Origin of the sequence: Brachybacterium sillae, assembly GCF_025028335.1 — a bacterium.
Taxonomy (GTDB): domain Bacteria; phylum Actinomycetota; class Actinomycetes; order Actinomycetales; family Dermabacteraceae; genus Brachybacterium; species Brachybacterium sillae.
This window is the reverse complement of sequence record NZ_JAFEUW010000001.1, coordinates 1-57,671: the sequence shown is the minus strand read 5'-3', so window position 1 is coordinate 57,671 and position 57,671 is coordinate 1. Positions and strand designations below refer to the sequence as shown.

51 protein-coding genes (1 of these 51 running past the window's edge) are annotated in these 57,671 nt (G+C 71.2%); 21 read left to right on the top strand and 30 right to left on the bottom strand.

From position 1 onward, the window contains the following. Positions 1-457, bottom strand: partial view of a 1-deoxy-D-xylulose-5-phosphate synthase gene (locus JSY14_RS00255; protein ID WP_259556735.1) — the 5' end (the start) only. It extends 1,403 nt beyond the left edge of the window; 457 of the gene's 1,860 nt are visible here — the first part of the coding sequence; the start codon lies at positions 455-457; its stop codon lies off the left edge, out of view. A gap of 585 nt (positions 458-1,042) precedes the next feature. Between JSY14_RS00255 and JSY14_RS00250 the strand changes: the two genes are divergently transcribed. Continuing rightward, positions 1,043-2,287: a LytS/YhcK type 5TM receptor domain-containing protein gene (locus tag JSY14_RS00250; RefSeq protein ID WP_259556734.1), complete on the top strand. Its 1,245-nt coding sequence runs from the start codon at positions 1,043-1,045 to the stop codon at positions 2,285-2,287. A gap of 162 nt (positions 2,288-2,449) precedes the next feature. Here JSY14_RS00250 and JSY14_RS00245 read toward each other — a convergent pair whose 3' ends face one another. The 3 genes from JSY14_RS00245 to JSY14_RS00235 all read right to left on the bottom strand — a co-directional run bounded on the left by JSY14_RS00245 (position 2,450) and on the right by JSY14_RS00235 (position 8,784). Next, positions 2,450-5,287, bottom strand: coding sequence for an aconitate hydratase (locus JSY14_RS00245; RefSeq protein WP_259556733.1), 2,838 nt, complete (start codon positions 5,285-5,287; stop codon positions 2,450-2,452). A 171-nt stretch (positions 5,288-5,458) separates the two neighbouring features. Further along, positions 5,459-6,775, bottom strand: a complete 1,317-nt coding sequence (locus JSY14_RS00240) for a class I SAM-dependent RNA methyltransferase (protein ID WP_259556732.1) — start codon at positions 6,773-6,775, stop codon at positions 5,459-5,461. Then, positions 6,772-8,784 carry an APC family permease gene (locus tag JSY14_RS00235; RefSeq protein ID WP_259556731.1) on the bottom strand — a complete coding sequence of 671 codons (2,013 nt, stop codon included), beginning with the start codon at positions 8,782-8,784 and terminating at the stop codon, positions 6,772-6,774. The genes JSY14_RS00240 and JSY14_RS00235 overlap by 4 nt, the downstream gene beginning before the upstream one ends. Positions 8,785-8,909: 125 nt before the next feature. Here JSY14_RS00235 and JSY14_RS00230 point away from each other — a divergent pair, with 125 nt between their 5' ends. Both JSY14_RS00230 and JSY14_RS00225 read left to right on the top strand, forming a co-directional pair. Further along, positions 8,910-9,587 (top strand): potassium channel family protein, encoded by a 678-nt coding sequence (locus JSY14_RS00230; RefSeq protein WP_259556730.1) that lies wholly within the window; start codon positions 8,910-8,912, stop codon positions 9,585-9,587. Next, entirely contained in the window at positions 9,584-10,318 is a 735-nt protein-coding gene (locus JSY14_RS00225; RefSeq protein WP_259556729.1) for a potassium channel family protein, read from the top strand. Before JSY14_RS00230 ends, JSY14_RS00225 begins: the two co-directional genes overlap by 4 nt. 18 nt (positions 10,319-10,336) lie before the next feature. Here JSY14_RS00225 and JSY14_RS00220 read toward each other — a convergent pair whose 3' ends face one another. From JSY14_RS00220 to dut, 4 genes are read right to left on the bottom strand one after another with little or no spacing between them, the layout of a single operon-like run. Then, positions 10,337-11,044 carry a DUF3159 domain-containing protein gene (locus JSY14_RS00220; protein ID WP_259556728.1) on the bottom strand — a complete coding sequence of 236 codons (708 nt, stop codon included), beginning with the start codon at positions 11,042-11,044 and terminating at the stop codon, positions 10,337-10,339. Next, entirely contained in the window at positions 11,041-11,442 is a 402-nt protein-coding gene (locus tag JSY14_RS00215; RefSeq protein ID WP_259556727.1) for a single stranded DNA-binding domain-containing protein, read from the bottom strand. The genes JSY14_RS00220 and JSY14_RS00215 overlap by 4 nt, the downstream gene beginning before the upstream one ends. Then, positions 11,439-12,233 carry a DUF3710 domain-containing protein gene (locus JSY14_RS00210; protein WP_259556726.1) on the bottom strand — a complete coding sequence of 265 codons (795 nt, stop codon included), beginning with the start codon at positions 12,231-12,233 and terminating at the stop codon, positions 11,439-11,441. The genes JSY14_RS00215 and JSY14_RS00210 overlap by 4 nt, the downstream gene beginning before the upstream one ends. Next, positions 12,233-12,742, bottom strand: a complete 510-nt coding sequence (dut, locus tag JSY14_RS00205; protein ID WP_259556725.1) for a dUTP diphosphatase — start codon at positions 12,740-12,742, stop codon at positions 12,233-12,235. The genes JSY14_RS00210 and dut overlap by 1 nt, the downstream gene beginning before the upstream one ends. 61 nt (positions 12,743-12,803) lie before the next feature. Here dut and JSY14_RS00200 point away from each other — a divergent pair, with 61 nt between their 5' ends. After that, the gene (locus tag JSY14_RS00200) at positions 12,804-13,286 is read left to right on the top strand and encodes a DUF3093 domain-containing protein (RefSeq protein WP_259556724.1); all 483 of its coding nucleotides are present in this window, start codon (positions 12,804-12,806) and stop codon (positions 13,284-13,286) included. Between the two features lie 74 nt (positions 13,287-13,360). On the opposite strand, the gene JSY14_RS00195 is transcribed toward JSY14_RS00200, so the two are convergent. Next, positions 13,361-13,660: a DUF4193 domain-containing protein gene (locus JSY14_RS00195; RefSeq protein WP_259556723.1), complete on the bottom strand. Its 300-nt coding sequence runs from the start codon at positions 13,658-13,660 to the stop codon at positions 13,361-13,363. Positions 13,661-13,869: 209 nt separating this feature from the next. Here JSY14_RS00195 and sepH point away from each other — a divergent pair, with 209 nt between their 5' ends. Continuing rightward, entirely contained in the window at positions 13,870-15,384 is a 1,515-nt protein-coding gene (sepH, locus tag JSY14_RS00190) for a septation protein SepH (protein WP_259556722.1), read from the top strand. Between the two features lie 85 nt (positions 15,385-15,469). Here the strand turns inward: sepH and JSY14_RS00185 are convergent, their stop codons facing one another. The 3 genes from JSY14_RS00185 to JSY14_RS00175 form a co-directional block, all read right to left on the bottom strand. Continuing rightward, positions 15,470-16,708: an alkaline phosphatase family protein gene (locus tag JSY14_RS00185; RefSeq protein WP_259556721.1), complete on the bottom strand. Its 1,239-nt coding sequence runs from the start codon at positions 16,706-16,708 to the stop codon at positions 15,470-15,472. 5 nt (positions 16,709-16,713) lie between these two features. Beyond that, complete coding sequence (locus tag JSY14_RS00180; protein WP_259556720.1) at positions 16,714-17,325, bottom strand: DUF5998 family protein; 612 nt, start codon at positions 17,323-17,325, stop codon at positions 16,714-16,716. A gap of 165 nt (positions 17,326-17,490) precedes the next feature. Continuing rightward, positions 17,491-20,160 (bottom strand): GNAT family N-acetyltransferase, encoded by a 2,670-nt coding sequence (locus JSY14_RS00175; protein ID WP_259556719.1) that lies wholly within the window; start codon positions 20,158-20,160, stop codon positions 17,491-17,493. A gap of 137 nt (positions 20,161-20,297) precedes the next feature. Here JSY14_RS00175 and JSY14_RS00170 point away from each other — a divergent pair, with 137 nt between their 5' ends. The 3 genes from JSY14_RS00170 to JSY14_RS00160 are packed head-to-tail and all read left to right on the top strand — an operon-like array spanning position 20,298 to position 24,825. Continuing rightward, positions 20,298-22,778 carry a DNA gyrase/topoisomerase IV subunit A gene (locus JSY14_RS00170; protein WP_259556718.1) on the top strand — a complete coding sequence of 827 codons (2,481 nt, stop codon included), beginning with the start codon at positions 20,298-20,300 and terminating at the stop codon, positions 22,776-22,778. Further along, on the top strand, positions 22,775-23,941 hold the full coding sequence (locus JSY14_RS00165) for a hypothetical protein (RefSeq protein ID WP_259556717.1): 1,167 nt from the start codon (positions 22,775-22,777) through the stop codon (positions 23,939-23,941). The genes JSY14_RS00170 and JSY14_RS00165 overlap by 4 nt, the downstream gene beginning before the upstream one ends. Further along, entirely contained in the window at positions 23,938-24,825 is an 888-nt protein-coding gene (locus JSY14_RS00160) for a D-hexose-6-phosphate mutarotase (RefSeq protein ID WP_259556716.1), read from the top strand. The genes JSY14_RS00165 and JSY14_RS00160 overlap by 4 nt, the downstream gene beginning before the upstream one ends. A gap of 13 nt (positions 24,826-24,838) precedes the next feature. On the opposite strand, the gene hisF is transcribed toward JSY14_RS00160, so the two are convergent. Together hisF and JSY14_RS00150 are read right to left on the bottom strand one after the other, a co-directional pair. After that, positions 24,839-25,624: an imidazole glycerol phosphate synthase subunit HisF gene (hisF, locus tag JSY14_RS00155; protein WP_259556715.1), complete on the bottom strand. Its 786-nt coding sequence runs from the start codon at positions 25,622-25,624 to the stop codon at positions 24,839-24,841. Then, positions 25,621-27,729, bottom strand: coding sequence for a DNA gyrase/topoisomerase IV subunit B (locus JSY14_RS00150; protein WP_259556714.1), 2,109 nt, complete (start codon positions 27,727-27,729; stop codon positions 25,621-25,623). The genes hisF and JSY14_RS00150 overlap by 4 nt, the downstream gene beginning before the upstream one ends. A 205-nt stretch (positions 27,730-27,934) precedes the next feature. Between JSY14_RS00150 and JSY14_RS00145 the strand changes: the two genes are divergently transcribed. Continuing rightward, positions 27,935-28,153 carry a DUF7455 domain-containing protein gene (locus JSY14_RS00145; RefSeq protein ID WP_259556713.1) on the top strand — a complete coding sequence of 73 codons (219 nt, stop codon included), beginning with the start codon at positions 27,935-27,937 and terminating at the stop codon, positions 28,151-28,153. A gap of 90 nt (positions 28,154-28,243) precedes the next feature. Here the strand turns inward: JSY14_RS00145 and JSY14_RS00140 are convergent, their stop codons facing one another. From JSY14_RS00140 to JSY14_RS00120, 5 genes are all read right to left on the bottom strand, one after another. Beyond that, positions 28,244-28,762, bottom strand: a complete 519-nt coding sequence (locus JSY14_RS00140; protein WP_259556712.1) for a GNAT family N-acetyltransferase — start codon at positions 28,760-28,762, stop codon at positions 28,244-28,246. Positions 28,763-28,806: 44 nt separating this feature from the next. After that, positions 28,807-30,525, bottom strand: coding sequence for an RNA polymerase sigma factor (locus tag JSY14_RS00135; protein ID WP_259556711.1), 1,719 nt, complete (start codon positions 30,523-30,525; stop codon positions 28,807-28,809). A 214-nt stretch (positions 30,526-30,739) separates the two neighbouring features. Then, positions 30,740-30,952 carry a universal stress protein gene (locus tag JSY14_RS00130; RefSeq protein WP_259556710.1) on the bottom strand — a complete coding sequence of 71 codons (213 nt, stop codon included), beginning with the start codon at positions 30,950-30,952 and terminating at the stop codon, positions 30,740-30,742. A gap of 328 nt (positions 30,953-31,280) precedes the next feature. After that, entirely contained in the window at positions 31,281-32,426 is a 1,146-nt protein-coding gene (gene metX, locus JSY14_RS00125) for a homoserine O-acetyltransferase MetX (protein WP_259556709.1), read from the bottom strand. Continuing rightward, positions 32,423-33,706, bottom strand: coding sequence for a hypothetical protein (locus tag JSY14_RS00120; protein ID WP_259556708.1), 1,284 nt, complete (start codon positions 33,704-33,706; stop codon positions 32,423-32,425). Before JSY14_RS00120 ends, metX begins: the two co-directional genes overlap by 4 nt. 133 nt (positions 33,707-33,839) lie before the next feature. On the opposite strand from JSY14_RS00120, the gene JSY14_RS00115 reads away from it, so the two are divergent. Further along, entirely contained in the window at positions 33,840-34,946 is a 1,107-nt protein-coding gene (locus tag JSY14_RS00115) for a polyprenyl synthetase family protein (protein WP_259556707.1), read from the top strand. Positions 34,947-35,024: 78 nt separating this feature from the next. On the opposite strand, the gene JSY14_RS00110 is transcribed toward JSY14_RS00115, so the two are convergent. After that, positions 35,025-35,378, bottom strand: coding sequence for an Rv2175c family DNA-binding protein (locus JSY14_RS00110; protein ID WP_259556706.1), 354 nt, complete (start codon positions 35,376-35,378; stop codon positions 35,025-35,027). A gap of 129 nt (positions 35,379-35,507) precedes the next feature. Here JSY14_RS00110 and pknB point away from each other — a divergent pair, with 129 nt between their 5' ends. Further along, the gene (pknB, locus tag JSY14_RS00105; protein ID WP_259556705.1) at positions 35,508-37,553 is read left to right on the top strand and encodes a Stk1 family PASTA domain-containing Ser/Thr kinase; all 2,046 of its coding nucleotides are present in this window, start codon (positions 35,508-35,510) and stop codon (positions 37,551-37,553) included. 40 nt (positions 37,554-37,593) lie between these two features. On the opposite strand, the gene JSY14_RS00100 is transcribed toward pknB, so the two are convergent. Both JSY14_RS00100 and JSY14_RS00095 read right to left on the bottom strand, forming a co-directional pair. Then, positions 37,594-38,988, bottom strand: a complete 1,395-nt coding sequence (locus JSY14_RS00100; RefSeq protein WP_259556704.1) for a class II 3-deoxy-7-phosphoheptulonate synthase — start codon at positions 38,986-38,988, stop codon at positions 37,594-37,596. 73 nt (positions 38,989-39,061) lie between these two features. Beyond that, positions 39,062-39,781, bottom strand: coding sequence for a lysophospholipid acyltransferase family protein (locus tag JSY14_RS00095; RefSeq protein ID WP_259556703.1), 720 nt, complete (start codon positions 39,779-39,781; stop codon positions 39,062-39,064). 58 nt (positions 39,782-39,839) lie between these two features. Here JSY14_RS00095 and JSY14_RS00090 point away from each other — a divergent pair, with 58 nt between their 5' ends. Both JSY14_RS00090 and JSY14_RS00085 read left to right on the top strand, forming a co-directional pair. After that, positions 39,840-40,637 (top strand): alpha/beta hydrolase, encoded by a 798-nt coding sequence (locus JSY14_RS00090; protein WP_259556702.1) that lies wholly within the window; start codon positions 39,840-39,842, stop codon positions 40,635-40,637. Between the two features lie 59 nt (positions 40,638-40,696). Then, positions 40,697-40,966 (top strand): hypothetical protein, encoded by a 270-nt coding sequence (locus tag JSY14_RS00085; RefSeq protein WP_259556701.1) that lies wholly within the window; start codon positions 40,697-40,699, stop codon positions 40,964-40,966. An 83-nt stretch (positions 40,967-41,049) separates the two neighbouring features. On the opposite strand, the gene JSY14_RS00080 is transcribed toward JSY14_RS00085, so the two are convergent. Continuing rightward, positions 41,050-41,994, bottom strand: coding sequence for an ROK family glucokinase (locus tag JSY14_RS00080; protein ID WP_259556700.1), 945 nt, complete (start codon positions 41,992-41,994; stop codon positions 41,050-41,052). Positions 41,995-42,152: 158 nt separating this feature from the next. Here JSY14_RS00080 and JSY14_RS00075 point away from each other — a divergent pair, with 158 nt between their 5' ends. The 3 genes from JSY14_RS00075 (at position 42,153) to JSY14_RS00065 (ending at position 45,999) form a co-directional block, all read left to right on the top strand. Then, a complete protein-coding gene (locus JSY14_RS00075; RefSeq protein WP_259556699.1) occupies positions 42,153-43,964 on the top strand; it encodes an AMP-dependent synthetase/ligase in 1,812 nt (603 codons plus the stop codon). Positions 43,965-44,043: 79 nt separating this feature from the next. Then, positions 44,044-45,681 carry a DEDD exonuclease domain-containing protein gene (locus tag JSY14_RS00070; RefSeq protein ID WP_259556698.1) on the top strand — a complete coding sequence of 546 codons (1,638 nt, stop codon included), beginning with the start codon at positions 44,044-44,046 and terminating at the stop codon, positions 45,679-45,681. A 36-nt stretch (positions 45,682-45,717) separates the two neighbouring features. Further along, on the top strand, positions 45,718-45,999 hold the full coding sequence (locus JSY14_RS00065; RefSeq protein WP_259556697.1) for an Lrp/AsnC family transcriptional regulator: 282 nt from the start codon (positions 45,718-45,720) through the stop codon (positions 45,997-45,999). Positions 46,000-46,020: 21 nt separating this feature from the next. Here the strand turns inward: JSY14_RS00065 and trpD are convergent, their stop codons facing one another. Beyond that, positions 46,021-47,109: an anthranilate phosphoribosyltransferase gene (gene trpD, locus JSY14_RS00060; RefSeq protein ID WP_259556696.1), complete on the bottom strand. Its 1,089-nt coding sequence runs from the start codon at positions 47,107-47,109 to the stop codon at positions 46,021-46,023. A 315-nt stretch (positions 47,110-47,424) separates the two neighbouring features. Between trpD and ctaE the strand changes: the two genes are divergently transcribed. The 5 genes from ctaE (at position 47,425) to JSY14_RS00035 (ending at position 52,638) form a co-directional block, all read left to right on the top strand. After that, positions 47,425-48,123 (top strand): aa3-type cytochrome oxidase subunit III, encoded by a 699-nt coding sequence (ctaE, locus tag JSY14_RS00055; RefSeq protein ID WP_259556695.1) that lies wholly within the window; start codon positions 47,425-47,427, stop codon positions 48,121-48,123. A gap of 64 nt (positions 48,124-48,187) precedes the next feature. Next, entirely contained in the window at positions 48,188-48,982 is a 795-nt protein-coding gene (gene qcrC, locus JSY14_RS00050) for a cytochrome bc1 complex diheme cytochrome c subunit (protein ID WP_259556694.1), read from the top strand. Further along, on the top strand, positions 48,979-50,058 hold the full coding sequence (gene qcrA / locus JSY14_RS00045) for a cytochrome bc1 complex Rieske iron-sulfur subunit (RefSeq protein ID WP_259556693.1): 1,080 nt from the start codon (positions 48,979-48,981) through the stop codon (positions 50,056-50,058). The genes qcrC and qcrA overlap by 4 nt, the downstream gene beginning before the upstream one ends. A 7-nt stretch (positions 50,059-50,065) precedes the next feature. Beyond that, positions 50,066-51,760, top strand: a complete 1,695-nt coding sequence (gene qcrB, locus JSY14_RS00040) for a cytochrome bc1 complex cytochrome b subunit (RefSeq protein ID WP_259556692.1) — start codon at positions 50,066-50,068, stop codon at positions 51,758-51,760. 119 nt (positions 51,761-51,879) lie between these two features. Further along, positions 51,880-52,638 carry a sulfite exporter TauE/SafE family protein gene (locus JSY14_RS00035; RefSeq protein WP_259556691.1) on the top strand — a complete coding sequence of 253 codons (759 nt, stop codon included), beginning with the start codon at positions 51,880-51,882 and terminating at the stop codon, positions 52,636-52,638. A gap of 40 nt (positions 52,639-52,678) precedes the next feature. Here JSY14_RS00035 and JSY14_RS00030 read toward each other — a convergent pair whose 3' ends face one another. The 6 genes from JSY14_RS00030 to JSY14_RS00005 form a co-directional block, all read right to left on the bottom strand. After that, a complete protein-coding gene (locus tag JSY14_RS00030; protein ID WP_259556690.1) occupies positions 52,679-53,062 on the bottom strand; it encodes a hypothetical protein in 384 nt (127 codons plus the stop codon). A gap of 478 nt (positions 53,063-53,540) precedes the next feature. Next, positions 53,541-53,957, bottom strand: a complete 417-nt coding sequence (locus JSY14_RS00025; protein WP_259556689.1) for a cytochrome c oxidase subunit 4 — start codon at positions 53,955-53,957, stop codon at positions 53,541-53,543. A 3-nt stretch (positions 53,958-53,960) separates the two neighbouring features. After that, entirely contained in the window at positions 53,961-55,667 is a 1,707-nt protein-coding gene (gene ctaD / locus JSY14_RS00020) for an aa3-type cytochrome oxidase subunit I (RefSeq protein WP_259556688.1), read from the bottom strand. Continuing rightward, positions 55,664-56,530, bottom strand: coding sequence for an aa3-type cytochrome oxidase subunit II (ctaC, locus tag JSY14_RS00015; protein ID WP_259559470.1), 867 nt, complete (start codon positions 56,528-56,530; stop codon positions 55,664-55,666). Before ctaC ends, ctaD begins: the two co-directional genes overlap by 4 nt. 397 nt (positions 56,531-56,927) lie before the next feature. Beyond that, complete coding sequence (gene erpA / locus JSY14_RS00010) at positions 56,928-57,287, bottom strand: iron-sulfur cluster insertion protein ErpA (RefSeq protein WP_259556687.1); 360 nt, start codon at positions 57,285-57,287, stop codon at positions 56,928-56,930. Positions 57,288-57,413: 126 nt separating this feature from the next. Next, positions 57,414-57,671 (bottom strand): hypothetical protein (locus JSY14_RS00005; RefSeq protein ID WP_259556686.1); only part of this gene is annotated, 258 nt, incomplete at its 5' end.

Sequence of the window (57,671 nt, the reverse complement as noted above, 5' to 3'; positions counted from 1 at the left end):
CGGTGACACCGGGGCGGCCGGTCGCGCGCAGGGCGCGGTCACGGCCGTGCGCCCAGGCGAGGGACCCGGAGGCATGGGAGTTCTCGACCACATCGTGCTCGGACTCCCCGCGGTCGGGATATCCGGACACGCCCCCTGCGGTGCGCAACCCCTCGAGATCCGCCCGCCCGGTGAGCATCTTGTGCACGTAGGCCTGGTGGCCGGTGTCGAAGATCATCGCTTCCCGGGGCGAGTCGAGCTCGCGGTGCAGGGCGATCGTCAGCTCCACTGCACCGAGGTTCGGCCCGAGGTGCCCCCCGTGGACGGCACACACCTGCACGAGGCGGCGACGGAGGGTCCGCGCGAGCGCCGGGAGACGATCCGCCGGGAGGGCGCGCAGGGCGGCAGGATCGGTGGGAACGGGTTCGTCGTCCAGAGCCTCCGAGGGCACCGGGGCGTTCTCCGGGACAGTGCGCACGCGCGGGAGCCTCCTCGGTCTCGATGGCGGGACGCGATCAGACTACGGCGCCCTGACCTGTGGAGACGCGAAGGATGGTCACATCTGTGCAGATCTTCACGGGGCCTTTACCCCTCACCCGCCCCATCTGCACCGCAGTGCACAGTGTCCGCGCAATGGTGCATGCGGTCGCCCCGGCACCCCGCGCTTCGGACGGAGAACGGGGCACCGGGGCGAAGAGGCCCGGCGCCCATGCCGTCGGCCTCGACTCCGCACCCCACCCGGGTCAACCCAACACCCGGGCTGCCGCCGCACCTCGCTCAGACCAGGACGAACGCATGAGTTCGGACGACCCCGAACGATTTCATCGAACGATCGGGATCGTGATCACCGTGGGCCCCTCTCCGGAAGGAGGGGCGGTTCCTGCTGTCACCACGACCGCGACCGCGTCATGTCGCGCACTGCACACGCGGCACCGCCGCGGACCGACCGTCGCCCGGCTCCGACCGCTTGTACCATCGCCCTGGAGGGGCGCGATCCCGGGCAGCGCCCGAGGAACGCGGGTGTCCCCGTGGACATCCTCGTGGGAGAAGGGAGCCGGGGTTCGTGACGACTGATCGTCCCGCCGGTGACGACACCGGTCAGAGCTCCCCCTCGGACGCCAGCTCTCCGCCCCCAGCGGGCACTCCCTCCGAGCCGATCCCCGCCGACCCCCACAGCACCCCGGTCGAACACGACGCCACCTTCGACGCGCTGGTCGAGGACCTGCGTCAGCTCCGCGGCCTGGCGGGCCAGCCCTCCTACGCCGAGATCGCCCTGCGCGTGGGACAACTGCGGCGCAGCAGCGGTATCGCCGCCTACGCCTCCACTCCCTCCAAGAGCACGGTGTACGACGTCTTCCGGCCGGGACGGGCCCGTATGAACCCCGAACTGGTGCGGGATATCGCCGGGGCGCTCGGTGCGGAGGATCCACAGCAGTGGTATCGCCGGTGCGTACGGATCCTGGAACGGCGTGAGCTGCAGGCTATGCGCCAGGAGGGAGTGTCGTCCCCGGGATCCGTATCGACCGAGGCACTCGACCCGACTGAGCCGTCCGACAGCGCTCCCCTGCCGCCCGAGACCCCGGCACCCGTCACCCCGGCACCCGTCGCTCCTGCACCCGAACCCCCGTCCGACCTCCCGGCCGAGCGTGACGCCCGGAACGGACGGCGTGACCCGGCAGCCCTTCTGCGCTGGCCCGGCAGCGGACTGCTCCTGCTCGCGTCGGTGCTCCTGAATCTGGTCGGACTCTTCTTCACCCGGTTCACCGGGGTGCCGCTGCACCTGGACATGGTCGGCACCGGAGTCGCCGCGGTCACCCTGGGGCCCCTGGCCGGGATCGCGGTCGCGGTGGCGACCCACCTGGTCAATGCTGCCGTCTTCGGGATCGGTTCGCTGCCGTTTACCGCGGTGAGCATCGCCGGCGCCCTGGTGTGGGGCTACGGCGCCCGGTGGCTGCGCCGGCGTGGCAGCGAGAACCTCTGGCCCCTGCATCTGCTGGTGGCCCTGATCTCCACGGCGATCGCGGTCCCGATGATCCTCCTGCTCCTGGATGGCATCCAGAACCGTCCGCTGGTGTACCTGCAGGGGCTGATGCGGAACGTCACCCTGCCCGATGCCCTGACGGTCCTGATCCTGAACCTCAGTGTGTCCGTGCCGGACAAGATGCTCTCGGGCGTCATGGTCAGTGCGGTGTATTCCCACACCTCCGCCCCGCCGCCTCGCCCTGCGGATCCGGGCTCAGACTCCTTCCGCGGCGGGATTCTGCCGACCGCGGCCCAGGAGCCGGATCAGCTTCCCGCCCACGCCTGAGGGATCCGGCGGCACCCTTCCGGCCTCGAGGCTCCGAGCCCGAGGCCGGACCTCCGGTGGGCCGCACCCCTCCACCACGCCGGCAGACGCCCGTGACGCCGACAGACGCCCGAGGGCCCGGCCACAATTCCCTGTGGCCGGGCCCTCGGGCGCTTCAGCGGGTCAGGCCCGTGCGAGCGACCGCAGCACGTACTGCAAGATGCCGCCGTTGCGGAAGTAGTCTGCCTCACCGGGGGTGTCGATGCGCACCACGGCGTCGAACTCCACCGTCTCGCCGTTGTCCTTCGTGGCCGTGACGGTCACGGTCTTCGGCGTGCTCCCCTCGTTCAGCGTCGTCACCCCGCGCACAGCGAAGGTCTCTGTGCCGTCCAGGCCGAGCGATTCGGCGTTCTGGCCCTCGGGGTACTGCAGCGGCAGAACGCCCATGCCGATGAGGTTCGACCGGTGGATGCGCTCATAGCTCTCGGCGATGACGGCGCGCACACCCAGCAGCTTGGTGCCCTTGGCGGCCCAGTCGCGGGAGGAACCGGTGCCGTACTCCTTGCCGGCCAGCACCACGAGCGGCACACCCGCCTCGGCGTACGCCTGGGCGGCGTCGTACACAAACTCCTGCTCCCCGGTCAGGAAATTCCGGGTGTAACCGCCCTCGACTCCGTCGAGGAGCTGGTTGCGGATGCGGATGTTCGCGAAGGTGCCGCGGATCATCACCTCGTGGTTGCCGCGGCGGGAGCCATAGGAATTGAAGTCCTTGCGCTCCACACCATGCTCACGCAGGTACTGTCCGGCCGGGGAATCAGCCTTGATGGACCCCGCGGGCGAGATGTGGTCGGTGGTGGTGGAATCACCGAGCTTCAGCAGCACCCGGGCGCCCTCGATGTCGGAGACCGGCTCCGGTTCCATCCCCATGCCCTCGAAGTACGGGGGCTTGCGCACGTAGGTCGACTCCCCATCCCACGCGAAGGTCGCCCCCTCGGGGGTGTCGAGGCTGCGCCAGCGCTCGTCCCCGGCGAAGACGTCGGCGTAGTCCTTCTGGAACATCTCCTGGGTGATGTTCTCGGCGATGGTCCGCTCGACCTCCTCCGGGGTGGGCCAGATGTCCTTCAGGAACACCTCGTTGCCGTCGGCGTCGGTGCCCAGCGGGTCGGTCTCGAAGTCGAAGTCCATGGTCCCGGCCAGGGCGTAGGCGATGACCAGCGGCGGGGACGCCAGGTAGTTCATCTTGACGTCCGGGTTGATGCGACCCTCGAAGTTGCGGTTGCCCGAGAGCACCGCGGTGACGGCGAGGTCGCCTTCGGCGATGGCCTCGGAGATCTCCGGGGCCAGCGGGCCGGAGTTGCCGATGCAGGTGGTGCAGCCGTAACCGACGAGATGGAACCCGAGGGCCTCCAGATCGGGCCACAGGCCCGCCTTCTCGTAGTAGTCGGTGACGACCTGCGAGCCCGGGGCCATGGAGGTCTTCACCCACGGCTTGGCGCTCAGGCCCTTGGCCACGGCGTTGCGGGCCAGCAGACCGGCGGCCATCATCACCGACGGGTTCGAGGTGTTGGTGCACGAGGTGATCGAGGCGATCGCGACGATGCCGTGGTCGATCGTGAAGTCGTGGCCCGCGACCGCGGTCGGCTTCGAGGCGCGGCCGAGCTGTCCCGCCGTCGCGGCGGGCATCTCCACGGGGGCCTCACCGCCGCTGGAGTTGTCGGACTCCGGGGCGGCGGGATCGGAGGCGGGGAAGCTGCCCTCCTCGGCACCGACGGGCGCCTCGTCGGCGTGGTCCTCACCGGCGGCATAGGTCGGCAGGACCTTGCGGAAGGACTCCTTCGCCTCGCTGAGGACGATGCGGTCCTGCGGGCGCTTGGGGCCGGCGATCGACGGCACCACCGTCGACAGGTCCAGCTCCAGGTACTCGGAGTACCGCGCCTCGCGGGAGGGGTCGTGCCACAGGCCCTGTCGCTTGGCGTAGGCCTCCACCAGCGCCAGCTGCTGCTCGTCGCGTCCGGTGAGGCGCAGGTAGTCGACGGTCACGTCATCGATCGGGAAGATCGCGCAGGTGGAGCCGAACTCCGGGCTCATGTTGCCGATGGTGGCGCGGTTCGCGAGCGGCACCTGGGCCACGCCGTCGCCGTAGAACTCGACGAACTTCCCCACCACGCCGTGCCGGCGCAGCATCTCGGTGATGGTGAGCACCACGTCGGTGGCGGTGGCGGCGGCGGGGATCTCCCCGGTGAGCTTGAAGCCGACCACACGCGGGATGAGCATCGACACCGGCTGACCGAGCATCGCGGCCTCGGCCTCGATGCCACCGACACCCCAGCCGAGCACCCCCAGGCCGTTGACCATGGTGGTGTGGGAGTCGGTGCCGACACAGGAGTCGGGGTAGGCGCGCAGCACACCGTCGACCTCACGGGTCATGACGGCGCGAGCCAGGTACTCGATGTTGACCTGGTGGACGATGCCGGTGCCCGGGGGGACGACCTTGAAGTCGTCGAAGGCGCTCTGGCCCCACCGCAGGAACTGGTAGCGCTCCTGGTTGCGCTCGTACTCGAGCTCCATGTTGCGCTCGAGCGCGTCCAGCCGACCCGCGACGTCGATCATCACGGAATGATCGATGACCATCTCCGCGGGGGCCAGGGGGTTGATGCGGTTCGGGTCCCCACCAAGCTCCTCCATCGCCTCGCGCATGGTCGCCAGGTCCACCACGCACGGCACACCGGTGAAGTCCTGCATGATCACGCGGGCGGGGGTGAACTGGATCTCCGTGTCGGGTTCGGCCGACGGGTCCCAGGAGCCGAGCGCACGCACGTGATCGGCGGTGATGTTGGCACCGTCCTCGGTGCGCAGCAGGTTCTCCAGCAGCACCTTGAGGCTGTAGGGAAGCTTCTCGTGGCCCTCGACGGCGTCGAGGGCGTAGATCTCGTACTCGGTGTCACCGACGCGCAGCTGCTGCTGGGCGCCGAACGAGTTGACCGTGCTCACGGGGTCTCCTTCGGTCGGGGATGCATCCATCGTAGGTCGCTGTGGCCGGGGTCACCGTGCAGGCTCACGCTCCGCGCCACCCCGCGCCCCGGATCTCTTGATATCAAGATATCACGGCGTGCCAGGTCCAGGGCGTGCCCGGCGCACGGCGTGCCCGGTGCAGGGCGTGCCCGGTGCACGGCACGTCCGGCCAGGGCGTGCTCAGTGGGAGGTGCGCTCCAGCACGGTCACCGTCTCCAGGTGGTGGGTGTGCGGGAACAGGTCGACGGCCCGCAGATCCGTCACCCGCCAGCCGCGCTGCTCGGCGGTGACGAGGTCCCGCACCAGGGTGCTCGGTTCGCAGGAGACGTACACGATGCGATCCCGCACCAGGTCGGTGAGCACCTCCATCAGTTCCCTCCCAGCCCCGGCCCGCGGGGGGTCCAGCACCACCCGGTCGGGCGCTTCGGCCTGGGCGCGGGCCCAGGCGGTGGCATCACCGTGGGCGGCCTCGGCGGTCGCGAGGTCCTGCAGGTTCTCGGCGGCGAGCGCGGAGGCCCGCCGGTTGCCCTCGACGGTGAGGACCCGGCCGGCGGTGCCCACCTGATCGGCCACCAGCGCGGCGAACAAGCCGACGCCGCCGAAGAGATCCCACACGCGGTCGCCGTCCTGCGCGCCGAGCACGGTGCGCACGTGGTCGCCGAGGAAGCCGGCCGCGGCACGGTGGACCTGCCAGAACCCGGTGGCGGCGACCCGGAAGCCGCGCTCCCCCACGCGTTCGCGGACCATGCCGTCACCGCGCAGGGGGACGAGACCCTTCGCGGTCTGCACACTGACATCCGCGCCGTCCCAGTCGCGCGGGATGTCGAGGCCGTGGGGAGCCAGCTCCCGCCCCACCAGCACCAGGGAGACGGGACTGTCGCTCGGGGCCGCGACGTCGATGGCCTCGACCCCGCCCGGGCCGGTCCACTCCCCCAGCGTGAGGGCACTGATCGCCGGGGCCGACAGCGGCGTCCCACCGACGGGGCGGACCTCGTGGGAGCGCCACCCCCGCATGCCGACGCGGCCGTGGCTGTCGACGGCGAAGCGTTCGCGGGTGCGGGTGCCCAGGCCGTCGTGGTCACCGGGGGCCGGTTCCACCTGGACATCGTCGATCTCGACACTGTGCACGCCGGCGCGGCGCAGCAGGTCCTGGAGCACCTCGGTGGCCAGCCGCCGCTGGGCGGGCAGGGCGATGTGCGCCCACTCGGCCGCTCCGACACCACCGAATCCGGCCTCGGGCCACACGGAGGGGACACGGTCGACGCTCGCCTCGAGCACCTCGACGGTCTCGGCGCGCCAGAACCGGGCATCGGCGGCGTCCCGGGGGTCCTCCAACAGACGCGCGATGACGGTCTCCCCGGGGGCGGCGCCCCGCACGAACACGACCCGGCCCTCGTGGCGGGCCACGAAGGTGCCCCCCGCGGCGGGCGCACCGACGGTGAGGGTGAGGAGGCGGCCCGCGGCCGCGGCGTCGGCGACGTCCTGGGGGGAACTCACCGGGGGACCTCCTTCGTGGTGGGGACGGATGTGCGCGACTGGGTGCGCGTTCGCCCCACGACGTCCTGCGCGCTGCCGAGCTGCCAGGGGACGCTCGTGACCACCACGCGGGGCAGATGCGTCAGCCGGTCGGCCAGACGGCGCGCCGCATGGTTGTGCAGGGCGGCCTCCCACCAGTGTCCCACGATGAACTCGGGGATATACACGACGACGACGTCGCGCGGATTGCGAGCCAGCAGGGTGCTCACATAGGCGAGGACGGGCCGGGCGAACTCCCGGTACGGCGAATGGACGATCCGCAGGGGGATCTGCACCCCGACCGTCCGCCAGCGTTCGGCGAGAGCCTCGGGGTCGGTGTCATCGTGCACGGCGACGGCCTGCAGCGAGGAGTGCCGGGCGGCGGAGGCGACGGCGAGGGCACGCATCACCGGCTGGTCGAGGGAGGCGACCACCACCAGGGCGTGCGAGCGGGAGGGGTGGGCGCCGGCGGCGTCGAAGTCGTCCCCCAGGCTGAGCTCCTCGTCGACGGCACGATAGTGGCGGTGCACCAGTGTCATCAGCACGAACAGCAGCGCCATCACCGCGAGCGCCACCCAGGCGCCCTGCAGCAGCTTGGTGACCAGCACCGTCACCAGCACGGCGGTGACGAGGACGAAACCGACGGCGCTGGTGACACGCCCGGCCGCGAGGGCCCGACGCTCCCCCGCTCGCACCGACAGGCGCAGACGCCGCTGGTAATGACGGACCATGCCCAGCTGTGAGAGGGAGAAAGACAGGAACACGCCGACGATGTACATCTGCACCAGCAGGGTGACGCTGGCACCGGTGGCCCAGATGAACAGGGCGGAGGCGACGGCCAGCAGGACGATGCCGTTCGAGTAGGCGAGGCGGTCACCGCGCACCCTCAGCTGCCGCGGTAGATATCCGGCGCGGGCGAGGACACTGGCGAGGTTCGGGAAACCGTTGAAGGCGGTGTGGGCGGCGAGGAACAGCACCACACCGGTGACGGCGGAGACCAGGAAGAACATCGGCCCGGTGGGTGTGTACACGGCCTGGGCGATCTGCGCGATGACGGGGACCTGCACCAGGCCGGTGGCGGGGGCCCCGTCGATCCGCAGCTGGGTGGCGGGATCCGCGACCAGCTGCACACCGGTCGCGCGCGCGAGCAGCACGATGCCGAGCATGAGGGCGGAGGAGAGCGTCCCCAGCAGCAGCAGGGTGAGCGAGGCGTTACGGATCTTCGGCGGGCGGAAACTCGGGACCCCGTTGGAGATGGCCTCCACTCCGGCGAGGGCCGCGCAGCCACTGGTGAAGGCCCGCAGCACCAGCAGCGCGCCCCCGAGCGCCGTGAGTCCCGTGTCGAGCTCCGGGCTGGGGACGATCTCGTAGGCGGCGCTGGGGGCGGTGTCGAGGGTGCCGAGCATGGACTGCACGGCACCGACCACCAGGGTCAGGCCCACGACGCCCATGAACACATACACCGGCACGGCCAGCAGGCGGCCGGACTGCTTCACACCGCGCAGGTTCAGGACGGTGAGCACCGCCAGCAGCACCAGGGCGGTGGGCACCTGATGCTGCTCGACGAGGGGCAGGGCACCGGCGGCGTAGGCGCTGGCCTGGGAGATCGACACGGCGACGGTGAGGATGTAGTCGACCAGCAGCGCGGACCCGACCACGCGGGCCGCTCCCCCGCCGAGGTTGCGGCGCACGACGGCGTACTCCCCGCCCCCGCCGGGATACTCCCGGATGATGTTGGTGTTGGTGGCGACCACGACGGCCAGCACCACCACCACGGCGAGCGCCACCCAGGGGCTGACGGCGTACGCCGCCACCCCCGCGAGGGCAAGGGTCACGAGGATCTCGTCCGGGGCGTAGGCGACGGAGCTGAGGGCGTCGGCGGCGAAGGTCGGCAGTGCGATGCGCACCGGGAGACGCTCCCGGGCCAGCTGAGCACTGGAGTACTTGCGGCCGAGCACCACGCGCTTCAGGGCGGGGGCGACATCGGGCACGCCCCTAGCCTAGGGCGCGCGGGCCGGGGGTCGGACTAGGGTGGGAGCGCCCGCTGCCTGCGCGGGTGCGCGTCGGATGCGTTGCGTCTGGTTCCGTGCGCGGTGCCCATCGGAAGGAGACCCCGGTGCACTTCGTGATCCTCGGCTGTGGCCGGGTGGGATCCCTGCTGGCGCGGAGGGTCGATGCCGAGGGGCACTCCGTGGCGGTGATCGACCAGGATCCGGATGCCTTCGAACGGCTGGGGGACGACTTCCGCGGGTCGACGGTGGTCGGCATCGGTTTCGACCGCGACACCCTGGACCGGGCGCGGCTGCGGGAGGCTGCAGGGTTCGCGGCGGTCTCCAGCGGTGACAACACCAACATCATCGCCGCGCGGATCGCGCGGGAGCAGTACGAGGTGCGGCATGTGGTCGCCCGGATCTATGACCCACGGCGCGCCGAGGTGTACGAGCGATTGGGGATCGCCACCGTCGCGACGGTGCGGTGGACGACGGCGCAGGTCATGAGCCGTCTGCTGCCCGGTCGCCCCAACCGTGAGTACCAGGATGTCTCGGGGCTGGTGACGATGGTCTCGATCGCTCCCGAGCCCTCCTGGGTGGGGGTGCCGGTGGCGGAGTTGGAACGTCGGACAGGGGCGCGTCTGGTGCATCTGACCCGCGACGGGGAGGGCCGCCTGCCGACGGCGGATTCACGGGTGCAGGACGGTGACCTGTTGCATGTCGCGGCCGCCACGGAGGACCTCTCACGCGTCGAGTCGATGCTCAGTCACCCGCGGGAGGACCAGGCGGAGGAGACGCTGTGAGGATCGTGGTGATCGGGGCGGGCGCCGTGGGACGCTCGGTGGCGCGGGAACTGCTGGCCAAGGGCCATCGGGTGGCCCTCGTGGATCGCGACGCCGATGAGGCGCGGCGGGCGAAGGTGCCGGAGGCGGAGTGGTTCCGGGGGGATGCCGCCGAGCTGCATGTGCTCGCCGACGCCCGGTTGGAGACCGCCGAGGTGATGGTCGCCGCGACCGGCGACGACAAGGTGAACCTGGTGGTGAGCCTGCTGGCGCGCACCGAGTTCGGGGTGCCGCGCACGGTGGCCCGCGTGAACCATCCCGCGAACGAATGGATGTACGACAGCACCTGGGGTGTGGACGTCGCGGTGTCGACACCCAGGATCATGACGGCCCTGGTGGAGGAGGCCGTGTCGGTGGGGCGGGCTGTCCCGCTGTTCTCCTTCGCCGGGTCGAGCACGCGCATGCTGGAGATCACTCTCCCCGATGCGAGCCCGATGGTCGGCCGGACCGTGGGCTCGGTGCCCTGGCCCTCCCGCTGCGTGCTGGTGGGGATCATCCGCGACGGGCAGCCGCAGGCGCCGACCCGGCACGATGTGCTGGAGGCCGACGACGAGCTGCTGTTCCTGGCGACGGTGGATGACACCACCCGGCTGGAGCGGTTGCTGGTGCCGGAGGAGGTGGAGGCCAGCACGGATGCTCTTCCGGTGCTGCGGCGCAGCGAGATCGAGGAGCCGCCCGAACCGGTGGCGTGAGACCCAGGTGCGGGAGCGTCAGGGCTGCCGGTCGCCGCGGCGCAGCAGCAGGGTGCGGTGCATCATCCAGATGATCCACACCACCAGTGCGAAGAGGGGCAGCCCCATCGCGAGCTTCGCGGTGCCGAGTGCCGCCACACTGCCCGACAGATACAGGGGCAGCTGCACGGCGAGTTTGAGCGCGTACAGACCGGCCATCACCAGGGTGGCGCGGGTGTAGGTGCGCCGCGCCTCCGGATCCTCGGCCCAGTCCGCCACCCGCGGGTCCAGCACCGCGATCACCAGCGCGACCAGGGGGCGTCGCACCGCGACCGAGATCAGCAGGATGGCCAGGGTGACCGCGTTGATCACCAGACCGGGGGCGTAGAAGTCGGTGCCCTGCCCGGAGCGCAGCGCCCACACGGCGCCGAGCGCCACCCCGAGCAGACCACCGATCGCGGAACCGAGGGGTTCGCGGCGGACCGCCCGGATGATGAGAGCCAGCAGCACCACAGCCCCGGCGGCGATCGCGGGCACCGTGATCGTGCCGGTGATCAGGAACAGCACCACGAAGATCAGCGTGGGCAGCACCGATTCGGCCACGCCCTGCCACCCGCCGACAGCGGCGGCGACGGAGAACCGGTCATCCTCGACGGCGGCGCCGAGCCCGTGGCCCCTGCCGGGGCCGCGCCCCTCGGGCCGGTCCGTCTGGTGGCCCCGGGAGGGCGACGGAGGAAGGGCGCTCATCGCTCCTCCTCGCCCGGCACCCCGAGGATCTCGTAGCGCGGGTTGTACATCACGCGGGAGTGACCGCGCAGGGCGGCGAAGCCCTCCACGGCGATGCGGGAACCGGGCCCCAGCCCGGTGATGCGTTCGCGTCCCAACCACACCACCGTGATGGTGCCGGTGCCGTCGGTGAGGTCGATCTCCACCGAGGGCGGCGCCCCGGCGGGCTGGACCACCTGGGAGCTGACGAATCCCAGCAGTCGCACCTTGCGCCGATCGCGCACGTCGGTGACGACGTCGTACCCGTGGCGTCGGGCCTCCTCACGTGCCTGTTCGGCGTCCAGCACGTCGCTGGAGGCGAAGGCGTGGCGCAACCGGTCCAGCAGACGATGCGCCCCCGGGGCGGTGGAGCGCGTCATCCGATCTCCGTGATCTCGGGGCCACGAGCCAGGGGGTCCAGGGGGCCGACGCCCTCACGCTGCACCAGACCGGGCCGCGCACCGGGCAGGTGCAGCGGGATCAGCTCCTGCGGGGCCATGGCCTCCCGGCCGCGCACCACCACGAGATGGGAGATCAGGTTCTCGAAACGCGCCGCCGCGTCGGCGTCCTGCACGGCAGGACCCGTGAGCACCGCACGCAGCAACCAGCGCGGCCCGTCGACGCCGAGGATCCGCGCGGGCCGGTACCCGGCGCGGCCGTCCGGACGATGCGCGGGCAGACGGGCGAGGAGCTCCTGCCCATAGGCACCCTCGCGCTGCTCCGCGGTGCCACCCTGCTCCCGGATGCTCTGTGCGAGGGTGCGGCGCACCTCCTCCCACAGCCCCCGGCTGCGGGGGGCGGCGAAGGCCTGCACCTGCAGGGCCGAGCCGTCCATGATCAGGTTCGCCCCGGTGACGGTGCGGCTGCGCTGGTCCATCTCGAGCCGCAGTTCCAGACCGTCGACGAGCGGCACCTGCAGGCCGCCGAGGTCGATGCGGTCCCGGTCGGGGGCGTCGGCCTCATCGTACGGGCCCTCGCCGGCCTGGGAGAGGTCCACGGCCGCAGCGCGCAGACCCGCGGTCGGGTCGCCGCCCTCGACGGGCGCGGTGGGCGCGGGCTCTGAGGCCACCGTGTCCACCGCGGGCGACGGCGTGGTCGAGGACGTCGTGGGAGTGGGGTCGGGGTCAGTGGTGCCGTCGGTCTCGGGACGACGTCGCGAGAACAGTCCCATCAGTGCACCTCCGTCGCGGCGAGTGTGCCGGTGGAGCCGAAGCCGGCTGCGGCGCGCGTGGTCTCGGTGAGTTCGGCCACCGCTGTCGGCTGCGGCAACAGCACCGGCATCACCAGCAACTGGGCGATCCTGTCCCCGCGACGGATCGTCGCGCCGACCCGCTGGTCCGTGTTGATCAGGGCGACCCTCAGCTCTCCGCGGTATCCGGCATCCACCACCCCGGGGCCGTTCAGCACGGTCACACCGTGTCGGGCAGCGAGACCCGATCGGGGGCACACCAAACCGACGGTGCCCTCCGGCAGGGCCACCCGCACGCCCGTGCCCACCAGGGCCCGACCGCCGGGAGGGAGCTCCACATCCTCGGAGCTGGTGAGATCCAGTCCGGCGTCATCGGCATGCGCGCGGGACGGCATCACCGCGCCGTCCTCGAGGACGACGGGCAGTTCGACGACGGCCGCGGGGCGCGGTGGCCGGACGGCGGTGTCCACGCTGTGGTCATCACTGTGCATGCGCTCCACCCTAGGGCCATCAGCGGCGGGCGGCCTGGGTGCTACGTGGGACGATGGCCTCATGACCGACACCGCCCGTGACCGCACCGCCTCCGCCGTCTACCGGGAGCGCCTGTCCCCCGGTGCGTTCGCGCTACTGGTGGCGGCGTTCTTCGGGGCCTCCCTGGGGGTGCTGCTGGTGCCGCTGTCGGCGGTGGCGGCAGGGATCGTGGCGCTGCTGGGTGCGGTGCTGGTCCCTGCTGCTCTCGTGGCCACCAGCCCTGTGGTGGAGGTGACGGATGAGCGCTGGCGGGTGGGGCGGGCACAGATCGACCGTGGCCTGCTGGGTGCTCCGCAGACCCTCGAGGGTGCGGACTGGGACCTGGCCATGGGACCCGGGTTCGCGCCGAGGGAGTTCCACTGCACGCGCGGGTGGATCCGCGGCGGCATTCGCGTACCGCTCGAGGATCCCCGCGACCCACATCCCGCCTGGGTGGTCTCCAGCCGCCACCCGGACCGGTTGGCGCGGGCGCTGAGCACCGAGGACGACGCCTCCACCGCCTGAGGCCGCCCCGGAACGACACAGCGCCGCCCCGGTTCCGGGGCGGCGCTGTGTGAGGGATCGGGGGTGCGGTGCGCTCAGGCGGCGCACTCCTTGCAGATGATGAGGTTGCCCTCGACGTGGTCGATCTGGCTGCGGTGCTTCACCAGGAAGCAGGAACCACAGGTGAACTCGTCGGCCTGTCGCGGAAGCACCCGCACCGACAGCTCCTCGTTGGACAGATCGGCACCCGGGAGCTCGAACCCGTCGGCGGCCTCTGCCTCATCCTCGTCGACGGTCGGGTTCGCCGCCTCGTTCCGCCGACCCTTGAGCTCCTCGATGGAGTCCTCGGAGGTGTCGTCGTCGTTCTTGCGCGGGGCGTCGTAGTCAGTGGCCATGAAGGGCGTCCGTTCTCCATCCTCGTCGTGCCCCAGGGAATGCCGTTCCCCTGCTGCGCAACGGTCTCCTGGGCGGAATGCGGCGAGATTATTGCACTGCCCCCAGCCGGCGGCCAAGCGGTCTACCGGGGTGTTCGCCCAGGGCGCATCCACGGCCCCCCACTATGATCGATCCGTTCGCCCACCGGACGCCCAGGGAGGGACAGCGAATGCGAGAGCTCGAGCTCGAGGGGATCCACGACGACGGGGACCACGTCATTCTGCGGGACTCCGACGGCGAGACCTACGCGCTGCGGATCGATGAGGCCCTGCGCGCCGCCGTACGTCGTGACCGCCCGGCGCTGGGGGCTCTGCGCGCCGAGTCCGCCGGGCCGCTGCGGCCCCGTGAGATCCAGGCGATGCTGCGCTCCGGCCACACCGCCGAGGAGATCGCCGCAGCCCGCGAGATCGACATCGAGCACATCCGCCGCTATGAGGGGCCCGTTCTCGCGGAGCGACGGTTCCTGGCCGAACGGGCACAGCGTTTCGCGGTGGGTCGCGGCGGGGGCCCGACCCTGGGGCAGATCGTCACGGAACGTCTGCGGGCCCGCCAGGCGGACCCCGACGTGCAGTGGGATGCGTGGCGGCATGACGACGGCACCTGGACGGTGCAGCTGCGCTTCGCGGCCGGCGGCCGGGAGCGCGAGGCGCACTGGCGGGTCGACCCGCCGTTGCAGAGCGTCGCGGCGTCCGATGACGAGGGCCGCTGGCTGATCGACGATGACGAGCCGCTGCCGCAGCCGCACCGCGCGCGGGGGCGCCTGTCGGCGGTGAAGTCCGCCGTGTATGACGTCGAGGCCGACGGTGACATCGAGGGGCAGCGTCGGGGCCTGGGCGCCGCCGCTCCGGACGGGCGCGGTCGTCGCCCCGCCGATGTGGGTGGCTCCGCTCCCCGCGCGGACCGAGGGCAACGCTCCGCGCAGCATCCGTCCACCTTCGGGGAGGAGGACCTGGACGCTCTCAATGCTCGGCGCGGTCTGCGCCCCGTCCCGGTGACACCGACCGAGGACGACCCGGACGAGCCGGTGTGGGAGAGCCTCGAGGACACCGCGGACGAGCTCACCGGGCGGTCGGGGGCGACGGCCGGGGACGACCCGGCAGGCGGCTCCGCGAGCGGTTCGGCGGATGAGGAGGCTCTGCGCGAGCACGACTGCGAGGACCTCGCCGCGGAGGAGGACGACCCGGAGCTCGTGGATCCCGACCGGGACCCCGCCGAGCTGGCCGACGAGCGCACGGCGGACGAGCGGGACGACCGGTACCGCGACGAGGGGTACGTCGAGGGCGAGTCCGCTGACGAGGATGACCCGGACGCCGTCGGCGACGCCGCGGTGGCGACGGATGACATCGACGGCGGCCATGGCGCGCCGCAGCGCGACGGGGAACGATCGCCGCGTCTGCGGACCGTTCCCGGGCCGCGTCGGCCCGAGGATCCCCTCCCCTCCGCGGAGGACACCATCGAGCTGACGCCGCTGCCCGGGTTCGACGAGGAGCGCTCGGGTTCGGCCGCGGCGCAGGACGGTGAGGACGGCAGCGACCAGGACTCCGGGACGGACCGCCCTGCGGCGCAGCAGCCGACGCGCGGCCGCCGCGGCGGCAAGGACGGTCGCAGCACCCGCAGCAAGGGCTCCAAGCGCGCGAGCGTGCCCAGCTGGGACGAGATCGTCTTCGGCTCGCGCCACGACTGACGCCCATCACGCCCGGGTCCTCGGCTCCGCCCCTCGGCGGCGCTGGTCCGAGCCTGCGTGACCCGGGCGCCTGGGCGCCCCGGGGTCAGACGACGGTGCGGACGAGGGGGATCGCGAGTTCCCGGGCCGTCGGTGCACCGTGCACGCCGATCTCCGGGGGTGCGGTGCGCGGGGCGAGGCGGCTGTGCGCCACCGTGGCGTGGCGTGTCCCCAGCAGCAGCAGGTCCGGGACGCGCGCCGTGAGCTCGGGGGTCATCGACGTCCCGCTGGGTCCGTAGAGTCCCATCCGGAGCAGCTGGGGGCGCGGCACGGCCCGTAGCAGGCCCTGGGTGCGTTCCTCGATGCGGGCGCCGATCGCTGCGGCCTCCTGCGGATGCTGCAGTCGCAGCCCGAGCGCCCGGGGATCCCCGGCGACCGCGCGGAGGCGTCCGTCGAGCTCCGGCCAGGTGGCGAGGTCCACCCGCTGATCGTCACGGGCGTCGACCATGCCGTGGTCGGCGGTGATGGTGACGCGGGTGCCGGTGGGCAGGACCCGCAGCAGCGCGGCGAGGGTCGAGTCGGCCCCTTCGAGGGCTTCGCGCCACTGACGGGAGGCGACGCCGTGCCCGTGTCCGGCGTGGTCGACCTCCGTCAGGTGCACCAGCAGCAGCCCGTCATCGCCGGCGTGGCGGACCGCCGTGCGCACCGCGTCCAGCACCTGGTCCGGGCGGCGGTGCGTGACGATGTCCCACCCGCGGTAGGCGGCGCGGGTGAAATGGCTGCCGTCGTGGCGACGCGGCCCGACGTGGACGGCGCGGCGGGCAGAGCGTTCCGCGAGGCCGGACACCGGGATCCAGGTGTCGGGGTCGACGTCGTCGGCACCGGTCAGCTGTGAGACCGCCCGGTCCTCGTGCGGGTGCAGGCCGGTGTAACCGAGCACGCCGTGCTCGAGCGGGCTGCGGCCGGTCAGCAGCGTGGCCATGGCGGAGGCGGTGGTCGCTGGGGCCGTGGTGGTGACGGCGGTGGACTCGTCGGTGAGGCGTCGCAGCGTCGGGGTGAGGGAACGGTGCTCCTGCAGCAGCCGTGCCCCCAGACCGTCGACCAGCACCACCACGTCGCGGCCGGTCACGGACGGCTCCCCTGCGGCTGCCGCGACGTCGCGGGGAGGCAGCAGCGGCGTCAGCAGGTCTGCGACCCCCGGGCGCGTCGTCGCCGACCAGAGGGCCCGGGGGTCCTCCGCCCGGTCTCCCGGGGGTGACGGGGGAAGCAGCAGGTCCAGGTCGTCGGTGGCGGGATCCAGGGCGGGGTGCGGCACGGGCTCGGGATGGGTCACGGGACGGGTCACCGGACTCAGCCCTCGAACTCCTCGAGCGCATCGGACAGGCGCGCGTGGAAGGCGAGGGCGTTGCGCACGGCCTCGTCGCCATCGGCCCGGGCGCTGATGCGCAGGGCGAGGTCCGCCGGGGTGGAGGTGCCGGTGTATCCGTGGTCGGCCTGGCACTGCGGGTCGTCGCAGTAGGCCCGTTCCATGTCGATGCGGCGGGCGCCCCGCCAGGAGATGCCGAGTGTCACCTCCGCCTCGGTGCCGCGCACCCGTTGTCCGTCGGTGTCGAACACCTGCGACAGGCCCACCATGTCCACGCGGGAGAGGCGCACCCGGTCGGTGGTGGCCACCACCTGGCTGGGGTTGAGTTCGTCGGCGAGCTCATCGTCCAGGTGGGACATGATCAGGTGGCGGTCGGTGAGCACCAGCACGGTCAGGTGCCGGCGCAGTTGGTCGCCGTCGAAGGTCGCCTCCGGCCGCACCAGGTGGGCCAGCACCCGAGCGCCCCGCAGGGACTGGGTGAGGCTCGCTGCGGCGGTCTGGGGGAAGTACCCGGCGTGTTCCAGGTCCGCCATCAGGTCCGGCGGCAGCGCGCCGTCGAGGGTGCGTCGGTCGGCACCGGAGGAGTCGCTGGTCATGGGGCCAGTGTCCCACGGGCCCGGGTGACGGGGAGGTCGCCCACCGGGCCTTCGCGCAGGGCGAAACCCCCTGTCGATGCTCTCCCCCAGGGGTCGGACGCCCGGGCACACCCCCGATCTCTCAGCGGGTGACACGCCCGGTCACCCGCGCGACGGGGCGCCGTGTCAGGCGCCGAGTGTGCGCCGCACCCCGTCGCTGCGGTTCGGGGCCGGGGCAAGGCGGGCCCGCGCCCCCACCACATGCACCCCGGTGGTCGCCACCACCACGGGATACAGCTCCAGCAGGGCCAACTCCGGCACCGCGTCGGCGAGCAGCCCCACCCGGATCACCAGATCCCTCAGGGCCTCGACATCGGCCGGGGGCAGGCCCCGCACCCCCTCGAGACGGCGGGAGGAGCGCGGTTCGCGCACCAGACGGGCGGCCTGCTGTTCGGTCAGCGGCGGGGTCGCGTAGGCGATGTCGTCGAGCAGTTCCGTCGCATCCCCCGCCACGGAGAACGCGATCACCGGACCGAGGGACGGATCCTCGGTGGAACGCACCACCACCGGCACCCCGGGGGGAGCCATCCGCTGCACCGTGAACGGGGCGTCCGAGAACGCGAGATCCCGCTGCATGGCCTCGACGGCGTGCCGCAGCTGCACCGCATCGGGGATGCCCAGCCGTACCCCACCGAGGTCCGCCCGATGCCGCAGCACCGGGTCGGTGCTCTTGAGCGCCACCGGGTATCCGATCTCTGACGCCCCGGCGAGAGCCTGCTCGATGTCGCCCGCCGGGCGGGAGACCACGAGCTCCAGCCCCACGGCCGCCAGCAGCGTCGTGAGCTCCTCCTCGCCCATCTCGACCGGTCGGCCGTGGCTGCGGTCCAGGGCCTGCTCGACCAGCCGCCGGGCGCCCCGCAGGTCCGTGTCCTCGCGGGAGGCGGGATCATCACCATCGTCGGGTCGGCGGCGGGCACGCAGCGCCCCCGCAGCCGCCCGCACCGCACGCGCCGGGGTCGCGTGCACCGGCGGCAGCTGCAGGTCATCCCGGACGGTCTGAAGCACCGGGGCCCGCGATCCGAGGTCCGTCACCAGGGCGATCACCACCGGGACGCCGGAGCCGCGGGCGATCCGGCCGATGCTGCGGACCATCGCCTCCAGGTCCTCCCCCAGCGGATCGAGGACCCCGACCACCACCAGATCCACGTCACCGGTGGCGGCAAGGCCGGTGAACGCCCGCTCCACCAGGCGGGGCTCCCCCGCCAGCGGCACATCGCGACGTTCCTTCACGACCTGCAGGCCGTGGACCTCCGCGGCACCGCGCAGCGAAGCCCCCAGAGCCGGGGAGTTCGACAGCAGACCCACCCGGGGGCCGGTCGGCACCCCCTGCCGGGCGATCATCTCCAGCACATCGGTGAACTCGTCGATGTCCCCGGTGCGCACCACCCCGGCGGCGTCGAGCACCTGGTCCATGGCGCGGCGGGGAAGGTCGGAGGTCCTCACCGTGTGCCCGGGCGGCGCGGCGGAGCCGAGGCTCGGGGGCCGCAGCACCACGAGGGGCCTCTGCGCCACCATCCGGCGGGCGATCCGCGCGAACTTGCGGGGGTTGCCGAGGGATTCCAGGACGGCACCGACCACGTCGAGGTCATCGGCATCGATCCACCGTTGCAGGCAGTCGTTGACGGACACGTCGGCGCGGTTGCCGCTGGCGACCATCTCCCGCACCCCGAGGCCGCGGGCGTCGGCGGCGGCCAGGGCCATCGCCGCCAGGGGGGTCGACTGCACGGCCAGGGCGATCGGCGCCGGCCGCGGCATCCGCGGAGAGAGCGACAGGTTCAGAGGATCCTCACCGGTGCGCAGCACCCCGAAGGAAGCGGGCCCCAGCAGTCGCATGCCCCACCGTCGGGCGCGGGTGGTGAGCTCCCGCTGCAACGCGATGCCGTCCTCCCCCGCGTCGGCGAAGCCGTCGGTGGGGACGATCAGCGCGCCCACGCCGGCGCGGCCGCAGTCCTCGACCGCATGCACGCACCGTGCCGGGGCGAGCGCCAACACCGCCACATCCACCGGCCCGGGCACGTCGCTGATGCGGCCGTAGGTGTTCAGCCCCATCACCTCCAGGTCGTCGCGGGCGACGACATGCACAGCGCCGTCATAGGCGGAGTCGACGAGGGAGCGCAGCAGACGATGGGCGAGGGACCCGTCCCGGATGGAACCGCCGACGACCAGCACGGAGCGGGGCTGCAGCAGCCGTTCCACAGCGCGGGCTTCCGCCCGGTGCTCCCGCTCTGCCATCACCGCGCGGGACCGCTGGGTGGGGTCAATGCGGAATTCGACCATCACCACACCATCGTCGTAGGCACGGCGCACGTCGTACCCCGCCTCGGTGAAGGTGTTCAGCATCCGGGTGTTCTGCGGCAGGACCTCCGCGGTGAAGACGTGGATACCGCGTTCACGAGCGGCGGCGGCCAGGTGCTCCAGCAGGATCGACCCCAGGCCCTTGCCCTGGTGGTGATCGGAGACGTTGAAGGCGACCTCCGCCTCGTCCTCGCCGACGGCGTCATAGCGGGCGACACCGACGATGGCGTCGCCGATCAGCGCGACCAGCGCCACCCTGCGATCGTGGTCGACGTGGGTGAAACGAGTGAGCTCCCGCTCCGACAGTCGCGGCATCGGGGCGAAGAACCGCAGGTACCGGGACTGCTCGGATTGCGCGACGTGGAAGGCCTGCAGAGCATCGGCGTCAGAGGGGCGGATCGGCCGCACATGCGCAGCGGTGCCATCGGCCAGGCCGATGTCGGCCTCCCAGTGGGCCGGGTACGGCGGGGCCGTCCGAGAGGGCTCCGTGCGCTCTGCCATGTCCGAAGCCTAGCCCGAAGCCCGGTCCGCACCTCCGCAGCCGCCACCGGGGGCGCCCCGGCCGGGTGGGCGACGCCGCAACCCCGCCCGCGCCGTGATACCGCAGGCGGGGCCGGGGATACGGCAGGATGGCGGACATGGCCCGATCCCGCAGCACGAGCACGCCCTCCGACGGAGCGCCGCAGGAGCATCACGACGGCACCGTCGTCGACGTCGACGTCACCAGCGAGATGGTGAGCTCGTTCCTCGAGTACGCCTACTCGGTGATCTACTCGCGGGCCCTGCCGGATGCACGCGACGGCCTCAAGCCGGTGCAACGGCGGATCCTCTACATGATGGACGACATGGGTCTGCGACCCGACCGCGGGCACGTGAAGAGCCAGCGGGTCGTCGGCGAGGTGATGGGCAAGCTCCACCCCCACGGTGACTCCGCCATCTACGACGCCCTGGTGCGCATGGCGCAGGACTTCTCCATGCGGCTGCCACTGGTGGACGGGCACGGCAACTTCGGGTCGCTCGACAACGGGCCCGCCGCCGCCCGATACACCGAGGCGCGGCCCGCCCCGGCGGCCACCCTCATGACGGACTCCCTCGAGGAGGACGTCGTCGAGATGGTCCCGAACTACGACAACCAGCTGCTGCAGCCCGACGTGCTGCCCGCGCAGTTCCCGAACCTGCTGGTCAACGGCGCCAGCGGCATCGCCGTGGGCATGGCCACCAACATGCCGCCGCACAATCTGGTGGAGGTCATCGCCGCCGCCCGTCACCTCATCACCCACCCCGAGGCGGATCTCGAGGACCTCATGCGGTTGGTCCCCGGGCCGGACCTGCCCACCGGCGGCCGGATCGTCGGCCTCGACGGGGTGCGTGACGCCTACCGCACCGGTCGCGGGTCGTTCCGCATCCGCGCCACCGCCCGGATCGAGAACATCACCAGCCGCCGCAAGGGCATCGTCGTGACGGAGCTGCCGTACCTGGTGGGGCCGGAGAAGGTGGCCGAGAAGCTGCGCGACGCCGTGCAGGCCAAGAAGGTGCAGGGCATCAGCGACTACCAGGACCTCACCGACCGCCACCACGGCCTGCGCCTGGTGATGACGGTGAAGTCCGGGTTCCAGCCGGAGGCGGTGCTGGAGCAGCTGTACCGACACACCCCGATGGAGGAGTCCTTCGGGATCAACAACGTGGCGCTGGTGGACGGCCAGCCCCGCACCCTCGGCCTCAAGCAGCTGCTGGAGGTGTTCGTCCGGCACCGCCTGGAGGTGGTGCGGCGCCGCACCGAGCATCGTCTGCGCACCCGCCGTGACCGCCTCCACCTGGTCGAGGGACTGCTGATCGCGATCCTCGACATCGACGAGGTCATCCAGATCATCCGCAACGCGGACGACGCCGAACGCGCCCGCACCGCCCTGATGAGCGCCTTCGACCTGAGCCAGACGCAGGCCGAGTACATCCTGGAACTGCGGCTGCGGCGCCTGACGAAGTTCTCCCGCCTGGAACTGGAGGGCGAGCGGGACGACCTGCGGCGGGAGATCGAACGGCTCGAGGAGATCCTCGGCTCCGACGAGGTGCTGCGGCAGGTCGTCTCCGACGAGCTCGCCGATGTCGCCGCCGCCCATGGCACCCCCCGGCGCACTGTGCTGCTGGAGGCCGGGGCCGCACCCGCACCCGTCACCCAGGGGGCGGAGATCCCCGACGAACCCTGCCGGGTGCTGCTCACCGGCACCCGCCTGGTGGCGCGCGCCGCCGGGGACGACGCGCTGGCACGCGAAGGGGGCCGCTCCGCCCACGACGTGGTGGTGGCGGAGGTCCTCACCCGCACCCGCTCCACGGTCGGAATCGTCACCTCGCGCGGCCGGATGCTGCACCTGCCGGTGGTCGACCTGCCCGCTCTCGCCCCGACCGCCGAACCGCCGTCTCTGGCGGGCGGTGCCCGTCTCGACGACCTGCTCACCCTGGAGAAGGACGAACGGGTGATCGGCATGGTCCGCGTCGCCCCCACGGACCTGGAACGCGGCGGAACCCTGGCCCTGGCCACCCGCCGCGGCGTCGTCAAGCGCGTCACCCCCGACTATCCCCGCACCGACGGCTTCGAGGTGATCGCCCTCAAGGACGACGATGAGGTGATCGGAGCGGTCGACCTCGACCCGGAACGGATCGACGCCGACAGCGGCGACGTCGACCTGGTGCTCATCACCACCGACGCCCAGCTGCTGCACTTCCCGGCCGCCGGGGTGCGACCCCAGGGGCGCGGCGCCGGCGGCGTGGCGGGTGTGAAACTCGCCGACGGCGCCCACGTCCTCAGCCTCGCCGCCCTCGACGTCACCCGCCCGGCGGAGGTCGTCACCATCGCCGGATCCTCCGGGGCCCTGCCGCTGGCGCAGACCGGATCCCTGAAGGTGACCGCCCTCACGGAGTACCCGGCCAAGGGCCGCGCCAGCCAGGGGGTGCGCTGCCACCGCTTCCTGCGCGGCGAGGACGTGCTGATCGGCGCCTGGACGGTGGCGTCACCGGCGCGGGCCTGCTCCGCCGCCGGTCAGCCCGTGGACCTGCCACCCCCGGTGGGGCGGCGTGACGGCTCGGGCACCCCCGTGGCCGTCCCGATCGCGGCCGTGGGATGAGCCCCTCCGTCCGTGTGCAGCCCCTCACGACGGCACGCACCGAAGACACCGCCCTCGCTCTCGCGGGGGTCGGCGCCGCCGCCGGTGTCGTCGTCGGGCTGCTGACGCTGCGCGGCACCTCCCCGCTGTTCGGGGAGGGATCGATCGGGCAGGCCGCTGCTCTGTCCGCCGCGGGGACCTCGCTGCTGGTCGCGGCCGGGGTGCTGTGGGTGCTGACGCCGCGCACCCAACCGTGGCTGCGTCGTCTGCACCCGCTGCACCGGGGGTGGACGGTGTTCGGACTGGCGGTGCTGCACGCGGCGCTCGCCCTGATGGTCACCTCCGCACTGTTCGCGGTGTTCCAGCAGGCGTTCCGCGGGGTTGCCCTGGATCCGATGGCCAGCACGTTCTGGGTGGCGGCGGCCTCCGCCGCAGCGGCGTACCTCACCGCCTCCAGCGCCGCCGAGATGACCACCCGCTCCCTGTCCTCCCTGCTGGTGATGTTCGCCGTGACCGGGGCGCTCGCCGCGGCGCTGCTGGCCCCGGATCCTCGCTGGTGGGAGTCGTACTTCTCGATCCTGGGCACCGGCACCGGCGGTTCCCGGGTGGCGTTCAACCTGACGCTGCTGCTGACCGGCCTGGTGTTGGTCACCGTCGGCGAGTTCCTCGCGCATGACCTCGCCGTGTGGGCCGACGCCACCGGCGAGCGGCGATGGAAGGTCCATGTGGTGCGCTGGACGCTGCTGCTGCTCGGGGTGCTCATCGTCGCCGTGGGGCTGATCACCGTGGACCGGGCGAAAGCCTGGCATGACGGCGCCGCCCACGCGCTCATCCTGGTGTTCGTGGTCGCCCTGCTGGGGTTCCCCGTGCTGTTCCGTCGCTTGGCACGCAGCTTCCTGGTGGTGACCATGGCGACGCTGCTGACCATCGCGGTGGCGCTGTGGCTGTGGGAGGGCGTCGGCTACCTGAACACCACAGCCTTCGAGATGGCCGCCGGAGTGACCGTCTTCGCGTGGCTGCTGCTGTTCATCCGCACCGTCACCGCGGCGGCGCAGCAGGTGCAGGCCCCCTCAGCGGCCCCCCTAACAGCCTCGAACGCCACCCCACGGCACCTCTCCCCCGCCGGTTCCGCGACCACGGACCCGGCGCGGGCCCGGACCGACGATGGCACGATGGGGGCATGAGCACCGCATCCGCCGCCCCCGCCGAGCTCCCCCTGCCGCCGTCCGTGCACCGCGAGGACCGGGACGACGCACCGATCCTGCGGATCGACACCCCCGCCGCCTCCGCCGTGGTGCACCTGGACGGGGCGCAGATCTCGAGCTGGGTGCCGCAGGGGGCACGCGACGTGCTGTGGACCAGCCCCACCTCGCTGGCGGGTCCCGGCCGCTCCCTGCGCGGCGGGATCCCGCTGATCGGCCCGTGGTTCGGCCCCGGCCGCGACGGCCGCACCACCCCCAAGCACGGCTGGCTGCGCACCCACCGGTGGGAGCTGCGCGAGGCCGAGGAGATCGCCGGCGGCGGCGTGCAGCTGCGGCTGGTCCTCGACAGCGCCGACCCGTCGGGGTCGGGTATCACTGCTGCGGTGGAGTTCCACATCGGCGCGGACCTGGCCGTGGACCTCACGGTGACTGCGGGCAGCACGCCGCTGGAGCTGGAGACCGCCCTGCACACGTACCTGGCCGTCGGTGACGTCCGCAAGATCGCGGTCGAGGGCCTGGGCGGCGCCTCCTACCTGGACAACACCCGCGACCTGGCCCGGCTGCGGCAGGACGAGCCGACCCTGCGGCTGGAGGGACCCACCGACCGCGTCTACGAAGCCTCCGGGCCGGTGGAGGTGCACGACCCGCTGCTGGGTCGCACCCTTCGGGCGCACTCGCGGGCGTCCTCCCGCACCGTGGTGTGGAACCCGTGGGCCGAGGGCGCGGCCGCGATGGTCGATGTCCCGCCCGATGCGTGGACCGATTTCGTGTGTGTGGAGACGGCGGTGGCGAAGGACGGGTTCGTGGCATTGGCACCGGGAGCCTCGCACACCCTCGGTGCCACCTACGAGGTCATCGCCGACTGATCGCGGCGCCTGGTCACCGCACCTCGTGCCCAGCGCCGGCGAGCGAGTCCTTCACCTCACGGATCGACAGGGTCCCGAAGTGGAACACACTGGCGGCCAGCACGGCATCGGCTCCGGCCTCGACCGCCGGGGCGAAGTCCTCCACCCGGCCGGCGCCACCGGAGGCGATCAGCGGACGCGTGGTCACGGCACGGGCCCCGCGGAGCAGCTCCAGGTCGAATCCGGTGCCGGTGCCGTCGGCATCCATGGAGTTCAGCAGGAACTCCCCGGCCCCGAGCTCGGTCGCCTGCGCGATCCACTCGAGCGCGTCGAGGCCGGTGCCGCGGCGGCCGCCGTGGGTGGTGACCTCGATGCCGGAGCCGCTGCGGGCGGGCCCCTCGGGAGTGTCGTCGGTGACCCGGCGCGCGTCGATCGACAGCACCAGCACCTGGTTGCCGAAGCGTTCGGCGATGCGGCGGATGAGGGTGGGGTCGGCGATCGCGGCGGTGTTCACCGCGCACTTGTCGGCGCCGGCGCGCAGCAGCTGGTCGACATCCTCGACGCTGCGGACTCCCCCGCCGACCGTCAACGGCACGAACACCTGCTCGGCGGTGCGGCGGACGACGTCCAGCATGGTGGAGCGTCCGCTGCTGGAGGCGGTGACATCCAGGAACGTCACCTCGTCGGCGCCCTCGGCCCCGTAGCGGGCGGCGAGCTCCACCGGGTCCCCGGCGTCTCGCAGGTCACGGAAGTTGACGCCTTTGACGACGCGGCCGTCGTCGACGTCCAGGCAGGGGATCACGCGAACAGCGACACTCATGCGTCGATCCTCTCGCGATCCAGGTCCTCCGCACCCTCGATGATGAACTGCTTGCGCGGCGCGACCTCGGACCCCATGAGAAGTTCGAACATCTCGGCCGCGGCCTCGGCATCCTCGATACGCACCCGTCGCAGGGTGCGATGCTGCGGATCCATGGTGGTGTCCGCCAGCTGATCCGCGTCCATCTCACCCAGGCCCTTGTACCGCTGGATCGGTTCCTTGTACCGCTTGCCGGAACGCTCCAGCTTTTTCAGCAGACGCATCAGCTCCGCCTCGGAGTAGGTGTACACGTACTCGTTCTTCCGGCGGCCGCCGTGGATGATCTCCACCCGGTGCAGCGGCGGCACGGCTGCATACACCCGGCCCTCCTCCACCAGCGGTCGCATGTACCGGTGGAACAGGGTCAGCAGCAGCGTGCGGATGTGGGCGCCGTCGACGTCGGCGTCGGTCATCATGATGATCTTGCCGTAGCGGGCGGCCTCCAGGTCGAAGGTGCGTCCGCTGCCGGCGCCGATCACCTGGATGATCGCAGCGCATTCGGCGTTCTTCAGCATGTCGGTGATCGACGCCTTCTGCACGTTGAGGATCTTCCCGCGGATCGGCAGCAGCGCCTGGAACTCGGAGTTGCGGGCGTTCTTCGCGGTTCCGAGGGCGGAGTCGCCCTCGACGATGAACAGTTCGGAGCGCTGCACGTCGGTGGTGCGGCAGTCGGCGAGCTTCGTCGGCATGGTGGAGGACTCCAGCGCATTCTTGCGGCGGGAGACCTCCTTGTGCATGCGCGCGGCGATACGGGCGCGCATCTCGGAGACCACCTTGTCGATGACCAGGGCGGCCTGTTCCTTCTCGCCCTTCGCGGTGGAGGTGAGGACGTCGGTGAGGCGGTCCTCCACCACCTTCGCGACGATCTGACGCACCGCGGGGGTGCCGAGCACCTCCTTGGTCTGACCCTCGAACTGCGGCTCCTCCAGACGCACGGTGATGACGGCGGTGAGACCGGCGAGGGTGTCGTCCTTCTCGATCTTCTCGTTCTTGGCGTTGAACTTCACGCGGCGGGCCTGGGCCTCGACCTGCTTGCGCAGTGTCTTGACCAGGGCCTGTTCGAAACCGGTGACATGGGTGCCGCCCTTCGGGGTCGCGACGATGTTCACGAAGGACCGCACCGTCGTCTCGTAGTCGGCGCCCCAGCGCAGGGCGATGTCGACCTCGCAGGTGCGCTGCACCTCGCGCGAGACCATCTGCCCGTTGCGGTCCAGCACCGGGACGGTCTCGGAGTAGTCACCGGTTCCCTGCAGCCGGATCACGTCGGTGATCTTCTCGTCCTGCGCCAGGTATTCGACGAACTCGCTGATGCCGCCGTCATAGCGGAAGGTGCGCTGTTCGGGCTGCTCGGGGCTGCGTTCGGGGCGACGGTCGACGATCGTGATGCCCAGCCCCGGCACCAGGAAGGCGGTCTGGCGGGCTCGGCGGGAGAGTTCCTCGGTGGAGAAGTGGGAGCCCTTGATGAAGATCTGAGGATCCGCCCAGTAGCGCACCCGGGTGCCCGTGACTCCGCGCTTGGCCTTCCCGATCACGCGCAGCTCGGCGGCGCCCTGGGTCACCGCCTCGAACGGCGCCTCCGGGTCGGGGCCGTCAGCGGGGTCGGCGAACACGCCGGGCACACCGCGCCGGAAGGACATGGCGTAGGTCTTCCCGCCGCGATCGACTTCGACGTCGAGACGGGCCGACAGGGCGTTGACCACGGAGGCGCCGACGCCGTGGAGGCCGCCGGAGGCCGCATAGGAGCCGCCGCCGAACTTCCCGCCCGCATGGAGCTTGGTGTAGACCACCTCGACGCCGGTGAGACCGGTGCGGGGTTCGACGTCGACAGGGACGCCGCGGCCGCGGTCGCGGACCTCGACGGAACCATCGGGATGCAGCTCGACCTCGATGGTGTCCCCGTTGCCACCGAGGGCCTCGTCGACCGAGTTGTCGAGGATCTCCCACAGGCAGTGCATGAGGCCGCGGGAATCGGTGGACCCGATGTACATGCCGGGGCGCTTGCGCACGGCCTCGAGACCCTCGAGGACCTGCAGATGGCGGGCGTCATAGGGGGAGCTGGTGGACACCCTGGCGATCCTACTGGTCGGGCCGGACACCCCGATGGCGACGCTCCGCACGGGTCGCGTCGACGACAACGGGGCAGGTCATCGGGCCGGGACGACAGACGACCGCCGGGGCGTGACGGGGTGTGCGTCACAGCGGGTTCCGCGGTCAGCGAATCCGGTCACCCCAGCCCCTCACGTGTCTGTCGCGGGTGGTTCAATGGCGAGCATGAACACCACGCTAGAAGCCCCTCGCCTGACCGCGCACGATCGCTGCGACCGTTGCGGCGCGCAGGCCTATGTGAAGGTGGTGCTGCAGGGCGGCGGTGAGCTGATGTTCTGCGCGCACCACGCCCGGGCGAATGAGGATGCCCTGCGTTCCCTCGCCGCCGAATGGATCGACGAGACCGGACGTCTCGAGCCGCAGCCGGTCGGCGCTGCGGACTGATCCCACCCCGAACTGTGCGATGGCCCCGCCGGGTACCCGGCGGGGCCATTCTCGTTGTCGGGGTGGGCGGGGTCGGCCCCCGCCGGGGCGTCACCCGTGCAGCGTCGGCGCCTCGGGCAGGGTCAGCTCGTCGGCGTGGGCGCGGTATTCGACGAAGGTCGCATCGGCGCGCCGCGGATGCGGGTCCTCGAGACCGGTCGGGCGCAGGCCGATGCTCTCGTAGAGGCCGCGGGCGCGGGCGGCGTCGGAGAGCACCGCGAGCTGCAGCATCGGGCGGCCGAGGTCCCGGGCGACCTGGGCGGCAGCGGAGAGCAGCAGACGCGACACGCCGGTGCCGCGGGCGTCTGGCCGGACGTACATCGACACGATGTTGACCGTGTCCGGCGGCATCGGCTCCCGGTCGTACGGACCGGGCAGCACGCCCACTCCCCCGAGAATCTCCTCGCCACGGCGGGCCTGCAGCAGGATGCGGGACCCGGTGAGGTCCTCACGCCACTGCTCCTCGCTGCGGTCGGCGACATCCGCCAGCGTGGTCCAGAACGCGTCCGGAGCATCCCGCAGCATGGCCAGGCGCAGCTCGCGGTGGGCCCTCCAGTCGTCCGGGCCCATCCGGTGGATCGTCACCGGCACGGTGCCAGTCCCGGCGCTCGTGATCAGTCGAGGTAGTCCCGCAGGACCTGCGAGCGCGAGGGGTGGCGGAGCTTCGACATGGTCTTCGACTCGATCTGGCGGATGCGCTCACGGGTCACCCCGTACACCTTGCCGATCTCGTCGAGGGTCTTCGGCTGCCCGTCCTCCAGGCCGAAGCGCATGGCGACGACGCCGGCCTCCCGCTCGGAGAGGGTGTCGAGCACGGATCGCAGCTGCTCCTGCAGCAGCGTGAAGCTGACGGCGTCGGCCGGCACCACAGCCTCGGAGTCCTCGATGAGGTCACCGAACTCGCTGTCGCCGTCCTCACCCAGCGGGGTGTGCAGGGAGATCGGCTCGCGGCCGTACTTCTGCACCTCGACGACCTTCTCCGGGGTCATGTCGAGCTCCTTGGCCAGCTCCTCCGGGGTGGGTTCGCGGCCGAGGTCCTGGAGCATCTGGCGCTGCACGCGGGCGAGCTTGTTGATGACCTCCACCATGTGCACCGGGATGCGGATGGTTCGGGCCTGGTCCGCCATGGCGCGGGTGATGGCCTGACGGATCCACCAGGTCGCGTAGGTCGAGAACTTGTAGCCCTTGGTGTAGTCGAACTTCTCGACCGCCCGGATCAGACCGAGGTTGCCCTCCTGGATGAGATCCAGGAACAGCATCCCGCGGCCGGTGTAGCGCTTGGCGAGGGACACCACCAGACGCAGGTTCGCCTCGAGCAGGTGATCCTTCGCGGCGCGACCATCATCGGCGATGACCCGCAGTTCACGGCCGGCCTTGGTCTTGAGGAGATCCGGGTCCTGCTTCAGCTTGTGCTCGGCGTAGAGGCCGGCCTCGATGCGTTCGGCGAGCTCGACCTCCTGTGCGGCGTTCAGCAGAGCCACCTTGCCGATCTGCTTGAGGTAGTCCTTCACCGGGTCGGCCGTGGCTCCGGCGGTGACGACCTGCTGTGCCGGGGCGTCATCGTCGGTGGCGGAGAACACGAACCCGCCGGAGTCGTCATCGCCGTCCGAGGAGCTGCTGCCGGACGAGGAACTCCCCTCGCCGTTCTCGGTCTCGGCGCTGTCGCCGTCCCCGTCGGCGTCACCGTTGTCGGCATCACCCTCGTCACCGTCGGCCACGTCCGCCTCGGTGTCGTCCGCATCCTCCAGCTCGACATCCTCGGGGAGGTCCTGCGCCTCGTCATCCTCATCGGCGGCATCAGCGGCCGCCTTGGCCTTGGCGGTCGTGCGCTTGCTGCTGGACCGCTTGGAGGTCGAGGTGCGCGAGGCGCCCTTGGTGCCCGAGGAGCGACGGGAGGGGGACGCGGCCTCGTCGACGCCGGAGTCCGTCGTCTCGGCGGTGTCCGTCGTGTCCTCCTCGGACCCTGCCGCGGCCGCAGCCTTCGAGGCGGAGGAGGTGCGCCGGCTGGTGGAGCTCTTGGTGCTGGAGCTCGTGGTGCTGGAGCTCTTGGACGCGCGGCCCTTGGTGGACGAGCTCTTGGTGGACGACCTCTTCGAGGAGGTACTCGTCGTCGCGTCCTCCGCGACCTCATCCTTCGTGCTCGCCGCGGCGGCCCCCTTCGACGCCGAACGGCTGCGGCTCCCGCCGCTCGTCGTCGTGGCGTGGGAGGTGGTGGACGACGCGGAGGTCTTCTCCGCGCTGTCAGCGGGCTCCGCAGACGAGGCCTTCTTCGACGCGGACTTCTTCGACGCGGTCGTGGTCTTGGCCGTGGACGAGGTGCGGGACTGGGTCACGAGGTGCCTTCTTCCGGCCGCTGACTCGGTGAGGAGGCGGCGGGTCGACGGTGGGTGGTCTCGGCGCTCCGCGCGGACCGGGGCACCCGCTGCAGGCTCATGCCCGGGGTACCCGTCACACGTCTCTGGCGCGGTGGGCCTTGACATTATAACCGCGCAGTGCCATGGGATATTCCCGGGCGTCCGCCGGGCCGTGCAGGATCGCGGCCCGGGATCAGCGCATCGGCGCGGCGTTCGCGGCCCGGGGGCCGACCTTCACGGCCAGCACCGGGCAGGGAGCGGCCAGCACCAGTCGACGCGCAGAGGCACCGAGGTTCAGATTGCCGATGGGGGACTTGCGCCGCAGACCGATGATGAGCAGCTCGGCCTGCTCCTGGGTGGCGATCCCCAGCAGCAGGTCGCCGACGTCCTGTCCGCGGCCGACCACGATCCGCGGCTCCGGGTCGACTCTCCCACCCGCGGAGCCGCCGTGGGGGCCTCGGCGGCTCCTGCAGCGGCGAGCGCTGCCCGGGCCTCCTCCTCGGAACCGGTGCGCGAGATGCCGGAGGAATCCATGTGAGCGTGTGAGGCGATGACCAGCTGCGCCCGACGGCGACGGCTCTCACGGATGGCAGCGGCGAGCGCCGCATCCCCCTGCTCGGAGGGGACCAGCCGACGACGATGGTCACCGCTGCTCCTTCCCGTGGACTCTGCGCGGCGGACGATCCGCGGATCGATCGCGCGGTCTCGACCTGTCCACGATCCCGCCGGTCATCCTACTGGCGCAGAAGGTCCGTGACCCACTGTTCGATCCCGGTGCCGGGCAGCAGGAACGCGTCGTGTCCGCAGGGGGCGTGGACCTCCCGGTAGAGAGCGCCGGGGATCGCGCGCGCGATCCGCTGCATCCCCGCGGCGGGGAACAACCGGTCGGTGTCGATGCCGACGGCGAGGGTGCGGGCGGAGATGCGCGCCAGGGCCCGGTCCGCGCCGCCGCGGTCACGGCCCACGTCGTGGGTGCTCATCGCCTCCACCAGGCGCACGTAGGAGTTGGCGTCGAAGCGCGCGGCCAGTTTGTGGGCGTGATGATCCAGGTAGCTGGTGACCTGATGCCGTCCCCCGCGCAGCGGGTCGTCGGTGGGGTCCTGGGCGGCATGACCGAAACGGGATTCGAGTTCGGCGGCGGTGCGGTAGGTGGTGTGGGCGATGCGGCGGGCCAGTCCGAGGCCCCGGTGCGGGCCCTGTCCGTCCGGTCGGGCGTAGTAGTCGCCGTCGAGGAATCCCGGATCGGTGCGGATGGCGGCCAGCTGGGCGCTGTTCCACGCGATCTGGTCGGCGGTGGCAGCCGCGCCGGAGGCGATCACGGCAAGGCGCTCAACCTGTTGCGGCGCGGTGATCGCCCATTCCAGGGCACGCATCCCTCCCATGGATCCGCCGATGACGAGCGCCCAGCGGCGGATCCCCAACCGCGACTGCAGCGCCTGCTCGGCGCGGACCTGATCGCGGACGGTGAGTCGCGGGAACCGGGATCCCCAGGGGCGGCCGTCCGGCGCGTCGCTGGACGGGCCGGTGCTGCCCTGGCAGCCCCCGAGGACGTTAGGGGCGACGATGAACCAGCGGTCGGTGTCGAGGGGGCGGCCTGGCCCGACCAGGTGCTCCCACCATCCGGGAGTCGGGTGCTCCGCCGTCGCCTCCCCTGCGACGTGGGAGTCACCGGTCAGCGCATGCAACACCAGGATCGCGTTGTCCCCGGAGGGGGTGGGCCGTCCCCAGGTCTCGTAGGCCAGGCACACCGCCGGCAGGTGCTCCCCACTGTCGAGGTGCTGCGGTCCGAGGTCCGCGAAGCGGCGGCGCCCGATCCCCCGTGCGGGGGTCCAGGCCCCGCTCGCGGGCAGGAGGTCGGGTGCTGCCACCAGGGCTGTCATCGACTGTCTCCTCTCCGCCGGACGGCGCGGCCCTCAGGGGTCCACGGTGGCGCGATCTGCACGGCCGTGAGCTGTGCGAGACAGAGTGCCAGAGGGTGCAGCGGGTCCACAGCCAGCACCTGGGTGACGAGCTCGTGACAGCGGTGGAATCGGTGGTTCCACCACTCCAGCATCGCCAACACGGCGGCGCTCTCGACCCATCCGGTCCCCACCTCCACGGGGACCTCGCCGAGGTCCGCGGGGTCGACGGCCCGAACCATCGCCTCGAGTGCCCGGAACCACTCGCCACCAGGGCGGATGCTGCGGGAAGGGCGACGGGTCAGAGCCTTGCCGGTGCCGGCGACGGCGACGGGTCGGCCGGTGGAGCGGCCGCTCATGAGGCGCCGCAGCAGCAGGTCCGGTGCCTCCGGATCGGACAGACTCCACCACAGTTCGGCGAGGTGTTCACACGCCGTCATGAGCTGTTCCTCGGAGCGGCCGTTCGCTCCCAGGACGGCGATCGCCGCGCGCGCCCGATCCCAGCACTGCTCCACCGGAGGCAGCGGCTGGGGCGGCTGACAGCTCAGGGCGCGGCGCACCCGGTCCCGCAGGCGCTGCCGGGCGGCACCGTCGGCGCGCGGGATCGGGTCCCCGCGAGTGACGGCCTGGGCCATGACACGGGTGGTGTCGAGGTCGGCGAGGGCCACCAGCGGGCCGACGGCCAGGTCGATCTCCCCGACGACACCGTCGACGGGATCGGCGAGCACCTCGCGGGCGCGTCCCCCGGAGACCACCCACACGGTGGGCACATCGAAGGGCTCGGGCACCTGGGCGAGGGCGGCCATGTGCACGCGCGCAGCCGCGGCGAGACCGGCCTCCTCCACGAGCGCATGCCCCCCGAGCACTCCGTCGTCGGGCGTAGGCACTGGACCCACCGGACCCTCAGGGGCCCGCACCCCGCCATCCGGCGCAGCGGCCTCCGGCGCGTGGGTGATCGGGTCATCGACGATCGGGGCCTCCCCGTCGCCCAGCAGGACGAGGCCGAACGCACCATCGCACCCGTTGTCCCGCAGGGACCAGAGCAACCGGTCCATGCCGGTGCCCTCAGGGTCGTCCAGGGTGTCAACGAGGTCGATCCGAGCCGAGACGATCACTTCGCGCCGGCCGCGGTGGCCGATGAGCATGAGGGAGTCCCGCGGGACGTCCTGCAGCATCAGCCGCGCCAGGGCGAGCATCTCCGCGGGATCGTGAGGGCAGAAGGTGGACGGGGAACCGGAACGAGACGGTGTTGTCGAGGTCATGCCCCGAGCCTCCCGGGATCGGGGCCGCCGCGGGGCTGCTGATCCGCTGCAGTGGAGAACCCCGACCTGGGGAGGAAACCTCCGTGCGTCCGTGGGACGATCGGCTGACACGCCCCGACCGTCAGGAGTGCACGTGACCCCCTCCGCGCCCATCGCCGGTGACCCCGACCGTCGTCTCCTGGACCTTCTGCCCCGCGTGCTGGACGCGGCACTCGACCGGCGCCGGATGGAGCTGGAACGACTCGCCCCGGAATCCGCGGAACTGCCGCGGATCCTGGCGGCCTACCTCGAGGGCGGCAAACTGCTGCGCCCCCGTTTCGTGCTGTGGGCGGCCGAGTGCGCTCGGTCTGTCGACGAGGCCCTGCTCACCTCCGTGGCGACGGCGGGGGCCGCGGTGGAGCTGGTGCAGGCGGCGGCGCTGCTCCATGACGACGTCATCGACAACTCGCCCATGCGGCGCGGTCGCCCGGCGGTGCACGTCGCGGCCGCGCAGCAGCATCGTCGAGCGGGGCTGTCCGGCGACCCGGTGCGCTTCGGGGAAGCGGTGGCGATCATCCTGGGCGACCTCGCTCTGAGCTGGGCCGAGCAGCTGGCAGCCCCGGTGCTGGCCGAGCATCCGGCAGCGCGCCCCGAGTTCGACGCCCTGCGCACCGAGGTCATGGCCGGTCAGCACCTTGACATGCTCCACCAGGCCGGGGGTTTCCTCTCCCCCGCCGACCCGGTGGACGCGGCCCGCACCGTCATCCGCTGGAAGACCGTCTCCTACACCGTGCATCGGCCGCTGCGGATCGGGGCGCGCCTGGCCGGTGCCGACGATGAGCTGCTGCAGCTGCTCGATGAGGTCGCCGTGCCCGTCGGCACCGCCTTCCAGCTGCGCGACGATCTGCTCTCGGTGGTCGGGGACCCGGCGGACACCGGCAAACCCGTGGGCGGGGATGTGACGGAGGGCAAGCGCACCGTGGTGCTGGAACTGGCGCGCACCCGTGCCGATGAGCGTCAGAGGACGGCGCTCGAGGCCGCCGTCGGTCGCCAGGACGCGACACCCGGGCAGGTGCAGGACGCCCTGGCCGTCCTGCGGGCGACCGGAGCGGTCGCCGAGGTCGTCGCCGAGGTCGAGAGCCACGCTCAGCGGGCCCGGGATCGGCTGTACGCCTCCGACGCGGTGCGCGCCGAGGGCCGGGAGGGTCTGCTGGCTCTGATCGACCGCGCGACCGACGTGGGATTCGCGCGGGCGCGCTGAGTCACCGCGGGGTCACCGCAGGTCTGGTCGGACAGGCCGCGCGGAACGGTGCCGCGCAGGATCGGACAGCGGGACGACTCAGAGAGCCAGCGCCTGCGCGCGTCGCCGCACTTCGCCGCGCTGCCCCTGTCGCAGCTGGTCCACCGGCCGCCCCGGAAGGGTCTCGTCCTCGGTGAACAGCCATTCGAGCAGTTCCACGTCGTCGAACCCGCCGTCGCGCAGCACGGTGATGGTGCCCGCCAGATGCGGGATGATCTCGCCGTCGGCGAGGAACTCCGCGGGGATCGATCGGACGACGGGGTCCCCGCGGCGCACCGCCACCAGTTGCCCCTCGTCGATCAGACGCCGCACCCGCGAGGCGTCAACGTTCAGCCGCTCCGCCGCGTCGGGGAGGGTCAACCAGTCGGTGATCAGTGCGTCGAGTCGGTCCACGGCACCAGAGTGGCACGGCCCGCGCCGCGGGGGCCACTCGACCGCGCGGCCTGACCGTTCGGGGACGATGCGCCGCGCCGGGCGTGTCGCTGCCACCCTGGGCGCGCCTGTCTGCGTAGCCTCCGGAGGGTGAGCTCGGCGACGACTTCCCCCGCCGTGGGCCAGCTCCTCGACCACCGCTATCGGGTCGAGGAGCTGATCGCGCGCGGCGGCATGGCGTCAGTGCATCGTGGCGTCGACGAGCGTCTCGGCCGGCCCGTGGCGCTGAAGATCATGCACCCGCACCTCGCCGACGACGAGTCCTTCCGCACCCGCTTCTTCCGGGAGGCCCACAGTGCGGCCCGCCTCGCGCACCCCCACGTCGTGCCGGTGTACGACCAGGGAGAGGACGGCGGCCAGGTGTACCTGGCGATGCAGCTGATCGAGGGCGGGACCCTGCGTGACCTCCTGCGGGAGCGTGCGCCCCTCACGATCCGCACCTCCCTGGAACTGGCCGCGCAGATCCTGGAGGCCCTCGGCGCCGCGCACCGCGCCGGCATCATCCACCGGGATGTGAAACCCGAAAACGTCCTGCTGGAGCACACCGGCGCCGGCCCGCTGGACCGCACCCCCGGCGCGAAGGTCGCCGACTTCGGCCTCGCTCGCGCGATCGGCGCGGCGACCGCGTCCTCCACCGGGACGCTGCTCGGCACCGTCGCCTACGTCAGCCCGGAGACCATCACCCGCGGCTCCACCGACGAACGCAGCGACCTGTACTCCCTGGGCGTGGTGCTGTTCGAGATGCTCACCGGCACCCAGCCCTTCGTCGGCGAGCAGCCCGTGCATGTGGCCTTCCAGCACGTGCACGAGGACATCCCGGCGCCGTCCTCGCGCATCTCCACCATCCCCGCCGGCGTCGATGCGCTGGTCACCTGGGCCGCGGCCCGCCGTCCGGATTCCCGCCCCGTGTCAGCGGAGGCACTGCTGTCGGCGGTACGGGAACAGCTGGCCGACCTCCCCGCCCGGGTGCTGGACGCGATCCCTGCACCCCGCACCGACGCCGACACCCAGGACGTCCCCCGCGTCACTGCCCTGCTCGACGTCGACCCCGCCCGCGCCTCGGACGATCCCCCCGCCACCCCGACAGAGGCCGCCGCGCCCCGTCCCCCGCGCCGGTTCCTCACCCCGACCCCGCGCACGGTCGCTGACGAGGACCGCGAGGATCCGGGCACCAGTGCCCGCACCGTGGCGATGGCCGTTCCCCGGGCTCCGCGGGCGCGCCATGGGAAGCGTCGCCGTTCCTCCTCCCCGTGGATGCGCGGCGCCGCGGTCGCCGCCGTGCTGGCTCTCACCGGGACCGGTGCCGCCCAGGGCGCCGACTGGTACCTCGGCGTCGGGCCCGGTGCCGATCGCACCGTGCCGGTGCTCGCCGGCACCACCCTGGACGATGCCGAGGCCGCCCTCTCCTCCCAGGACCTCACCGCCCGCACCGAGGAGCGGTTCAGCTCCACCGTCCCCGCCGGCCATGTCGTCAGCGTCTCCCCCGCCCCCGGCTCCACCGTCAAGAAGGACACCCCGGTGCTGCTGGTGGTCTCCCGCGGGGTGGAGACCTTCCCCGTGCCGGACGTGACCGGGGCGTCCCTGGAGGACGCCCGCGCGCGCGTGGCCGAGGCCGGGTTGACACTGGTCGAGGACGACCCGGAGTTCTCCGAGACCGTGCCCGAGGGTGAGGTCATCCGCCAGGAGGCCGCCGCTGAACGCCTCCCCTCCGGAGGGGAGGTCCACGTCGTCCTCTCCCGCGGACGCGTGGCCCTCGACGTGCCCGACACGCGCGGGCGCACCCGCGGGCAGGCCATCGCCCTGATCGAGAAGCAGGGCCTCAGGGCCGAAGTGGTCGAGGCGCACAGCGCCTCCACCCCGAAGGGTGCCGTCGCCTCACAGAAGCCGACCTCCGGCACCCTCCACCGAGGGGACACGGTGAGGATCGTCGTCTCCCTGGGGCCGGAGATGGTGACCGTGCCGAACGTGTTCCAGAAACCGGAGGCCGAGGCGGTGGCGGCGCTGAAGAACGCCGGGCTCACTCCGAAGGTGGTGCACGACAAGGGCACCCCGGCCTTCGGCCTGGTCTACCAGCAGGACACCGCCGGAGGGACCAGCGTGCCCAAGGGCAGCACTGTCCTTCTGCACGTGTTCTGAGGCCGACGGGTCACCCGCCGCCTCACCGCCGGCCCGGACCTCAGTGCTGGTCCAGCGCCTCCGCCACCAGGAACGCGAGTTCCAGCGACTGCTGGTGGTTCAGACGCGGATCCACCAACGTCTCGTACCGCTGCTCCAGGGCGGCCTCGTCGATCTCCCCGGTGCCGCCGAGCACCTCGGTGACGTCATCCCCGGTCATCTCCATGTGCAGGCCCGCTGGCACGGTGCCCAGCTCCCGGTGCACCTCGAAGAACCCGCGGACCTCATCGAGGATGTCGGTGAAGCGGCGGGTCTTGTACCCGTTGGAGGCGGTGATGGTGTTGCCGTGCATCGGGTCGGTCACCCAGGCGACCTGCGCCCCGGCATCGCGCACGCCCTCGACGAGCGCCGGCAGGCGGTCGCGGATCCGCTCCGCCCCCATCCGCGTGATGAAGGTGAGCCGGCCCGGTTCGCGGTCCGGGTCGAGCCGGTCGATGAGCCGCAGCGCATCGTCGACCGTGGCCGACGGGCCGAGCTTCACACCGATGGGGTTGCGCACCTGCGACAGGAACTCCACGTGCGCCCCGTCGAGCTGGCGGGTGCGCTCGCCGATCCACAGGAAATGCCCCGAGCAGTCGTAGATCTCCCCGGTGCGCGAGTCGATCCGCGACAGCGCCTCCTCGTAGTCGAGCAGCAGCGCCTCATGCGCCGCGTAGAACTCCACCACCCGGATGGCATCGAAGTCCGCCCCGCAGGCGTCCATGAACCGCAGCGCCTTGTCGATCTGACCGGCGAGCTGCTCGTACCGGTCGTAACCGGGGCCGGAGATGAATCCCTTGTTCCAGGCGTGGACCTCGCGCAGGTCCGCGAAGCCACCGCTGGTGAAGGCCCGCAGCAGATTGAGGGTCTGTGCGCTGGTGGTGTACATCCGCCACAACCGCTCGGGATCGGGGCGGCGGGCCTCCTCGGTGAACGCGAATCCGTTGACGCCGTCCCCGCGGTACGTCGGCAGGGTGAGGCCGTCGCGGGTCTCGGTGTCGGAGGACCGTGGCTTGGCGAACTGGCCCGCCATACGACCCATCTTGATCACCGGCAACGACGCACCGTAGGTGAGCACCGCCGCCATCTGCAGGATGGTGCGGATCTTGTTGCGGATCCGGTCGGCGGTGGAATCCGCGAAGGTCTCGGCGCAGTCGCCGCCCTGGAGCAGGAACGCCTCGCCGCGCGCTGCCGCCGCCAGACGCTCGCGTAGCACGTCGACCTCACCGGCGAACACCAGGGGCGGGGCGGTGCGCAGTTCGGAGAACACCCGGGCCCGCTCCTGTTCGTCGGGCCACGTGGGCTGCTGCACACGCGGCAGCTCCCGCCAGGAGGACAGGGCCTCCAGGCCGGCGTTGGACGACGAGAGGGCGAACTCGTGGGCGCGAGCGGGCGCACCGGGGCTGTGGACAGTCACCCCTCCAGATTACGGAATCCGAGGCGCGGGGGACGGTCGGGTCCGCCGTGCGGGAGGGGGGAGGCGGCGCGGATCACGTGGACGGCTGCTGGGGACCCGTCTGCCGCTGGGCGAGCTCACGTTTGGCGTCGGCGGCGAACCGATCGACCTGCTCCTGCCCGGAGAGCGCCGCGATCCGCCCCATCAGGGCGTCGGTCACAGCGCGGTACTGCTGCGCCTCCGGCAGCTGCGCCAACCCGGGCACCAGGTCCCGCGCCCGGACGGGATCACCCACCCGCACCTGGATGCGCGGGGAGAGCCGCGGGATCACGCGGCCACCGCGATGCGCCTCGAAGGTGCCGACCATGCCGACGGGGACGATCGGGCAGTCCACCGCGAGCGCCAGCCGTGCCACTCCGGTCTTCCCCCGGTACAGGCGACCATCGGGACTGCGGGTGCCCTCCGGATAGATGCCCAGCACCTGCCCTTTCCGCAGGATCGCCAGTCCCGTCTCGATCGCCGCCTGGGAGGCGGAGCCGCCGGAGCGTTCCACCGGCATCACCCGCAGGGAGCGCAAGAGCATGCCCAGCGCACGGTTGGCGAGGGAGCCCCCGGAGAACATCTCCGCCTTCGCCAGGAAGTGCACGCTGCGGCCCACGAGCGCCGGCATCACCACGGTGTCGGCGATCCCCAGGTGGTTGCTGGCGACGATCACGGCGCCGGTGCGCGGGAGTTTCCCGGCGCCCTCGATCCGAGGCCGCCACACCACCTGCAGCACAGTGCGGACGACGGGCTTGGCGATCTCGTAGAGCATGGCTCCTCGTTGACGACGGAGTGACCGGGTCTCCCACCCGGGTGCGACCATGAGAGCCATGACCTTCAGCGAACTCTCCCGTCCCTGGCGAGGCGCCGCCCACCCTAGCCCACGGGGCGCCGTCGTCCTCCTCCACGGGTTCACCGCAAGCCCGCAGAGCGTCCGCCCCTGGGCCGAAGCCCTGGACGCCCGCGGCTGGGACGTCACCGTGCCGCTGTTACCGGGGCACGCCACCGACGAGCGCGACATGGCTCGCACCGCATGGACGGCATGGTTCGAGACCGCCCGTGAGGCCGTCTCCACCGCCGCCCAGCGCCACGGGACGGTCGGGCTCGGTGGCCTGTCGATGGGGGGTGCACTGGCGCTGGCCTGCGCTGCGGACGCCGACCTCGCCCCACGGATCGGAGCGCTGGCCCTGGTGAATCCCGCCGTCGCTCTCATGCACCGGTGGCAGGACGCCCTGGCCCCGGCCCTCGCGCTGCTGCCGGTCTCCCTGCCCGCGATCGCCGGCGACATCGGCCGCCCCGGGCTGCGGGAGGAGGCATATGCGCGCACCCCTCTGCGAGCCGTGGGACAGCTCCACCGTCTGCAGCGGCACACACTCGCCCACCTCGGTGAGGTCACCGCACCGCTGCTGCTGGCCACCTCCACCGTGGACCATGTGGTGCCGGTGCGCAGCAGCGATCTGATCGCCTCCCGGGTGCGCGGCCCGGTCGAGCGGCTGCCGCTCACTCGCAGCTACCACGTCGCCACTCTCGATGAGGATGCCGACCTCATCGCGCAGGCCACCGACCGGCACCTCGCCCGCTACCTCGAGGTCTCCGGTGACACGGGCTCAGACGGGGGCTCACGGTGACCGGCGTGGACCGGCCCGGGGACGGGCACGGTCACGCCCCGGGGGATCGGCGTGATCCTGTGCCCGGGGACACCGCGGACGAGGACGCCCTTCCCGGGGACTTCGTGCCACCGGATCCGCCGATGCCGTCGCTGGAGGGTCCTCTCGCCTGGTCCTGGGGAGCGCTGATCATCGGGCTGCTGGTGGGTCTGCTGGTCCTGGTGGTCCCGACGCTGCCCGGTTGGCTCGGGGTGCTGGGCGGGTTCGCGGCGCTGGCGGGGCTCGTCGGGGCGCTGTGGCAGGTCCCCCGGCGGCGGGTCGACCCGGACGACGACGGTGCTCAGGTCTGATCGCGCACCGATCCGACACCGCACCGGGCTGAGGGCCCACGGAGCCGAGGCGCGCCTCCCCGGGGCGTCCCCCGCGATGCCGGTCAGGCGGGTGTGCGGGCGAGGTCCGCGGCGCCGATCATGCCGGCGTCGTTCCCGGTGCTCGCGAGAACGAAGCGCGGCATCTGCCGGTGCAGCCGGGCGGTGACGTGGGTGGCGAAGCTGTCCCGGGCGGGTTGCAGCAACAGCTCCCCCGCCGCGCTCACCCCGCCACCGACGACGATCACCTCGGGGTCGAGCACCGCGGCGAGGCTGGCGGTGCCCACCCCCAGCCAGTGGCCGAGGTCGGCCAGCAGGCTGATGCATCCGGCATCACCCTGCTGAGCGAGGCGGGTGACGAGCGGGCCGTCCACACCGGAGGGGTCCCCGCCCGCCTCGGAGCGGAGCGCCTCGAGGGTCGGATCTCCCGCGCGCAGTCGACGGCGGGCAGCCTTCACCAGTGCCCGACCGGAGGTGTACTGCTCCAGGCAGCCGCGGTTGCCGCATCCGCACCACTGGCCGTCCGGGACGGCGGTCACATGCGCGACCTCCGCCGCGAATCCGCCGGAACCGCGCAGCAGACGACCGTCATGGACCACTGCGCCGCCGAGGCCGGTGCCGACGGTGAGCATGAGCATATGGTCGGCCTCACGGGCGGCACCGAAACGGAACTCGGCCCAGCCGGCGGCATTGGCGTCGTTCTCCACCACCACGGGCAGACCGGTGAGGGCCTCGAGTTCATCCGCCAGGGGCCGGTGGCGCCAGGCGAGGTTCGCCGCGAACACCACGGTCCGACGGCGGGCATCGACGAATCCGGCGGCCCCCACGCCGATGGCTCCGACGACGCGGCCCTGCCGCAGTTCGGTGACGGCATCGGCCACGGCGGCCTCGATCAGCTCCGGATCGGTCGCCGGGGTGGTGCGTTGCGCACGCGCGAGCAGTCGGCCGTCCTCGTCCACCAGGCCCGCAGCGATCTTCGTCCCGCCGATGTCCACACCGATCGCGAGCATGTTCGTCCCTTCTCCTGCCCGGTCACCCCACGCCACCGGGGTGCCGCGCCCCACTCTACGGGCGGTCCTCCCGTAGGATCGACGAGACCGCTCCGCCACGGCCACGGCGGACCACCGGCCCGCCCCGGGCCACCCGGAATCAGGTCGAAGGAGATCGCGTGAAACTGTTCGGGACGCCCGCCCGCCACACCGCCGCGCCGCACGAGAACACCACCGACCTGCTGCTGGATCGTCACCGCGCTCACCCCGACATCCCCCTGGTCGAGCTGCGCGGCTCCTCCCCGACCGACTGGACGGCGGTCAGCTCCGAGGAGTTCCTGGATCAGGTGCGCGCCCTGGCGAAGGGTCTGATCGCCTCGGGCCTGCGCAGCGGTGACGTACTGGCGATCATGTCCCGCACCCGCTACGAGTGGGCGCTGGTCGACTGGGCGGTGTGGTTCGCGGGCGGCATCTCCGTACCGATCTACGAGACCAGCTCGCCCTCCCAGATGGCGTGGATCGCCTCCGACAGCGGCGCCCGCTTCGCCGTGGTCGAGACCCGCCGCCATGCCGAGGATCTCGCCTCGGTGAAGGACGAGACCCCGGCACTGGAGACCATCTGGGAAATCGACGGTGGGGACCTCGACACCCTGCGCGAGGCAGGCCGCGACATCGACGATGAGACGCTCGAGCGGGCGCGGACCTCTCGTCGTCTGGAGGATGTCGCCACCATCATCTACACCTCCGGCACCACGGGCCGCCCCAAGGGGGCGGAGCTCACGCACTCGAACTTCGTGCGCACCATCCGCTCCGCCGGGGAGGAGCTGGTCCCCCGGGTCATCCCGCCGGGCTCCCGCGGGCTGATGTTCCTGCCGCTGGCGCACGTGTTCGCCCGCATGATCACCGTGCTGACGTTCTCGGCCGGGGTGACCACCGCCTTCACCCCCGATACGAAGAACCTGGTGGAGGACCTGCAGAGCTTCCACCCCACCTTCCTCCTCGCCGTGCCACGGGTGTTCGAGAAGGTGTACAACGCCGCCGAGCAGAAGGCCGAGGCCGGTGGCAAGGGCAAGATCTTCGCGCGCGCCGCGGAGACCGCCATCCGGTATTCGGAGGCGCTCGACGATGACCGGATCCCCCTGGCGCTGCGACTGCAGCACGCCCTCTTCGACCGCCTCGTCTACGCGAAGCTGCGCGCCACCATGGGCGGTCAGGTCACCTGGGCCGTCTCCGGCGGGGCTCCGCTCGGATCGCGCCTGGCGCACTTCTTCCGCGGGGTGGGGGTGACCATCCTCGAGGGATACGGGCTCACGGAGACCACCGCCCCAGTGTGTGTGAACATCCCCGGCAAGGTGAAGATCGGCACCGTCGGCCCGCCGTTGCCGGGCGTCACGGTCGCGATCGACGAGACCGGGGAGATCCTGGTCAAGGGCGTGAACGTGTTCTCCGGCTACCACGGCAACCCGGAGGCCACGGCGGAGGCGCTGCGTGACGGGTGGTTCCGCACCGGAGATGTCGGTTCCCTCGACGACGACGGCTATCTGCGCATCACCGGGCGCTCCAAGGAGCTGATCGTCACCGCCGGTGGCAAGAACGTCTCCCCCGCCCAGTTGGAGGACCAGCTGCGCGCCCACCCGCTGGTGGGCCAGTGCATGGTGGTCGGTGATCAGCGTCCCTTCGTCGCCGCGATCGTCACCCTCGATCCGGAGATGCTTCCGACGTGGCTGTCGAACCGCGGCCTGCCGGCCATGGATGTGGCGCAGGCCGCCCACGATGAGAAGGTCATCGCAGCGGTCCAGGAGGCCGTCGATGCCGCGAACACCTCGGTGTCCCGCGCGGAGTCGATCCGCAAGTTCGTGATCATCGAGGACGACTTCACCGAGGAGAACGGGTACCTCACCCCCTCGATGAAGCTGAAGCGGAATGTCGTGGTGAAGGATTACGCGGACGTCATCGAGGAGATCTACTCCACGTCCCCCGCCCAGCGGTGATCGGTGCCGCAGGTCAGCGTCGTGGAGCGGTGAACGGCCACACGCTTCGGATGTCAGCCCCCGTGCCTACCCTGGCGCGGTGACCACCGCTCGACGCCCGCAGCTGTCCTTCGAGGACCTCGGCACGCCTCTCGCCGAAGCTGACCTGGTGGTGGTGGACCTCGAGACGACCGGCACGGATCCGCAGGCCGATGCGATCACCGAGATCGGTGCGGTGCGGGTGCGCGGCGGTGAGGTGATCGGGGAGTTCCGCACCTTCGTCGATCCGCAGCGGCCGATCCCGGCATACATCGCGTTGCTCACGGGCATCAGCGACGCCACGGTGCGCGACGCCCCCCGCATCGACGTCGCCCTGCCGATGTTCCTCGACTTCGCGCGCGGTGCCGCGTTCGTCGCTCACAACGCCCGCTTCGACATGGGGTTCCTGCGGGCCGCGGCGGCGCGTCTGGACGAACCGTGGCCCCGTGCCGAGGTGATCGACACCCTCGCCCTCGCCCGTCGGGCCTTCCCCCGGGGGGAGGTGCGCGACCACCGCCTGGGCACCCTCGCCGCGCATGTCGGCGCCACCACCTCTCCGGAGCATCGGGCCCTGGCCGACGCCCGCGCCACCGTCGATGTGCTCCACGCACTCATCGAACGGCTGGGTCCGGCGGCCGCCACGGTCGAGGACCTCGCCTCGGCCCATCGCCGGGTGGCACCGGTGCAGCTGCGCAAGAAACATCTGGCGGCGTCGGTGCCCTCTGCCCCGGGGGTGTACCAGTTCCTCGATGCCGGCGGGTCGGTGCTGTACGTCGGCACCAGCCGTGATCTGCGCTCCCGGGTGCGCACCTACTTCACTGCCGCCGAGACCCGCCGCAAGGTCCTCGACATGCTGCCCCGCGCCGAGGAGATCCGCACCATCGTGTGCGAGACCGCCACCGAGGCCGCGGTGCGGGAGCTGAGGATCATCGCCGAAGAGCAACCCCCGGCGAACCGCCACGGGCTGCGACCGGAGAAGGCTCTGTGGCTGCGTCTGGGGCCGCGCGGAGAAGGACTGCGCGCGGTGCGCCTGGCCCGCGATGAGTCCGACGGTTCCGCCCACATCGGCCCGCTGCGGTCCCGGCATGAGGTCGAGCCGCTGCGGGGACTGTTGATGGACGCGGTGCTCGCCGACCGCGCCCGCGCCGGTGGGGACCACCGGCAGGCGCTGCGCCGGATCATGGTGGAGGACCCCACTCCCCTGCTGCGCACGAGCGCCTCCCGTCTGCGCGCTCTCGCGGAGGCCGGCCGCTACGAGGACGCGTCCGCCCTGCGCGACCGTGTCGAGATGTTCCTGCGCGCCGCCCACCGGGCCTCGCGTCTACGCGCCCTGGCGGCGGTCCCGCTGCTGGTGGCAGCGCGGCCCGCCCGCCTGATCGGGGGCCTGCCCGGCTGGGAACTGCTGGCGATCCGTCACGGCCTGTTCGCCGGAACCCATGTGGTGCACCGCACTGCCGATCCGGTCGCGGCCGCCCGCGCCCTGGCCCGGGAGAGCGAGGCCTCGGCGGCCGCACCCGCTCCCCTGTGCCAGGGACACCACCAGGAGAGCGAGATCCTCCTGGAGTGGCTCGGATCGGAGGGCGTGCGGCTGGTCGTCGTCGATGGGGAGTGGGCGGTGCCGCGGCACGCGCAGTTCACCGTGGAGGCGCTGCAGCGGGCCTATGAGCGGGGGCAGGGCCCGTGGGAACGCGGGCAGTAGGCTGGGGTCATCCCGCCCGACTCAGGAGGTCGCCCCATGATCACCGCCATCGTCTCCATCCAGGTCGAGCCCTCCCGTATCCCGGAGGTCGCCGCGGCGGTGGTGGATCTGCCGGGGATCTCCCGGGTGTGGTCCGTGACGGGTGATGTCGATCTGATCGCGGTGGCGGAGGTCCGCCGCCACGAGGATCTCGCCGAGGTGATCGCCGACCGGCTCAGCAAGGTCGAGGGCATCCTCGACACCACCACGAACATCGCCTTCAAGACGTACTCGTCCCAGGATCTCGACGTCGCCTTCGACCTCGGCAACGACTCCTGATCCCGCCCGGCCCGCCGCTTCTCAGGCCTGCGAGGAGGCCTCGATCCAGCGGGTGAGCAGGCGGTCCCCGGCACCGGAGTCGATCGCCGCAGCCCCCTCGGCGACAGCGCCCCGCAGCCGCTCCACCAGAGACGGGACCTCAGCGCTCGAGGGGAGCCCGCCCTCAGCCGCCTCCTGAGAGGCGATGCCGTCGTGCGCGACGATACCGGCGGCGGCGTTGAGCAGCACGGCATCGCGCACCGCTCCGGTCCGGCCGGCCAGCAGATCCCGGACGACCTGAGCGTTCTCCTCAGCGGTCCCTCCGCGCAGCGCCTCCAGGGGGCTGCGCTGCAGCCCCAGGTCCGTCTCGGGGTCGAGCACGGTGTGGCTCACCGTCCCTCCGCGGACCTCCCACACGTCGCTGGCCGCGGCCACACTCAACTCGTCGAGGCCGTCCTGCCCGCGGAACACCAGCGCGGAGGTGCCACGGGAGGCGAAGACCTCCGCCACGATCGGCGCCAGCGGCGCGGCGGCCACACCGACGGCACCGGCGCGGGGCCGTCCCGGGTTGGTGATCGGACCGAGCACGTTGAACACCGTGGGCACACCGAGTCCCTTGCGGGCCTCCGCCGCGAACCGCATGGACGGGTGGAACACCTGGGCGAAGGCGAAGGTGATGCCCACCTGCTCGACCATGCGGGCGACGGCGTCGACCTCGAGATCCAGGCGCACCCCGAGAGCCTCCAGCACATCCGCCGAACCGGACTTCGAACTCGAGGCCCGGTTGCCGTGCTTGACCACCCGGCGGCCGGTCGCGGCGATCACCAGCGAGGCCATGGTGGAGATGTTGACGGTCTGGGCCATGTCCCCACCGGTGCCGACGATGTCGACGGCATGACGATCGACGGGCAACCGGCGGGCATGGCCGATCATCGCGTCCGCGAAGGCAGCGAGCTCCCGCGGGACGACGCCCTTGGCGCTGAGTGCCACGAGGAATCCGGCCAGAGCGATCGACGGCGCCGCACCGTCCATCACCTCTTCCATGGCCCAGGCGGCCTCCTCGGCGGTGAGATCACGACCCGCCAGCAACGAGGCGGTCAGGGACGGGAAGGACCGGGGACGCTCAGTCATATCCCGATCATCGCACTGTGCGGAGGTCCCGCGCCGCGCCGCCCACCCGGAGTGCACAGGACGAACGCGTCGTCACCCCTCTGTCGCCGCATCACCCCTCTGTCGCCGCTCGGCAGGGGCGACGGGAGGGCGGGGGCGGGCCCGTCCGGAAACTCGGCCGGGTCGCTCGGGGCGCTCCCGGTGGCGGCCGTGTCCCGGTTCGTGACGCGGCGTCAGGGGGGATATGCTGGCCCGGTCCGCCGGGCAGTGCCCGGCGGTGCCCCGACAGTGTCGTGCGCCGGGGCACCGCCCCTGATCACACGACATAATGGTGACGTGACTACTGCGACCCTGCCCCAGAGCTCCGCTCCCGCCGTCGGCCGCCCCAACGCCACGCAGATCGGCACGCTGGTCTGGTTGTCCAGCGAGCTGATGTTCTTCGGCGCGCTGTTCGCGATGTTCTTCACGCTGCACTCGATGGTGCCGGACGTGTTCCTCGAGGGCGGTTCGCATTTCCGCCACGGCTTCGCCCTGCTGAACACCGTGATCCTGGTGCTCAGCTCCTTCACCTGCCAGATGGGTGTGTGGGCCGCGGAGGGGCACTTCCCGTGGACCGGCCACATCGCACCGCGCAAGTCCCGCACCGGCAGCATCTTCAACATCGCAGGCTGGGGCATGGTCGAGTGGTACACCCTGACCTTCCTCATGGGCGCGGTGTTCGTCGCCGGCCAGGCCACGGAGTACACCGAGCTGGTGCACGCGGGCGTGACGATGTCGTCCTCGCCCTTCGGCTCGATCTTCTACCTCTCCACCGGCTTCCACGGCCTGCACGTGCTCGGCGGCCTCATCGCCTTCCTGTTCGTGCTCGCCCGTGCGTTCTCGGCGCAGCGCTTCACGCAGCATGAGCAGGTCGCGGCGATCTGCATCTCCTACTACTGGCACTTCGTCGATGTGGTGTGGATCGTGCTGTTCTTCGTCGTCTATCTGATGGATCCCGTCTTCAAGGGCGCTCCGATGAACTGGGCGATCTTCTGATCCCCGGTCCCGGCGCCGCTCTCTCACCCCCGTCCTCCTCCCTCCACGAATCGAGGTCCGACCCGTGAAGGCACTGTCCGCTCACCGCCATCACCCGATGGCCTACCTGGTGATCCTGTTGATCGCCCTGGTGGCCACGGGCGGCCTGTATGCGGCGTTCCAGCCGCGGCCCGCCCAGGCCGAGGAGTACTCGGCGCAGGACGTCGAGGCCGGCCGCGCCCTGTTCCTGGCCAACTGCGCCACGTGCCACGGCACCGAGGCCACGGGTCTGCGGGACTCCGACGGCAACACGATCGGCCCGTCCCTGGTCGGCGTGGGTGCCGCCGCCGTCGACTTCCAGGTCGGCACCGGTCGTATGCCGATGCAGGCCTCCGGCGCGCAGGCCGCGCGGAAGCCCCCGCAGATGAACGAGGAGCAGACCCGCCAGCTCGCCGCCTACGTGGCCTCCCTGGCCCCCGGCCCGAGCGTCCCGGCCGAGGAGTACCTCTCCGGCGGTGATCCCGCCAAGGGAGGCGAGATCTTCCGCGTCAACTGCGCCATGTGCCACAACGCCGCCGGTGCCGGTGGCGCCCTGACCCGCGGCAAGTACGCGCCGCCGGTCGTGGGCCTCGAGCCCAGGCACGTGTACGAGGCGATGGTGACCGGCCCGCAGAACATGCCGGTGTTCGACGATTCCAATCTCTCCCCGGAGGACAAGCGCGACGTGATCGCCTACCTGAACTCGCTGGAGGAGAACGGCTCCCCCGGTGGTCTGTCGCTGGGCTCCCTGGGCCCGGTCACCGAGGGCCTGTACGCCTGGACCATCATCCTGACCCTTCTCATGGGGACCGCGTTCTGGCTGGGGGCGAAGGCCAAGTGAGCACTCAGCGTCAGCAGCACCACCGCAACCTGGACGGCAGCGCCCCGCGCCGCGGTGTGAGCACCATCCAGGCGCCCGAGGGCGGTGGCTTCCCCAACCCAGGTCTGCCCCCGCACGAGCACCGTCAGGCCGATCACGACCCGCGTGCCGCCAAGCGCGCCGAGCGGATCGTCGCCGCGATGTTCCTGCTCTCCCTGCTGGGCACGATCCTGTTCATCGCCTCGTACTTCCTCGTCACGCCCCTGGGCCGCAACCTGTTCGCGCCCTCCGGCACTCTGGCGGCCGTGAAGTGGTCCAACCTGTTCACGGGTCTGGGCCTGGCGATCTCCGTGTTCTTCATCGGTGCGGCCGCCGTGCACTGGGCCAAGACCCTCATGCCCGACGAGGAGATGGTCGAGGAGCGCCACTCCCTCGAGTCCGATGAGGAGGGCAAGCGCGCCGCCGGTCGGATCATCACCGATGGGCTGAAGGAGTCCGGCATCGGGCGTCGCCCGCTGATCGTCGGCTCGATGATCGCGGCCCTGGCCGCCTTGCCGGTGGCCGTGCTCGCCCCGCTGTCGACGCTCGGCCCGCTGCCGGGGAACAAGCTCCACCACACCTTCTGGAAGCAGGGCATGCGCCTGGCGCGTGACGTGGACGGCACCCCGATCCGCGCGGCGGATGTGGCCATGAACTCGATCTTCCACGTCATGCCGGAGGACCTCACCCCGGAGACGGAGCACTACCTCGAGGAGCGCGCCAAGGCGGCCGCGGTGATCGTGCGCATCGACCCGAAGCTCGGGAAGAACGCCGAGAGTCTCGACAACGGGTACGAGGGCATCCTGGCCTTCTCGAAAATCTGCACCCACGTGGGCTGCCCGGTGGCCCTGTACGAGCAGCAGACCCACCACTTGCTGTGCCCGTGCCACCAGTCGACCTTCGACGTCACCGACGGCGCGAAGGTGATCTTCGGCCCGGCGCACCGCCCGCTCCCGCAGCTGCCCATCGAGGTCGACGACGAGGGCTACCTGGTGGCCCGCGGCGACTTCCTCTCCCCGATCGGTCCCAGCTTCTGGGACATCCACAAGGAGAAGTGATCCGCGCATGACGACCCACTCCTCCACCACCCGGCCCGCCACCACCGACGCGGTGGCGCAGCGCCCCACGGGCAGCCGCGCCGTCCGTCTCGGGACCGTCGGCGGGGACTGGCTGGACTCCCGTGTCGGCGGCGCAAGTCTGGTGCGCCACTTCGCGCGGAAGATCTTCCCGGACCACTGGTCCTTCATGTTCGGCGAGGTCGCGCTGTACAGCTTCGTGATCCTGCTGATCTCTGGCGCGTTCCTGACGATGTTCTTCGTCCCCTCCATGGACGAGGTGGAGTACGCCGGGATGTACGAGCCGATGCACGGCGTGCACATGTCGCGGGCCTACGCCTCCACCCTCGACCTATCGTTCGAGGTGAAGGGCGGTCTGCTGTTCCGCCAGATGCACCACTGGGCGGCGCTGGTCTTCATGGTGTCGATCTTCGTGCACATGTTCCGCGTGTTCTTCACCGGTGCGTTCCGCAAGCCGCGAGAGCTGAACTGGCTCGTCGGCTTCGCCCTGATGATCCTCGGCATGGTGGCCGGCTTCTCCGGGTACTCCCTCCCGGATGACGTGCTCTCCGGCAACGGTCTGCGCATCGCCGACGGCCTCATGAAGTCGATCCCGCTGGTGGGCACCTACCTCTCGTTCTTCCTCTTCGGAGGCGAGTTCCCCGGCACCGACATCATCCCGCGCCTGTTCACGATCCACATCCTGATCATCCCGGCGCTGATCCTGGGCCTGATCGCCCTGCACCTGACGATGCTGGTGGCGCACAAGCACACGCACTACCCGGGTCCGGGTCGCACCGACCGGAACGTGGTCGGCTTCCCGCTGTTCCCGGTGTACACCGCGAAGGCCGGTGGCTTCTTCTTCCTGGTCTTCGGCATCATCACGCTGATCTCCGCCACCACAGCGATCAACCCGGTGTGGATTTACGGCCCGTACGACCCCTCCCCGGTGTCGGCCGGTTCGCAGCCCGACTGGTACATGCTCTTCACCGATGGCGGCCTGCGCCTCATCCCGGGCTGGGAGTTCACGATCTTCGGGTACGTGATCTCGCTGAACATGCTGATCCCGCTCATGTACTACGGAGTCTTCCTGGGTGCCCTGGCGCTGTGGCCGTTCCTCGAGGCCTGGGTGACCGGTGACGACCGCGAGCATCACGTTCTGGACCTCCCCTACAACACGCCGGTGCGCACCGCCTTCGGCGTCGCGTGGATCTCCCAGTACCTGATCCTGTGCCTCGCGGCCACCAACGACCTCGTCGCGATCGCACTGAACCTGTCGATCAACGACCTCACCTGGATCTACCGGATCAGCTTCTTCGTGGTTCCGGTGCTGGTCTTCTTCATCACGAAGCGCATCTGTCTGTCGATCCAGCGTCACAAGCGCGATCTGGTGCTGCACGGCGTCGAGACCTCGAAGGTCGTGCGGATGCCCGATGGCGAGATGCTCGAGGTGCACGAGCCGCTCAACGAGTACGACCGCTGGACCCTGGTCAGCCGCGACGATCACCGGCCGCTGGCCGCCGGCAACGGGGTCTCCTCGCTGCGGGCGAAGATGTCGTCCTTCTTCTTCAAGGACCGCATCGAGCCGATCACTCCGGCTGAGCTGCGTGAGGCCCAGGAGCATGCCGCCCACGAGCGTCACCGCATCGACGAGATGCTGGCTCGCGGCGAGGCTCGCGAGCTGCACACCGCGGGACGCCACTGACACCGACTCCCGCCCGCACCGGCGGGCAGGGCTGTCGCACCGAGGGGCCCCGGACCACATGACGGTCCGGGGCTCCTTCCCCATTCCCCCTCCCCCACGTCCCACTGTGAAGGACCTCCGTGACCGTTCCGATCATCCTCACGATCGCCGTCCTGATCGGCGCCTCTGCGGCCCTGTACTCCTCCGTGGGCCACGGCGGCGGATCCGGGTACCTGGCGATCATGGCTCTGTTCGCGCTCCCCGCGACGGTCATGCGCCCCTCAGCACTGGTACTGAACATCGTGGTGGCCTCGATCGCACTGGTGACCTTCGCCCGTCACGGGAACTTCTCCTGGAGGGTGTTCTGGCCCTTCGCCGTCACCGCGATCCCCCTCGCCTATGTCGGCGGCACCCTCCACGTCCCCGGCATCATCCATAAACCCCTGTTGGCAGCGGTACTGTTGTTCTCCGCTGTACAGCTCGTGCGTCGGCGGCCGCCCGTCCCGGAGGTCACTGACGCTGATCGCCGCCCACCGCTCGCGATCGCCCTGCCCGCGGGGGCGCTCATCGGTCTCCTCGCCGGGGTGACCGGTGTCGGCGGTGGGATCTTCCTCAGCCCGGTCCTTCTCTTCCGCGGATGGGCGCCGGTGAAGACCATCTCCGGCGTCGCTGCGGCGTTCATCCTCGTGAACTCCGTCGCGGGTCTCGCGGGTCAGCTGTCTGCCCTGCACGACGTGCCGTGGGGCGCACTCGTGTGGTGGGTCCCGGCGGCGGTACTCGGCGGGCTGATCGGTTCCCGTATCGGTTCGCGGGCCACCGACCGACGGACGATCTATCGCCTGCTGGCGGCCGTGCTCATCGTCGCGGCCGCGAAGATGCTCCTCACGCTCGGCAGCTGACCGGGGGCTGCCGGGTGAGCGCTCGAGCCGGCGCTCGTCATCAGCGCAGGAGGCCGTTGCGCCGCACGATGTCGCGCACGCGGCGGCGTCGTTCCCGGCTCCGCACTGCGCGGGCGGGATCATGGCCCGGCGAAGGTTCGTCCTGCCCACCGACCGCGGTGGCTGCAGACCATTCCCCAGCGTCCGTCCCCGCGTCCTCAGCCACCAGCTCGACGAGGCGGCGGGCCGCGATCAGATCGAGCAGGGGCTCACGCCGCCGCAGCTCGCGGATGGCTTGGACGGGACGGGTTCGGGGATCCACGCGCCTCTCGGTGAGGATGTCACGGGCCCAGGCGAGGGCGGTGCGGCGCGCCTCCTCGGAGGGGAACACGCCGAACAGTCGTCGATCACCCTCGTCCTGCCAGCGGGTACCGCGGTTGATCATGGGGTCCTCCCGTCCGTTGCTGGGGCCAGACTAGATGGTGGCCCTGCGGATCCAGCGGTTGCCGGGCCGAAGCTCTGCGCCAGCGGCTGGCCCATGTGCCGACTGACGCGCGGGAGACGACGAACTCTGCTGCGCCATGTGGGGTGTCGGCGCCGGACATGGACGCGGTCCGGCCGCAGGATAATCCCCGAGCTCACACCTCAGCACGGCGTCCGCGGCTGGTGGGCCCGGGGTCGCGACCGCGACCTCGGGCGAGCATCGACACGGTGCCAAGGCCGCAGGGGCTGCTACACCTCCGTGTCCACGGCGATCGACGGGTTCTTCCCGTGGACTCCGACACCGAGGGGACACACCGCAGACCGCAGCGCTCCCCAGACGGCAAGAGCCCCTCCCGTGATCGGGAGGGGCTCTCGCCGGGGCCCGAGGTGAAGCGTCCGCCGGACGCGGTCAGTGCCTCACCCCATGCTCGGGGTGGGGATCAGTGCTCGTGGTACCCGCGGGAGTACTCCGAGACCCAGCCGATGAGACCGATCAGAGCGGGAACCAGGCCGAGGACGGTGATCCACCAACCGGCGGCGACACCGAGGAAGGCCAGGGAGGCACCGATGGCGGTCCAGAACGGCCACCAGCTGTACGGGGAGAACACTCCCTGGAAGCCGGCCTCGTCGGACGGCTCGGCCTCGAGGTCCTCCTCCGGACGATCGCCGAAGCGCTTGGCGGTCAGGCCCGCCACGGCGGCGATCATCGCGGCCATCACGCCGAGGGCGAGGATCGCCGGGGTGCCGACGGGCTCGATGCCGTGCGGCGCGACCGCCCACGACAGGACACCGTAGATGGTGCCCAACATGAGGAAGAACAGCGAGAGGATCAGGAAGATGCGCGCGAAGGTCTTCATGGGTCAGTTGCTCGTCTCGTTCTTCACGGGCTCCGCGTCGAGGACGTGGTCCACGGCGGCCACCTCGGGGTGATGGAGGTCGAAGGCGGGGCGCTCGGAACGCACGCGCGGCAGGGAGTGGAAGTTGTGGCGCGGCGGCGGGCAGGAGGTCGCCCACTCCAGGGAGGCGCCGTAACCCCACGGGTCATCGACCGTGACCCGCTCGGCGCGGGTGTGGCTGAGGAACACGTTGAGGAAGAACGGCAGGGTGGACAGCGCCAGGATGAAGGCACCCACAGTGGAGACCTGGTTCATCCAGTCGAAGTTGTCCTCCGCCAGGTAGCCGACGTAGCGGCGCGGCGCACCCATCACGCCCAGCCAGTGCTGGATCAGGAAGGTGGTGTGGAAACCGATCAACAGCAGCCAGAACTGGATCTTGCCCAGACGCTCATCCAGCTTGTAACCGAACATCTTCGGCCACCAGAAGAAGAACCCGGCGAACATCTCGAAGGCGATGGTGCCGAAGATGACGTAGTGGAAGTGGGCCACCACGAAGTAGGTGTCGGAGAGGTGGAAGTCCAGCACCGGCGAGGAGAGGATGACGCCGGTCAGACCGCCGAAGAGGAAGGTGGTGAGGAAGCCGAGGGTGTACAGCAACGGCGTCTCGAACGTCACCGAACCGCGCCACATGGTGCCGATCCAGTTGAAGAACTTCACGCCGGTCGGGACTGCGATCAGCATCGTCATGAAGCTGAAGAAGTTCAGCATGATCGCACCGGTGGTGTACATGTGGTGCGCCCACACGGTCACCGACAGCGCAGCGATGGTGATGGTCGCGTAGATCAGGGTCTTGTATCCGAAGATCGGCTTGCGGCTGAAGGCCGGGATGATCTCAGAGGCGATGCCGAAGAACGGCAGCGCGAGCACGTACACCTCGGGGTGGCCGAAGAACCAGAACAGGTGCTGCCACAGCACCGCACCACCGTTCTCCGGGTTGAAGATCTGGGCGTCGAAACGGCGGTCGGCGCCGAGGGCGAAGAGCGCGGCGGCCAGCGGGGGGAACGCCATCAGCACCAGCACGGCGGTGATGAGGATGTTCCAGGTGAACACCGGCATGCGGAACATCGTCATGCCGGGCATGCGCATGCAGATGATCGTGGTGATGAAGTTGACCGAGCCGAGGATCGTGCCGAAGCCCGACAACCCGAGCCCGAAGACCCACAGATCACCACCGAGGCCGGGGCTGAACGTGGTGTTCGACAGCGGCGCGTAGGCGAACCAGCCGAAGGAGGCCGCACCCTGCGGGGTGAGGAAGCCGGCCACCGCGATCAGGGAGCCGAACAGGGTGATCCAGAACGCGAACATGTTCAGCCGCGGGAAGGCCATGTCGACCGCGCCGATCTGCAACGGCACCAGGTAGTTCGCGAAACCGTTGAACAGCGGCGTGCCGAACATCAGCAGCATGATCGTGCCGTGCATGGTGAACAGCTGGTTGTACTGGTCCTTGGAGACCACGACCTGCAGGCCGGGCTCCCACAGCTCCGCACGGATCATCAGCGCCATGACGCCGCCGATGCAGAAGAAGACGAAGGCCATCACCATGTAGAGGATGCCGATCACCTTGTGATCGGTGGAGGTGATCACCCGGAAGAACTGCTTGCCGAGGCTGGTCGGCCGAGTCTTCTGGAAACTCTGCCGGGTGGCCGTCGGACTGGTGGCGTACGTGGTCACTGCTGTCCCTCCGCGGAATCGGTGCGGCCCTTGACCTGGTCATCGAGCTCGCGCATCTGCCAGTCCTCCTGGTTGCGGTTCAGATCGACGCCGAGCTGGCCGGTGTTGCCCTGCTGCTCGAGCTCCTGCATGTGCTGATCGAACTCCTCCTGGGAGACGACCTCGACGTTGAAGAGCATGTCGGAGTGGTACTCGCCGCACAGCTCGGCGCACTTGCCCCGGTAGGTGCCCTCACGGGTGGGCGTCACCTCGAAGGAGTTGGTGTGGCCCGGGAACATGTCCTTCTTGTACAGGAAGTCCACGACCCAGAAGGAGTGGATGACGTCGCGAGAGTCGAGGCGGAACTCGACGGTCTGGTTCACCGGCAGGTACAGCGTGGGCAGCTGCTCGGCCGCCCCGGGCACACCGGTGTTGAACGACTGGATGCCGGCCGGCTCGTGGACGTTCGGCTCGACGTAGTTGAAGTCCCAGCTCCACTGCTTGGCGACGACGTTCACCGTCAGGTCCGGCTCCCCCGAGTGGGCCTCGATGACGTTCACGTCGCGCTGCGTGAAGTAGAAGAGGCTCATGATCATGATCACCGGCAGGAGGGTGAAGATCATTTCGAGCGGCACGTGGTAGCGCAGCTGCACCGGGTAGCCGGTGTCCCCCTTGCGGCGGCGGTACGCGATGGCGCACCAGATCGCAAGACCCCACACCAGCAGACCGACCAGCATCAGGGTGATCCACGAGCCGTTCCACAGGTTCGTGATCCGCTCGGTGTGGTTCGTGACCTGCTCACCCTCGTATCCGGGGAGGAAGCCGCGCTTCTGCTCGGCGGTGCACCCGGCCAGGACGAGCACACCCACGGCGAGGGCGCTCATCCGGCGCAGGGGGCGCCCGGAGCGGGTCGAGGAGTTGAGGATCACGAGGATGACCTTCCGCTCTGCTTCTGCGGCGGGGAGCGGATGCTCCCCTGCGCCGCGGGGGACTCGGGATCCCCGGTCAGACCGGGGGCGCCTGCTCACCACAGCGCGCCGGACAGGGGCGCACACAGGCGAGGTGTCGCGCCGTCATCATACGCGGTCCCCCGGGCCCTCCCGCACGTCGCGACCGGGGTGTCGGCGCCACCGTCCGGGGGGCGGCGGCGTGCGCGGACGCACGACGGGCCCGCCCCCGGATCATCGGGGCGGGCCCGTCGGACGAACCGGTCGGCCGGGGCCGGCGAGCATCCCGCGGCGGCATCGTCTGACGGCCGCGGGTGACCGGCTCGACGGACGCTCAGCTGAAGGAGTCGCCGCAGGCGCAGGACGACTGGGCGTTCGGGTTGTCGATGGTGAAGCCCTGCTTCTCGATGGTGTCGGAGAAGTCGATGGTGGCTCCCGAGAGGTAGGGGGCGCTCATCTTGTCGACGACCACCTCGACACCACTGAAGTCGACGGTCAGGTCGTCCTCCATGAGGCGCTCGTCGAAGTAGAGCTGGTAGATCAGCCCCGAGCAGCCCCCGGGCTGCACGGCAAGGCGCAGACGCAGGTCGTCGCGGCCCTCCTGCTGCAGCAGGGAGGCGACCTTCTCGACCGCGACCGGGGTGAGCGTGACGCCGTGGGCCGCCGTCTGCTCGGCGGGGGCGGTGCTGGTCATGGGTCCTCCTGTCGACATCGGATACGCATCGCAGCGGATGTGCTGTCCAATGTACTCGCCGGAGTCCGGGAATGGGTGGGAGCGTGGTCATGCTGGGACCGACCAGATGGGTCCGGCCACCGCGGGTCAGCCCGCCACGTAGTACAGCGCAGCGAGGATCATCACCCCGCCGAACCCCAGCAGCAGCCCGAGCCCCGCCGCGAGGACGGGCTCGCGCAGGTCAGGGCGCTGCGCCGCGACGACCGCGCCGAGCACCCCGAGCAGCAGAACCCCGATCACACCCCACGGGCCCAGGCCGTACCCGAGCACGAACCCGAGGATCAGGAACCCGAGCAGGGCCGGGACGGTCGCCGGGTGCAGGGTCGGGCGATCGGGAGTGCTCAT

Coding starts and splice junctions, on each gene's coding strand:
- JSY14_RS00245 (WP_259556733.1), bottom strand. CDS start 5,287: ATGGATGCATCCCCGACCGAAGGAGACCCCGTGAGCACGGTCAACTCG.
- JSY14_RS00220 (WP_259556728.1), bottom strand. CDS start 11,044: ATGAGCGCCCTTCCTCCGTCGCCCTCCCGGGGCCACCAGACGGACCGG.
- JSY14_RS00215 (WP_259556727.1), bottom strand. CDS start 11,442: ATGACGCGCTCCACCGCCCCGGGGGCGCATCGTCTGCTGGACCGGTTG.
- JSY14_RS00210 (WP_259556726.1), bottom strand. CDS start 12,233: ATGGGACTGTTCTCGCGACGTCGTCCCGAGACCGACGGCACCACTGAC.
- dut (WP_259556725.1), bottom strand. CDS start 12,742: ATGCACAGTGATGACCACAGCGTGGACACCGCCGTCCGGCCACCGCGC.
- JSY14_RS00200 (WP_259556724.1), top strand. CDS start 12,804: ATGACCGACACCGCCCGTGACCGCACCGCCTCCGCCGTCTACCGGGAG.
- JSY14_RS00195 (WP_259556723.1), bottom strand. CDS start 13,660: ATGGCCACTGACTACGACGCCCCGCGCAAGAACGACGACGACACCTCC.
- sepH (WP_259556722.1), top strand. CDS start 13,870: ATGCGAGAGCTCGAGCTCGAGGGGATCCACGACGACGGGGACCACGTC.
- JSY14_RS00180 (WP_259556720.1), bottom strand. CDS start 17,325: ATGACCAGCGACTCCTCCGGTGCCGACCGACGCACCCTCGACGGCGCG.
- JSY14_RS00175 (WP_259556719.1), bottom strand. CDS start 20,160: ATGGCAGAGCGCACGGAGCCCTCTCGGACGGCCCCGCCGTACCCGGCC.
- JSY14_RS00170 (WP_259556718.1), top strand. CDS start 20,298: ATGGCCCGATCCCGCAGCACGAGCACGCCCTCCGACGGAGCGCCGCAG.
- JSY14_RS00165 (WP_259556717.1), top strand. CDS start 22,775: ATGAGCCCCTCCGTCCGTGTGCAGCCCCTCACGACGGCACGCACCGAA.
- JSY14_RS00160 (WP_259556716.1), top strand. CDS start 23,938: ATGAGCACCGCATCCGCCGCCCCCGCCGAGCTCCCCCTGCCGCCGTCC.
- hisF (WP_259556715.1), bottom strand. CDS start 25,624: ATGAGTGTCGCTGTTCGCGTGATCCCCTGCCTGGACGTCGACGACGGC.
- JSY14_RS00145 (WP_259556713.1), top strand. CDS start 27,935: ATGAACACCACGCTAGAAGCCCCTCGCCTGACCGCGCACGATCGCTGC.
- JSY14_RS00140 (WP_259556712.1), bottom strand. CDS start 28,762: ATGGGCCCGGACGACTGGAGGGCCCACCGCGAGCTGCGCCTGGCCATG.
- metX (WP_259556709.1), bottom strand. CDS start 32,426: ATGACAGCCCTGGTGGCAGCACCCGACCTCCTGCCCGCGAGCGGGGCC.
- JSY14_RS00120 (WP_259556708.1), bottom strand. CDS start 33,706: ATGACCTCGACAACACCGTCTCGTTCCGGTTCCCCGTCCACCTTCTGC.
- JSY14_RS00095 (WP_259556703.1), bottom strand. CDS start 39,781: ATGCTCTACGAGATCGCCAAGCCCGTCGTCCGCACTGTGCTGCAGGTG.
- JSY14_RS00090 (WP_259556702.1), top strand. CDS start 39,840: ATGACCTTCAGCGAACTCTCCCGTCCCTGGCGAGGCGCCGCCCACCCT.
- JSY14_RS00080 (WP_259556700.1), bottom strand. CDS start 41,994: ATGCTCGCGATCGGTGTGGACATCGGCGGGACGAAGATCGCTGCGGGC.
- JSY14_RS00065 (WP_259556697.1), top strand. CDS start 45,718: ATGATCACCGCCATCGTCTCCATCCAGGTCGAGCCCTCCCGTATCCCG.
- trpD (WP_259556696.1), bottom strand. CDS start 47,109: ATGACTGAGCGTCCCCGGTCCTTCCCGTCCCTGACCGCCTCGTTGCTG.
- qcrB (WP_259556692.1), top strand. CDS start 50,066: ATGACGACCCACTCCTCCACCACCCGGCCCGCCACCACCGACGCGGTG.
- JSY14_RS00030 (WP_259556690.1), bottom strand. CDS start 53,062: ATGATCAACCGCGGTACCCGCTGGCAGGACGAGGGTGATCGACGACTG.
- JSY14_RS00025 (WP_259556689.1), bottom strand. CDS start 53,957: ATGAAGACCTTCGCGCGCATCTTCCTGATCCTCTCGCTGTTCTTCCTC.
- ctaC (WP_259559470.1), bottom strand. CDS start 56,530: ATGAGCGCCCTCGCCGTGGGTGTGCTCGTCCTGGCCGGGTGCACCGCC.
- erpA (WP_259556687.1), bottom strand. CDS start 57,287: ATGACCAGCACCGCCCCCGCCGAGCAGACGGCGGCCCACGGCGTCACG.